Here is a 57,671-nt window from a genome sequence, read left to right on the forward strand (position 1 = left end):
CAGATGTAGCCGCGGCCATCGGCATCGGAGTTGAACTGGTAATGGCCGACCGCGCGGATCTGTGCCGGATAGGGCTGGCCGAGCGGACAGGCCACGTTGATGTTGCAGGCACCCGAGGTGCCGGGGCCGGTGGCCTTGGCGCGGTCGAACAGATCGCGGAAACCGGCGCCGACGGCCGTGATCGTGAGTGGGCTTGAGTGCCCTTCGGCCAGCGCGGCCGGGACCTGCAGTTCGATCGTCGCCGTGTCGCCGGGCAGCAGCGACGAATGGAAGCTGCCGGCCAGTGCGTCGGCGCGCGTGTAGGGTCCCTGGTAGTAGCCATCGGCACCGATCAGGTACAGGCGCGCGCCGCGCGGCAGCTCGTAGCGGCCGAAATCCACGCGCAGGTCGGTGGCGCCGGGAGCCTGCACGCGCAGGCGCCACACCGCGAGTCCGTCGCTGCGGTCCCAGCGGCCGTCATGGACGGTGTCGAAGGCGGTTTCGCGCAGGTCCGCGACATGCAGGCGCTTGTCGCGATTCGCGCTGGCGCGCGCGGTGCGGTCGATCTCGGCGGCGCGTGCGGCGGCGTCGATGCCGCGCACGGTTGCGAGCGGCACGTCGGCACCGATCTTGGCGACGGCACGCAGGCTCAGCGGCGGTTCGCCCTGGCGCGCGGCGGCAGCGCCGGTCAGCAGCAGCAAGGCCAGCAAGGCAGTGCGTGGCAGTCGGCAACGGGCGGCGTGAGGCTGGGTCATGGTCGGCTCCGGATCGTGGTCGCAAGCATACGCGGCCCGGCGCCGGCGTTGCGAGACGCCCGCCGCCGCGCGTGCACTCAATCGCGGTGGGCGGCGTTGCGGTCGCGGTTGGCGCCCAACCGCTGGTCGAGGCGGCCGAACAACTGCTTGATCCAGCGCGTGAAGCGGCCACGCCGCGTCTTGCGCTGCTTGTCCTGTTCGCTGGTCAGCCACGCGACCTGGATCACGCGCCGTTCGCCTTCCCACGGCAGGTGCCCATGGAAGGAATTGTCGGCACGACGGAACGCGACGAGGTTGCCGTACAGGGGGCGGATCTCGGGCGCCACCATGTCGTCGATGTCGTCGATGCGGTTGAGGAAGCGCAGGCAGCCTTCGCTGCCTTCGGGCCAGCGCTCATTGAGGTAGAGCAGGGCGGTGACGACTTTGGACTTGCTGTCGGTGTGGATCGTGCCGTGGCGGCGATTGAGCGCGCGGCACAAGGTCACCAGCACCGGGAAGCGGCTGAGGCCGTCGATGCCGAGCGGCGCGCCGATCGCATCGGCGAAGTCGGGTGCGACCAGCTCCGCGATCAGGCGGTTGATCGCGGGGCCACATTCGGCGGGGTCGTGCGGAAAGAAGCCGGCGCCCGCATAACGCGGAAAATCGCGTGCCAGTTCGGCGGCCGCCTGCGGCGGCAATTGACCCGGTGCGACCAGGAACGCGAAGGGTTCGCTGTGCACGACGGTTTCACGCTGCGCCAGGCGCTGCCGGTCGAGCAGCGCGACGCTCGGAGCAGCGCTGGCGGCGGCGTTCAGCATGCCGATAGCTGCGTGGGCGACGATGGCGCGAGTATACGCCTGCGGTGGACAGCGTGACGGGCCATCCCTAGAATTCGCACTCGCCTCGATTCCACCGATCACGCCTCGCGCACTGCGACCCAGTTCGCGAGCGCTGCCGCACGCGGCATCGGTGGCCCCGCTTCCGAACCCAGGCGAATCCATGACGCTTCCAGCACTACTCGCACTCGCCGACGGCAGTCTGTTCCACGGCGTGGCCATTGGCGCGAGCGGCCAGACCTGCGGTGAAGTCGTGTTCAACACGGCGATGACCGGTTATCAGGAAATGCTGACCGATCCTTCGTATGCACAGCAGATCGTCACGCTGACCTATCCGCATGTTGGCAACACCGGCTGCTGCGCGGCCGACGAGGAGTCCGCGCGCGTGCACGCGGCAGGCCTGGTCATCCGCGATCTGCCGCTGCTCGCCAGCAACTGGCGCAGCGAGGAGAGTCTGGGCCAGTACCTGCGCCGGCACGGCATCGTCGCCATCGCCGAGATCGACACCCGCCGCCTGACCCGCATGCTCAGCCGCGACGGTGCGCAGAACGGCTGCATCATGGCGGGCGCGCAGATCGATCCGGCCGCCGCGCTGGCCGCCGCGCGTGCGTTTCCCGGGCTTGGCGGCGCCGACCTGGCCAAGGTGGTGTCGGTGCGCGAGGTCGCTGCCTGGCACGAGGGCAGCTACGACCTCGACGGCGCGGCGTTTCAGCAGCCCAGCGCGCGGCGCCGCGTGGTCGCCTACGATTTCGGCGTCAAGCACAACATCCTGCGCATGCTGGCCGATCGCGGCTGTGCGCTCACGCTGGTGCCGGCGCAGACACCCGCGCGCGACGTGCTGGCGCTCAAGCCCGACGGTGTGTTCCTGTCCAATGGCCCGGGCGACCCGGCCGCCTGCGACTACGCGATCGCGGCCACACGCGAGCTGCTGCAGGCAAAGGTTCCGCTGTTCGGCATCTGCCTCGGCCACCAGCTGCTCGCCCTCGCCGCCGGCGCGCGCACGGTCAAGATGAAATTCAGCCACCATGGCGCCAACCATCCGGTGATCGACCTCGACAGCGGGCGCGTCATGATCACGAGCCAGAACCACGGCTTTGCCGTGGACGCGGACACGCTGCCGGCGAATCTGCGCGCGACCCATCGCTCGCTGTTCGACGGCACGTTGCAGGGCATCGCGTTCACCGATGCGCCTGCCTTCGGCTTCCAGGGCCACCCGGAAGCAAGCCCCGGCCCGCATGACGCGGCCGGCCTGTTCGATCGTTTCATCCACCTCATGGAGGCGCACGCGGTCGCCGCGGCGTAATTGAAATGCACCGAATCGCACATCTGGCACTGATCCTGTCCGTCGCCCTCGCCGCGAGCACCGCCGTGGCCGCCGCGCCGCCGCAGGCGCCTGCCGCCAAGTCGGCCAAGGCCAAGGCCGCGGCGAAGGCCGAGCCGGTCACGCCGACCGCGCACGTCGTCGAATACGCCGAGCTGGAGGACCATGTCGGCGACACGATCATCGTGGAAACCACGCTCGACACCGTGCGCCGCGGCAAGCTCGTGCGCTACACCAACCCTGGGCTGACGCTGCAGCTCGGGCCCGAAGACGGCTCGATCGAGCTGGAGATTCCGCACGAGACCGTGCGCAACGTCAGCGTGGTCGCCAGCGATGCCGCGCCGGCAGGCAAGGACGGGCAGGACGGCAACAGTGCCAAGAAGAACTGACCTCAGGACCATCCTCATCATTGGCGCCGGTCCGATCGTGATCGGTCAGGCCTGCGAGTTCGACTATTCGGGCGCGCAGGCCTGCAAGGCGCTGAAGGAGGAGGGTTACCGCGTCGTGCTCGTGAACTCCAATCCGGCCACGATCATGACCGACCCCGACACCGCCGACGCGGTGTACATCGAGCCGATCAGCTGGCGCACGGTCGAGCAGATCATCGCGCGTGAGCGGCCCGATGCGCTGCTGCCGACGATGGGCGGTCAGACCGCGCTCAACTGCGCGCTCGACCTGGCCGATCACGGCGTGCTCGACAAGTATGGCGTCGAGCTCATCGGTGCCTCGCGCGAGGCGATCCGCATGGCCGAGGATCGCGAGTTGTTCCGGCAGGCGATGGCGCAGATCGGGCTCGATTGCCCGCGCGCGGAGATTGCGCGCAGCTTCGAGCAGGCGGTCGAGATCCAGGCCCGGGTCGGCTATCCGACGATCATCCGGCCGAGCTTCACGCTCGGCGGTTCGGGCGGCGGCATCGCCTACAACCGCGAGGAATTCGAGGAGATCGTCAAGCGCGGGCTGGACCTGTCACCCGTGCACGAGGTGCTGGTCGAGGAATCGGTGCTGGGCTGGAAGGAATTCGAAATGGAAGTGGTCCGCGACAAGGCGGACAACTGCATCATCGTCTGCTCGATCGAGAACTTCGATGCGATGGGCGTGCACACCGGCGACTCGATCACCGTGGCGCCGGCGCAGACGCTCACCGACAAGGAATACCAACGCCTGCGCGACGCTTCGCTGGCCGTGCTGCGCAAGATCGGCGTCGATACCGGCGGTTCCAACGTGCAGTTCGGCGTCAATGCCGACAACGGCCGCGTCGTCGTCATCGAGATGAATCCGCGCGTGTCGCGCTCCTCGGCGCTGGCCTCCAAGGCCACCGGTTTCCCGATCGCCAAGGTCGCCGCCAAGCTCGCCGTCGGCTACACGCTCGATGAGCTCAGGAACGACATCACCGGCGGCAGGACGCCGGCTTCGTTCGAGCCGTCGATCGACTACGTGGTCACCAAGATCCCGCGCTTCGCGTTCGAGAAGTTCCCGGCCACCGATTCGCGCCTGACCACGCAGATGAAGTCGGTCGGCGAAGTGATGGCGATCGGCCGCAATTTCCAGGAGTCGCTGCAGAAGGCCCTGCGCGGACTGGAAACGGGCCACAACGGGCTCAACCCGACCGCGCTCGACAGCGCCAGCGCCGAAGGCATGGCGGCACTGCGGCGCGAACTCAGGGAGCCCGGTCCCGATCGCATGTTCCATATCGCCGACGCCTTCCGCGCCGGACTGTCGCTGGCCGATACCCATGCGCTCACGCGCATCGATCCCTGGTTTCTCGCCCAAATCGAGGACCTCGTGCGCAGCGAACACGAGGTGCGCGCGGCCGGCCTTGCCGCACTCGACGCGGCGCGGCTGCGCCAGCTCAAGCGCAAGGGTTTTTCCGACGGACGGCTGGCCGAGCTCGTCGGCACCGACGAAAATGCCGTGCGCGCGCTGCGCCGCGCGTTCAATGTGCGGCCGGTGTACAAGCGCGTGGATTCCTGCGCCGCCGAGTTCGCCACCACCACGGCCTACATGTACTCGACCTACGAGGAAGAGTGCGAGGCCGCGCCGACCGCGCGTGACAAGATCATCGTGCTCGGTGGCGGCCCCAACCGCATCGGCCAGGGCATCGAGTTCGACTACTGCTGCGTGCACGCCGCACTCGCGCTGCGCGAGGATGGTTTCGAGACCATCATGGTCAACTGCAACCCGGAAACCGTGTCGACCGACTACGACACCTCCGACCGGCTGTATTTCGAGCCGGTGACGCTCGAGGACGTGCTCGAAATCGTCGACGTCGAGCAGCCGCGCGGCGTCATCGTGCAGTATGGCGGGCAGACCCCGCTCAAGCTGGCGCGCGCACTGGAGGCAGCCGGCGTGCCGATCATCGGTACCAGCCCCGACTCGATCGATCTGGCCGAGGACCGCGAGCGCTTCCAGAAGCTCATCGACCGGCTCGGCCTGCGCCAGCCGCCCAATCGCACTGCGCGCAGTGCCGACGAGGCGCTCGCGCTGGCGCGTGAAATCGGCTACCCGCTGGTGGTGCGGCCCAGTTACGTGCTTGGCGGTCGCGCGATGGAAATCGTGCACGACGACGCCGATCTCGCGCGCTACATCCGCGACGCGGTGCGGGTGTCCGAGACCTCGCCGGTGCTGCTCGACCGTTTCCTCGACCATGCCGGCGAGGTCGATGTCGACATCGTCGCCGATGGCGACGGGCAGGTGCTGATCGGCGGCATCATGGAGCACATCGAGGAGGCTGGCGTGCATTCGGGCGATTCGTCTTGCTCGCTGCCGCCGTATTCGCTGTCGCGTGCCACCCAGGACGAACTGCGCCGCCAGGTCGGCCTGCTCGCGCGCGAGCTCAAGGTGGTCGGGCTCATGAATACGCAGTTCGCGATCCAGAGCGGTCCCGACGGCGACAGCGTGTTCATCCTCGAAGTCAACCCGCGCGCCTCGCGCACGGTGCCGTTCGTGGCCAAGGCCACCGGCGTGGCGCTGGCCAAGATCGCCGCGCGCTGCATGGTCGGTCGCACGCTTGCGGCGCAGGGCATCACGCGCGAGGTCGTGCCCGACTACTACTGCGTCAAGGAAGCGATCTTCCCATTCCTCAAGTTCCAGAACGTCGATCCGATCCTCGGTCCCGAGATGCGCTCGACCGGCGAGGTGATGGGCGTCGGCCGCAGCTTCGGTGCGGCGTTCGCGCGCGCCCACGAGGCGGCCGGGATCAAGGCGCCGCAACCGGGCCGGGCTTTCCTGTCGGTGCGTGACGGCGACAAGCAGCGTCTCGTCGAAGTGGCCCGCGAACTGCTGCGGCGTGGCTTCAGCATCGTCGCCACCGGCGGCACGCACGAATACCTGGTGCGCCACGGCATCGCCTGCGAACGCATCAACAAGGTGCTCGAAGGTCGTCCGCACATCGTCGATGCGATCAAGAACGGCGAGATCGCCTTCATCGTCAACACCACCGAGGGCAAGCAGGCGATCGCCGATTCGTTCTCGATCCGGCGCGAGGCCCTGCAGCAGCGCGTGACCTACTCGACCACGGTCAGCGGTGCGCGCGCACTGTTGCATTCGCTCGACTTCCGCGACAATCCCGAGGTCCACAGCCTGCAGCAACTGCACCGGGAACTTGCATGAACCGTCCGCCGATGACCAAGAAGGGCGCCGAGCGCCTGCGTGGCGAGCTCGAACGCCTCAAGGGCGAGGAGCGGCCGCGCATCATTGCCGCGATCGCCGAGGCGCGCGCGCACGGCGACCTCAAGGAGAACGCCGAGTACCACGCCGCGCGCGAGCTGCAGGGCTTCATCGAAGGCCGCATCAACGAACTGGAGGCCGTGCTGTCGACGGCCGAGATCATCGACATCGCCCGCCTCAACGCCGGTAAGCGCATCGTGTTCGGCGCGACGGTCGAGCTGGCCGACGAGGATTCGGGCGAGGAAGTGAGCTACCAGATCGTCGGCGACCTCGAGGCCGACATCAAGCAGCGCCTGATCTCGGTGTCCTCGCCGTTCGCGCGCGCACTGATTGGCAAGAGCGAAGGCGACAGTTTCGAGTTCGTGGCGCCCAACGGCACGCGCAACTACGAGATCCTCGCGGTGCGTTACGACACCTGAGGCGCGACGCACGGCGCCGTGAACGCGATCGAGATCCGCCGCCGGGCGCCGGTGGAGAGTGCCGGTTGGCCCGCCGATCTGCACCCGCTGCTGGCGCGCATCTATGCGCTGCGCGGCCTCGATCCGGCGGCGTTGGCGCGCTCGCGGCTGGCGGACCTGGTGCCACCCGAACCGATGGCCGGCCTCGCACAGGCCTGCGAAGTCCTCGCCGACGCGATCGCGCGCGACCTCGCGATCTGCGTGGTGGGTGATTTCGATGCCGACGGTGCCACCGGCACGGCGGTGGCGGTGCGCGGGCTGCGTCTGCTCGGCGCGCGCCGCCTGTCATGGCGCGTGCCGCACCGCGCCCGTGAAGGCTACGGTCTGTCGCCGGCGCTGGTCGACTCGCTGCAGGAGCCGCTGCCCGATCTCATCCTCACGGTCGACAACGGCATCGCCGCCCATGCCGGCGTGGCGGCAGCCGCAGCGCGCGGCATGCGCGTGATCGTGACCGACCACCACCTGCCCGGCGCCACCTTGCCGGCGGCTGCGGCGATCGTGAATCCCAACCTGGCTGCGCCGGCGCCGCGCGTGGACGAGCCGATCGGTCACGATGAGCTGACGCCGCTCGCTGCAACGAGCCAGGCCAATCCGCTACGACAGCTGTGTGGCGCCGGCGTCATGTTCTACCTGCTGCTCGCGCTGCGCGCGCGACTGCAGCGGCGCGAGGTGGATCTGGCCAGTGTGCTCGATCTCGTCGCGCTGGGCACCGTGGCCGACCTCGTCGCGCTCGACCACAACAACCGCATCCTGGTTGCCGCGGGCCTGCGCCGAATTCGGGCGCGGCGCTGCTGCGCCGGCATCCTGGCCCTGCTTGACTGCGCCGGCCGTGATCCCGCGCGGACCACCGCCGCCGACCTCGGCTACGTACTCGGCCCGCGCATCAATGCTGCCGGCCGCCTCGAGGACATGGGCATCGGCATCGAATGCCTGCTCAGCGATGATGCGGTGCAGGCGGCGGACCTCGCCGCGCGGCTGTCGGCGATCAACACGCAGCGCCAGGAACTGCAGGCTGACATGGTCGAGCAAGGCGAGGCGCTGGTGGCCAGCTATCTCACGCGCCACGGCGCCGACGCGCTGCCGCATGGCGTGGTGCTGCACGAGGCCGACTGGCATCCGGGCGTGGTCGGACTGGTCGCTTCGCGGCTCAAGGAGCGCCTGCATCGTCCCGTGGTTGCCTGCGCGCCGGCGGCACCGGGCAGCAGCGAGCTGCGCGCTTCGGCGCGGTCGATTGCCGGTTTCCACCTGCGCGATGCGCTGGCCGAGGTCGATGCGCGCTGCCCGGGACTCATCGCACGCTTCGGCGGCCACGCGATGGCCGCCGGACTCACGCTCGAATACCGCGACCTGGCGCGCTTTGCGGCCGAGTTCGATGCGGTGGCGCGGCGCCACCTCGACCCGCAGGCGCTCGAGCGGTTCGTGTGGAGCGACGGTGAGCTGGCCGTGGACGAGTTCACCGCGGCGGCCGCGCATGCGCTGCGCTACGGCGGGCCGTGGGGTCAGGGCTTCGCCGAGCCCCAGTTCGACAACGAATTCACGGTCGAGTCGGTGCGCGTGGTCGGCGACCGGCATCTCAAGCTGCGGCTGCGTCCGCCTGGCGGCGAAGCCGTCGACGCGATCGCGTTCGGCGCGCGTGACTGCCTGCCGCTGGCGCCCCGGCTGCGTGCGCTGTTCCAGCTCGACCTCAACGACTGGAACGGGCGCGAAAGCCTGCAGTTGCTGATCCGGCAGCTGGCGCCGGCCTGAGGCCGTGGGGGCACGCGCGTGACGCCGTGTGCCGCATCGCGCTGGAGCACAGGTAGAATGGCGCGTTTCAGCGTGATGCCACGACCATGATCGAGACCAATCCCATCGCCAACCAGATCACTGAACTCGCCGAGCGCGTTGCCTCGCTCAGGGGGTATCTTTGACTTCGATGCCAAGGCCGAGCGGCTCGAGGAAGTCACGCGGGAACTGGAAAGTCCGGACGTCTGGGACAATCCCCAGCGCGCGCAGGATCTCGGCCGCGAGCGCGCCGCGCTCGACCGCATCGTCGGCGGCATCCGCAGCCTGAGCGATTCGCTGGCCGAGGCTGGCGAACTGCTCGAACTGGCAGTCGCCGAGAGCGACGAGGGGACCGCGCTGGCGGTGGCGGCCGACGTCGAGCAGCTAGCACGCGCGGTCGAGCAGCTCGAGTTCCAGCGCATGTTCTCGGGCGAGATGGACGGCGCCAATGCGTTCGTCGATATCCAGGCCGGGGCCGGTGGCACCGAAGCCCAGGACTGGGCCGAGATGCTGCTGCGGATGTACCTGCGCTGGGCCGAGTCGCGTGGCTGGAAGACCGAGCTGCTCGAAGTGAGCGCGGGCGAAGTGGCCGGCATCAAGAGCGCCACCTTCCGCGTCGAGGGCGACCACGCCTATGGCTGGCTCAAGACCGAGATCGGCGTGCACCGGCTCGTGCGCAAGTCGCCGTTCGATTCGGACAACCGGCGTCACACCAGCTTCACCTCGGTGTTCGTTTCGCCCGAGGTGGACGACGACATCGACATCGAGATCAATCCGGCCGACCTCAAGACCGACGTCTACCGTTCGTCCGGTGCCGGTGGCCAGCACGTCAACAAGACCGAGTCGGCGGTGCGCATCACGCATGTGCCCTCGGGCGTGGTGGTGGCCTGCCAGACCGAGCGCAGCCAGCATGCCAATCGCGACCGCGCGATGAAGATGCTCAAGGCCAAGCTGTACGAGATCGAGGTGCAGAAGCGCAATGCCGAGAAGGATCGCCTCGAGGCCGGCAAGTCCGACATCGGCTGGGGCAGCCAGATCCGCAACTATGTGCTCGACCAATCGCGAATCAAGGATCTGCGCACCGGCATTGAGCGCAGCGACACGCAGAAGGTGCTCGACGGCGATCTGGATGAATTCATCGAAGCCAGCCTCAAGGCCGGCCTCGATGCGGGCGCCAGGCGCGTTGATGCATGAACAGCAGGGAACAGGCCATGACTGACGGCACCAAGGCGGCTGACGCAGGCGAGCACGCGCCGGCCGTGATCGACGACAACCGGCTCATCGCCGAACGGCGCGACAAGCTGCGCGCACTGCGCGCGCACGGCATCGCGTTTCCCAACGATTTCCGTCCCGACGCCTTTGCCGGCGACCTGCAGGCCGAATACGAGGGCAAGGATGATGCCGCCGTCGAGGCCGCGGCGCGCCACGTCAAGGTGGCCGGCCGCATGGTTCTCAAGCGCGGCCAGGGCAAGGTCAGCTTCGTGCAGATCCAGGACATGACCGGCCGCATTCAGCTGTTCGTGCAGGCCAACGTGCTGGGCGATGTTTACGAGGCCTTCAAGGGCTGGGACATCGGCGACATCGTCGGCGCCGAAGGCAGCCTCATGCGCACCCGCACCGGTGAACTCAGCGTGCGCGTGGAGAGGCTGCGCCTGCTGACCAAGTCGCTGCGCCCGTTGCCCGACAAGTGGCATGGCATGGCCGATGTGGAACAGCGCTACCGCCAGCGCTACGTCGATCTCATCGTCACCGAGCAGTCGCGCGCGGTGTTCCGCCTGCGCTCGCACGCGGTGCGCCACTTGCGCCATTTCCTCGATGCGCGGCGCTTTCTCGAAGTCGAGACGCCGATGATGCACGTGATCCCGGGTGGCGCCACCGCGCGACCGTTCGTGACCCATCACAACGCGCTCGACCTCGACCTGTACCTGCGCGTGGCGCCCGAGCTCTATCTCAAGCGCCTCGTGGTGGGCGGCTTCGAGCGGGTCTACGAGATCAACCGCAATTTCCGCAATGAAGGCGTATCGACCCGCCACAATCCCGAGTTCACGATGCTCGAGTTGTACGAGGCCTACGCCAGCTACGAGGAAATCATGGATCTCACCGAGGCGATGATCCGCAGCACTGCGCGCGAGGTCCGCGGTACGAGCGTGCTGAGCTGGGAAGGGCGCGACATCGACGTCGGTCCCGCCTTCCGGCGCTGGAAAATGGAAGACGCCGTGCTCGAACACAATCCGCAGATCGCGCGCACCGATCTACGCGATCGCGCGCGCATCGCGGCGCACGCGCAGCAGCTCGGCATCCAGGTCAAGGCCGGCTACGGCTGGGGCAAGATCGTGCTCGAGATCTTCGAAAAGACCGTCGAGTCGTCGCTGGTCCAGCCCACCTTCATCACCACCCACCCGACCGAGGTGTCGCCGCTGGCGCGCGCCAACGACCACGACCCGGAAGTCACCGACCGCTTCGAGTTGTTCGTCGGCGGCAAGGAACTCGCCAACGGCTTCTCCGAGCTCAACGATCCGGAGGACCAGGCCGCACGCTTCCGCGCCCAGGTGGCCGAACTCGACTCGGGCGACGACGAGGCGATGCACTTCGACGCCGACTACATCCGCGCGCTCGAAGTCGGCCTGCCGCCGACCGGGGGGCTCGGCGTTGGCATCGACCGGCTCGTGATGCTGCTGGCCGACGTGCCCTCGATCCGCGATGTGCTGCTGTTCCCCTACATGCGCCCCGAGGCCTGATCGCGCTGCCGCGGCCGGCGGGCACGGCCTGCCGCGTGGCCCGGGTTGTTGACGCGGACGCCGCGGGCGGCGACAGTTGGCGGGGTCGGTGCGTCGCGCTTGCGCGCATTTGGCACGAGACTTGCTTGTGATTGGACAGCGAGCGTCGTGAGCGCTGGCGACGCGCCCGGCTGGTGCGCCACCCGACGGTGCCGCCACCGTGCGCCGCCGCCGCGCGCGGTCGCGTCATGCTGGAATGAGGGGGCAGGGTGAACAACGGCGTAGCTATGCGCTCGGCGCGCATGACGATTCATTCGACGGCGCTGATCAGCCGCGGACTGGACAGTTGGAGCAGCGAAATCCTCGACATTTCCGCCACCGGTCTGCGCGCAGCACGGCCGCCGGGCTGGAATGGTCGGATCGATGACACCTTCAACATCGACATGCTGATCGGGGACTCGCTCGACATCCATGTGGTGGCGCGCGTGGCCCGCATCGCCGACGACGAAATCGGCTTTGCGTACTCGCGCATTCCCGACGACAAGCAGGTGCCGCTGTGGACCCTGCTCGGGCGTTACGCCGACAGCGACGAGCCGTACGTGCCCTGAGCACGGCGCGACGGCCGCGGCGCTGCGGCCGGGCCGCGTCCGCGCCGCAGGCAGCGCCGCAGGCAGCGCGAACCGGCGGACCGCATCAGGCTGACTGGTGGCCCGCTCAGGTGGCCGCTGCGGGTGGATCGCGCAGTTCGCGGCGCAGGATCTTGCCGACGTTGGTCTTGGGCAGGCTGTCGCGGAACTCGATGTAGCGCGGTTGCTTGTAGCCCGTCATGTTTTCCTTGCAGTGCTTGAGCACCGCCTCGGCAGTCAGCGCCGGATCCTTCTTGACGATGACGAGCTTGACCGCTTCGCCCGATTTTTCGTCAGGGACGCCGACCGCGGCCACCTCGAGCACGCCCGGCATGTGTGCGACCACGTCCTCGATCTCGTTGGGATACACGTTGAAGCCCGACACGAGGATCATGTCCTTCTTGCGGTCGACGATGTAGACGTAGCCCTTGTCGTCCATGCGCGCGATATCACCGGTGCGCAGCCAGCCGTCGGCGCCGAGCACCTTGGCGGTTTCCTCGGGGCGGTTCCAATAGCCCTTCATGACCTGCGGACCCTTCACGCACAGCTCGCCGGTTTCGCCGATCGGCAGGGACTTGCCGTCGTCGTCGCGGATCGTCACGTCGGTCGACGGAATCGGCAGGCCGATCGAGCCGTTGTATTCACGCAGGTCGAGCGGATTGATGCAGGCTGCCGGTGACGTCTCGGTGAGGCCGTAGGCTTCTGCGAGCGTGCAGCCGGTTGCCTTCTTCCAGCGTTCGGCCACCGCGCGCTGCACCGCCATGCCGCCGCCGAGCGTCATGTGCAACTTGGAGAAATCGACCTGTTCGAAGCCGGGCGTGTTGAGCAGGCCCGCGAACAGCGTGTTGACGCCGGTGATTGCCGTGAAGCCGATGTCCTTGATCGACTTGACGAAGCCGGGCATGTCGCGCGGGTTGGTGATCAGATGATTGAAGCCGCCGACGCGCGCAAAGGTGAGGAAGTTCGCGGTCAACGCGAAGATGTGGTACAGCGGCAGCGCGGTGACGACGACCTCCTCGCCCTCGCGCATGTTGTGGCTGATCCAGGCATAGGCCTGCAGCATGTTGGCGATCATGTTGCGGTGGGTGAGCATCGCGCCCTTGGCCACGCCGGTGGTGCCGCCGGTGTACTGCAGGAAGGCGAGATCGTCCTGGGTGATGTCGATCCTGGGCAGCTTGGAGCGCGTTCCGCGGCCAAGCGCCTCGTTGAAGCGGATCGCCTCGGGCAGCGAGTAGGGCGGCACCATCTTCTTGACGTGGCGCACCACGAAATTGGTGATGAGCGACTTGGGGAAACCGAGCAGATCGCCGATGCCGGTCGCGATGACGTGCTTGCACGGCACTTCGTTGATGACTTCGGCCACGGTGTGGGCGAAGTTGTCGACCACGATGATCGTGCTGGCACCCGAATCCTCGAGTTGGTGCTTGAGCTCGCGCGCGGTGTACAGCGGGTTGACGTTGACCACGGTCAGACCGGCGCGCAGCACGGCCATGATCGCGATCGGGTACTGCAGCAGGTTGGGCATCATGATCGCGACGCGATCGCCCTTGGCGAGCTTGAGATCATTGATGAGGAACGCCGCCAGCGTGGCGCTCAGGCGATCGAGGTCGCCGTAGCTGAGCGTGCGCCCCATGTTGGTGAACGCGGGCCGATGGCGGAAGCGGTCGCAGCTCTCGAGCAGCATTGCGGTGACCGATGCGTACTGGTTGACGTCGATCTGCGCCGGAACCCCGGCTGGATAGTTGGCGAGCCACGGGCGTTGCGTGTTGTCCATGTATGCTTCCCCAGCAGTGGATGGCGCGGTACGCCGCGCCGATCGGGAAAATCGCGACACAATCGGCACTGATTGCAGCACAAGCGTCGAACGAGCGGCAAGCGGCGGCGCAGCGACCGGAGGCGAGATGCGCTTGGCGAGCAGCTTGATTGTGGCACTGTTGGTGGTGCTGGTCGCGTGTGCGCGCACGCCTGCCGAGCAGGCGATCCGCGCGGCGATCGAGCGGGGCGCCCAGGCCCTGCAGGCGCATGATGCGGGCCGGCTCGCGGACCTCGTCAGCGACGACTTCATCGGCAACGACGAACTCGACAAGATCGGGCTGGGGCGCTACCTGCGTGCGCAGTTCCTCGCCGCCAATGCACTGGGGGTTCGCATCGGCACGATCACGGTCGACGTGCGTGGCGATCGCGCCACCGCCGAGTTCGACGTGTTCATCACCGACAGCAGCGGACGCTGGATTCCCGATCGCGCCACCACGCTGCAGTTCCAGACCGGCTGGCGGCGCAGCGGCCGCCAGTGGCTGTGCAACCATGCCAGGTGGTCCGAGGCCGGACGCTGAGTCCGGCGCGTGCGCCGGCAGGGCGGCGCCGGATGCGGGTGCCAGTGGCAGTGGCGCAACGAAAAACGGCGCGGTGGTCCGCGCCGTTTCCCGATCACGCCGGCGTGCCGGTGGAGGCGCTCACGCAGCCTTGTTCGCCGCGAGCTGACGCAGCACGTACTGCAGGATGCCGCCATGGCGGTAGAACTCGCGCTCCTTGGGCGTGAGCAGCAGCACCTTGACCTGGAAGGTCTTCTTGCTGCCGTCGGCCGCCGTGGCGGTGACGGTGGCGCTGCGCGCATTGCCGCTGTCGAGGCCGCTGATGTCGTAGGACTCCTTGCCGGTCAGCCCCAGGCTCTGCGCGGTCTGGCCGTCGACGAACTGCAGCGGCAGGACGCCCATGCCGACGAGGTTGGAGCGGTGGATGCGCTCGAAGCTCTCGGCGAGCACGGCCTTGACGCCGAGCAGCAGGGTGCCCTTGGCCGCCCAGTCGCGCGACGAGCCGGTGCCATATTCCTTGCCGGCGATGACCACGAGCGGAGTGCCGGTCGCCTTGTACTTCATCGCCGCATCGTAGATCGCCATCTGCTCGCCACTGGGGACATGCAGCGTGTAGCCGCCTTCCACGCCATCGAGCATGCGGTTCTTGATGCGGATGTTGGCGAAGGTGCCGCGCACCATCACGTCATCGTTGCCACGGCGCGACCCGTAGGAATTGAAGTTCTGCGGATCGACGCCGCGACCGATCAGGTAACGGCCCGCAGGCGAGTCTTTCTTGATCGAGCCGGCCGGCGAGATGTGGTCGGTCGTGATCGAGTCGCCGAACAGGCCGAGCACGCGCGCGCCGTGGACATCGGCCACGGTCGGCAGCGCCATCGTCATGCCCTCGAAATAGGGCGGGTTCTTGATGTAGGTGGACGCCTCGTTCCAGGTGTACTGGTCGCCGGCCGGAATCTGGATCGCGTTCCACGCCTCGCTGCCCTTGAACACGTCGGCGTATTCCTTGGTGAACATCTCCGACTTGACCGAGTTGGCGACGCAGTCGGCGATTTCCTGGTTGCTGGGCCAGATGTCCTTGAGATAGACGTCCTTGCCCTGCGCATCGCGTCCGAGCGGCTCCTTGGTCAGGTCGATGTCGACCGTGCCGGCGATCGCGAACGCGACCACCAGCGGCGGCGAGGCGAGGTAGTTCATCTTCACCTCGGAGTGGATGCGCCCCTCGAAGTTGCGGTTGCCCGACAGCACCGAGGCGACCACGTAATCGTGGTCGGCAACGATCTTGCTGACCTGTTCGGGCAGCGGGCCGGAATTGCCGATGCAGGTGGTGCAGCCGTAGCCGACGAGGAAGAAGCCCATCGCGTCGAGGTCGCGGTCGAGACCGGTCTTGGCGAGATAGTCGGTCACGACCTTGGAGCCGGGCGCGAGCGAGGTCTTGACCCAGGGCTTGGGCTTGAGGCCGCGCGCGGCTGCCTTGCGGGCGAGCAGTCCGGCGCCGATCATCACGCTCGGGTTGGAGGTGTTGGTGCACGAGGTGATCGCGGCGATCGCCACCGAACCATTGCCGAGGCCCGCGTATTCCGGATGCGGATCGGTATCGTGCGGCGCCGAGTGCTCGCTCTGGTCGTGGCCGACCGCGGTGCTGCCACCCTCGCTGAGGAAGCGCTCCTTCTGCTTGTCCCACTGGCCGTTCCTGCCCAGCGCATCCATCGCGCCGCGGTAGCTGTCGCGCATCGTGGCCAGCGTGACGCGATCCTGCGGGCGCTTGGGGCCGGCCAGTGATGGCGCCACCGTAGCGAGGTCGAGGTCGAGCACCGAGCTGAACTCGGCTTCCGGGGCGTTCGGCTCGTGCCACAGACCCTGTGCCTTGGCATAGGCCTCGACGAGGCGGATCTGTTCTTCGCTGCGTCCCGACAGGCGCAGGTAGTTGATCGATTCGTGGTCGATCGGGCAGATCGCGCAGGTCGCGCCGTATTCGGGCGCCATGTTGCCGAGCGTGGCGCGGTCGGCCAGCGCGAGGTGCTGCAGGCCGGAGCCGAAGAACTCGACGAACTTGCCGACCACGCCGTGCTTGCGCAGCATCTGGGTCACGGTCAGCACGAGGTCGGTGGCGGTGGCGCCTTCGGCCAGCCGGCCCGTGAGGCGCACGCCGACGACCTGCGGGATCAGCATCGACGACGGCTGGCCGAGCATGGCCGCCTCGGCCTCGATGCCGCCGACGCCCCAGCCGAGGATGCCCAGGCCGTTGACCATCGTCGTGTGCGAGTCGGTGCCGAACAAGGTGTCGGGGAAGGCCCAGGGGGTGCCGTCCAGATCGCGCGTCATCACCACGCGCGACAGGTATTCGAGGTTCACCTGGTGGACGATGCCGGTCGACGGCGGTACCACGCGGAATTCGTGCAGCGCCTTCTGGCCCCAGCGCAGGAACTCGTAGCGCTCGCGGTTGCGCTCGAACTCGATCTGCGCATTGAGCTTGAGCGCATCAGCCTGGCCGAACACGTCGACCTGCACCGAGTGGTCGATGACGAGTTCGCAGGGCGACTGCGGATTGATGCGGGCGGCATCGCCGCCAAGGGCGACCATCGCGTCGCGCATCGCGGCCAGGTCGACCACGCAGGGCACGCCGGTGAAATCCTGCAGGATCACGCGTGCCGGCATGAACGCGATCTCGGTGTCGGGTTCCTTGTGCGCGTCCCAGTTGGCGACCGCCTCGATCTCCTTTGCCGTGACGTTGACACCGTCTTCGTGGCGCAGCAGGTTCTCGAGCAGAATCTTCATCGAATACGGCAGGCGCGCGATGTTGAAGCGCTGGCCGAGCCTGGGCAGGCTGGCATAGGTGTAGCGCTTGCCATTGACCTCGAGGCTGTCCCGGGTCGAGAAGGAATCGGTCATGTGCATCTCCTGGCTGGCTTGGTGCATGGCGTGGCGGTCGCGGCACGGGGCCGCGGGCGCAACCCGAGGGAACGGGTCGGCGACTGGGCCGCCAATTATCGCGCAAGCACGCACGGACTGCGAGCCACGGGCGCCCTGCGGGGCGGGGGTTCAGCCGTGATCCAGCGTGCTGCGCGCGAGCAGGCCGCGCGCCAGCATCGCGTACTCGCGCCGGCGCATGAGCAGGCGCAGCTGGCTGCCGCCCATCTGGCGCCACAGCACCGCGGCCCGTACCGCCGCCAGCAGCAGGCTGCGGATCTGCGCCACCACCTGCGGGTTGCCGAGCTGCTGCGGATTGCCGTGCACCATCACGCGCGGGCGCAGTTGCGACAACGTCTCGACGTACAGATCGGCCAGCCGCAACTGCACGGTCGGGTGGTCGATACCGAAGTGGTCGACCTGGCGCTGCACGCGCTCGATGCCGGTGCGCAGCTGGGCATTCATCGACGGGGTGCGCATGAGGCGGCGTTGCAGGCGCAGCACGCCCAGCGCCAGTCGCGTCACCGGCAGGTGGCGCTGCTCGCCGTCGGTCTGCGCCACGAGTGTTTCCAGGCCCAGCCGCAGGCCGCCGATGCCGCCGAACACCGCACCGGCGTCGGCGGCGTCGATGCGGAAGATGCTGGCGATGCTGCAACTTGCCGCTGCGGCGTCGGCCTGCCCACTGGTGGCGAGGTCATGGACGAGGCGGCAGCCCTGCAGCACGCCGGCAAATGCGATGACGCGGGCTTCGCGGTTCATGTCGGGCTCCAGCCGCCAAAGGCCGCGTCGCTGCGGTCGATGACGCCGCCGCCGAGGCACTCCTCGCCATCGTAGAACACCACGGACTGGCCTGGCGTGATCGCGCGCTGTGGCACCTCGAAACGCACCGTGGCGAGGTCGCCGTCGAGCTCGACCTGGCATGGCTGCGGAGCCTGCCGGTAGCGCGTCATCGCGCTGCAGGCGAAGGTCGAGGCCGGGGGCGCACCGGCGATCCAGCTCAGTCCGCTGGCGGCGAGCCGTTGCGCCTGCAGCCAATGGTTGGCATTGCCCTGCGCGGCATACAACACGTTGTTGGGCACGTCCTTGCCGACCACGTACCAGGGCGCGCCATCGCCATCGCGGCGGCCACCGATGCCGAGCCCGCCGCGCTGGCCGAGCGTGTAGTGGAATACACCCTCATGCACGCCGATCTCGCTGCCGTCGGGCGCGCAGATCGGCCCCGGCTGGGCCGGAATGTAGCGGCTCAGGAAGCTGCGGAAATCGCGCTCGCCGATGAAGCAGATGCCGGTGGAGTCCTTCCGCGCATGGTTGGGCAGGCCGGCATCGCGCGCCAGTTCGCGCACCTGTGCCTTGGGCAACTCGCCGAGCGGAAAGCGCGTGGCCGCCAGCGCAGCCTGGCCGAGCGCGTGCAGGAAGTAGCTCTGGTCCTTGCCGTGGTCACGGCCGCGCAGCAGGCGCAGGCGACCGTCGACGCAGTCGATGCGCGCGTAATGGCCGGTGGCGATCTGGCTGGCGCCGAGCGCGCGCGCCTCGTCGAGGAAGGTCTTGAACTTGATCTCGCGATTGCACAGCACGTCGGGGTTGGGCGTGCGCCCGCGACGGTACTCGGCGAGGAAATGCTCGAACACCTGGGCGCGGTAGGTGGCGGCGAAGTTGCGCAGGTGCAGCCGGATGCCCAAGTGCGCGCACACGGCGACCGCCTCGCGGCGGTCCGCGTCGGCACGGCAGCCGTCGCCGCCGCGCCCGTCGTCGTCCCAGTTCTGCATGAACAGGCCTTCGACGGCCACGCCCTGGCGTTGCAGCAGCAGTGCGGCCACCGCCGAGTCGACGCCGCCGGAGATGCCGACCATGACCTGCGCGGTCATCGCACTGGGTCCAGCGACTTCACGCAGTCCAGCGGCAGTTGGCGTCCGGCCAGCCAGTCGTCGATGGTGGACAGCACCATCGGGCTGCGCAGGTTCGGCGCCGCCGCGATCTCGTCGCGGCTGAGCCAGCGCGGCCCGATGATGCCGGCGTCGAGCGGGCGCCCGGGCTCGTGGCGCAGCGCGTCGGCGGCGAAGGCAAAGCGCACGAAATGCAGCGCGCCCACGCTCCATTGTTGTACGCCGAGGAAATGCGTGAGGCGCACATGCCAGGCCGTCTCCTCGAGCGTTTCGCGCACGGCCGCCTGCTGCAGCGTTTCGCCGGCCTCGAGGTGGCCGGCCGGCTGGTTGAGCACGCGCTGTCCGGCGACCTCCTCCTCGACCAGCAGGAAGCGGCCGTCGGCGGCCACCACGGTGGCCACCGTGACGTGGGGATGCCAGGCACAGGCCGGACGTTCGGCGCTCGGCGTGGCGGTGTTCGCGGTCACGATCATTTGCGGATTTTAACAGGCGCTCCATGTGCCACGGGGGCTTGCTTGCTGCGCCGGCGACCTCCATCGTCACTGCCGTGGTCGGGCAGGGCGGCGCGCTATACTCGGCCGCAAGGTTTTTCCGGTCCGCTGCAATGGCTCACGAGAACGATCTGCAGAACGAACACAGCTTCGGCCTTGCCGTACAGACGGCCAAGCCCGAGATCGCGCGGCCGCCGCTGTACCAGGTGGTGCTGCTCAACGACGACTTCACGCCGATGGACTTCGTGATCGCGGTGCTGGAGACGTTTTTCGGCATGGAGCGCGAGCGCGCCACCCAGGTCATGTTGCACGTCCATACGCGCGGCAAGGGCGTGTGCGGCGTGTTCACGCGCGAGGTGGCCGAAACACGGGTCAGCCAGGTCAACGAGTTTTCGCGTGCGCATCAGCATCCACTGCTGTGCACGATGGAGAAGTCCTGACGGAAACGCCCTGCCCGCGCGGGCAGAGGCGGCAGGCACGGCGGGCGTTGCCGGTTGGAGACGGCGACGCGGCGAGCGCTGGCACCAGGGACGGGCGCACGAGTTGAACCGGGTGCGGACGATCCGCATATCGGCGCAAGCAATCTGCGGAGACGTACCGGCATGTTCAGCAAGGATCTCGAAGTCACCATCGGCCAGTGCTACAAGGACGCGCGCGAGCAGCGTCACGAGTTCATGACGGTCGAGCACCTGCTGCTGGCGTTGCTCGACAATGCCTCGGCAGTGGGTGTGCTGCGCGCCTGTGGTGCCGACCTGGCCAAGCTCGCGCGCGACCTGCGCGCGATCATCACCGAGACCGTGCCGCTGCTGGCGCCCAACGACGAGCGCGACACCCAGCCCACGCTCGGCTTCCAGCGCGTGCTGCAGCGCGCCGTCTACCATGTGCAATCCTCGGGCCGCAAGGAAGTCGCCGGCGCCAACGTGCTGGTGGCGATCTTCGGCGAGAAGGACTCGCATGCGGTCTATTTCCTCGGCCAGCAGGAGATTTCGCGGCTGGACGTGGTCAATTTCATCTCCCACGGCGTGGCCAAGATCGCCCACGAGGGCAGTGCGCCGCCCGCCGGCGAGGCGAAGGCCGAGGGTGAGCCCGGCGACGAGTCGCGCGGCAATCCGCTGACCGAGTTCGCCAACAACCTCAACGAGCTGGCGCGCCAGGGCAAGATCGATCCGCTGATCGGCCGCAACGAGGAGGTCGAGCGCACGATCCAGGTGCTGTGCCGGCGCCGCAAGAACAACCCGCTCTACGTCGGCGAGGCTGGCGTGGGCAAGACCGCGCTGGCCGAAGGCCTGGCCAAGCGCATCGTCGAGGGTGAGGTGCCGAGCGTGCTCGCCGACGCGACGATCTGGGCGCTCGATCTCGGTGCGCTGGTGGCCGGCACCAAGTATCGCGGCGACTTCGAGAAGCGCCTCAAGGCGGTGATCGCCCAGCTCAAGAAGGAGCCCGGCGCGATCCTGTTCATCGACGAGATCCACACCATCATCGGTGCCGGCTCGGCTTCGGGCGGCACCATGGATGCGTCCAACCTCATCAAACCCGTGCTCGCCAGCGGCGAGTTGCGCTGCATCGGCTCGACCACGTTCCAAGAATACCGTGGCGTGTTCGAGAAGGACCGCGCGCTGGCACGGCGATTCCAGAAGATCGACGTGGTCGAACCCTCGATCGCCGACAGCGTGGAGATCCTCAAGGGACTCAAGACGCGCTTCGAGGAACACCACAAGGTGGAGTACACCTCCGATGCGCTGCGCGCCGCGGTCGACCTGTCGGTCAAGCACATCGCCGACCGCCTGCTGCCCGACAAGGCGATCGACGTGATCGACGAGGCCGGCGCGCGCCAGCACCTGCTGCCCGAGAAGGATCGCAGCGGTCGCGTCGATGTTCCCGACATCGAGTTCATCGTGGCGCGCATGGCGCGGATTCCGCCCAAGCAGGTGTCGGCCTCGGACCGCGACGTGCTGCGCAACCTCGATCGCAACCTCAAGATGGTGGTGTTCGGCCAGGATGCCGCGATCGACGCGCTGACCAGCGCGATCAAGATGGCGCGCTCGGGACTGGGCAACCCCGGCAAGCCGATCGGCAACTTCCTGCTGACCGGGCCGACCGGTGTCGGCAAGACCGAAGTGACCCGCCAGCTCGCGATGCAGCTCGGCATCGAGCTGGTGCGCTTCGACATGTCCGAATACATGGAGCCGCATTCGGTGTCACGCCTGATCGGTGCGCCGCCCGGCTACGTCGGCTTCGACCAGGGCGGCCTGCTCACCGAGCAGATCGTCAAGCATCCGCATTGCGTGCTGCTGCTCGACGAGATCGAGAAGGCGCACCCCGACGTCTACAACGTCCTGCTGCAGATCATGGATCGTGGCGCGCTCACCGACACCAATGGGCGCGAGGCGAATTTCAAGAACGTGATCCTCGTGATGACGACCAACGTCGGCGCGCAGGCGGCGTCGCGGCGCACGATCGGATTCGTCGAGCAGGATCACCAGACCGATGCGATGGAAGCGCTCAAGCGCCAGTTCACGCCCGAGTTCCGCAACCGGCTCGATGCCGTGATCCAGTTCAATGCGCTGGATTTCGAACACGTGCTGCGGGTGGTCGACAAGTTCCTGATCGAGCTCGAAATGCAGCTGCAGGAAAAGCACGTTGCGCTCAACGTCGACGCGGACGCGCGGCGCTGGCTGGCCGAGCATGGTTTCGATCCGCAGATGGGCGCGCGGCCGATGTCGCGCGTGATCCAGGAGAACGTCAAGCGCCTGCTCGCCGACGAGTTGCTGTTCGGCAAGCTCACCCATGGTGGCAAGGTCCTGCTGTCGCTGCACGACGGCAGGCTCGCGGTCACCTGCGAGGAAGCCGAGACGATGCCGGTCGTGGTCGACTAGACCACGCGCGACGACGGCGGCCCGGCCGGCCGCCGCATGCGCTGCGCGCCGCCGCGACGTACTTGCGTGACCCATGGCCGGACGCGGGAGCGAGCGGGCCGGGACGACCGCGCGGCGGCGTTCGTCGCGCCGGCGCGCGCTCGCGGAGTCCCCTGATTGACCCGCGGCGCCGAGACCCGTGCCGATTACCCCAGACGACGTGCCGGCGATGCGGCATGCTGCGCTGCCGCGTGATTTGTCATTCCCAAGCTGACAATTTGCGTCAGTTCCTGACAACGCAAGCGAGTGGTTCGTCGATAGGCGAGCATCACGACGAGCCTCACTGAACCGGGGGATGGCCCCTGGTTTCATGGATGTCCGCGGCGAGGAGAGACGCCGCCGACACACGCACTGGATTCGTGCATGCGTCGCAATCTGCGGCGTACCGTCCGTATCAACGCTTTGGGGAAAACATGAAACCACACCGTATGCAAGTACGGCGCACGGCCTTGGCTGTCGCCGCGTCGGCCCTGTTGGCAGGCAGCGCGCTGCTGTCGGCCGCAACCGTCACCGATGCGCAGGCCCAGCTGTACGCCGATCGCATCAATCTCGATGCACTGTCGAGCCCATTCGTCGGCGACCGCTTCATCGTCACCTATCACGACACCAGCGCCGAGCGCGTGCAGGCCACTTCGCGCCAGCTCGACTTCCAGCGTGTCGGTAACCTCACCGGGACCAGCGTGCGTTCGGTGCGCACCCTTGCCACCGGCGCCGAGCTCATCGAGGTGTCGGGCAGCGTGCAGCGTCTGGCGCGCCAGGACGATTTCGCGCGCAACGTCATGGTTGCCTTCGCGCAGAACCCGAATGTGGCCTATGTCGAGCCCGACCGCGTGATGCATGCGTTGTTCACGCCCAATGACACCTACTTTTCCAACCAGTGGGACCTGACCGACGCCACCGGCGGCATGCGCGTACCGGCGGCATGGGACTTGGCGGGTTCATCGCCCGGTGCCGGCATCAACGTGGCCGTGCTCGACACCGGCATCACCACGCACAGTGATCTCGCCGGGCAGACGGTCGGCGGCTACGACTTCATCAGCAGCTCCACCACCGCGCGCGACGGCAATGGCCGTGACGCCAACCCGGCCGACGAAGGCGACTGGTATGCCGCCAACGAGTGCGGCAGCGGTTATCCCGCCTCCAACTCGAGCTGGCATGGCACCCATGTGACCGGCACCATCGTGGCGCTGGCCAACAACGCCAAGGGCATCGCCGGCATCGCCTATGGCGCCAAGGTCGTGCCCGTGCGCGTGCTCGGCAAGTGCGGCGGCACGGTCGCCGACATCGTCGATGCGATCGTGTGGGCCTCGGGCGGCAGCGTGTCCGGCGTGCCGGCCAATGCCAATCCTGCCCGTGTGCTCAACCTCAGCCTCGGTGGCGGCGGCGCCTGCGGCTCGTTCCAGAGCGCGATCAACACCGCGCGCAGCAACGGTGCGATCTTCGTCGTCGCGGCCGGCAACGAAAACCAGAACGTCAGCAATTCCTCGCCGGCCAATTGCAGCAACGTGGTTTCGGTCGCGGCCACCACCAAGACCGGTGCGCGCGCCTCGTACTCGAACTACGGTTCGACGATCGTGGTGTCGGCGCCGGGTGGCGATGGCAGTGGCGGAGCAGGCGACATCCTGTCGACGCTCAATGCCGGCACCACCACGCCGGGCAGCGAGAACTACGCCTACTACGCCGGCACGTCGATGGCCACGCCGCACGTGGCCGCGGTCGCTGCGCTGGTGTTCCAGAAGAACCCGAGCCTCACGCCGGACCAGGTCAAGAACATCCTGACCAGCACCGCGCGCGCGTTGCCGGGTGCCTGCTCGGGTGGTTGCGGTGCGGGCATCGTCGACGCCCAGGCTGCGGTGCAGGCGGCCGCTGGTGGATCGTCGAATACGGCGCCGGTGGCGAACTTCAGCTTCACCACGAGCGCGCTCACCGCGAACTTCACCGACAGCTCCAGCGACAGCGACGGCAGTATCGCCTCGCGCTCGTGGAACTTCGGTGATGGCACGAGCTCGACCGCGACCAACCCGAGCCACACCTACGCCGCGGCCGGTACCTACAGCGTGTCGCTGACCGTCACCGACAACGGCGGCGCCAGCAACACCAAGACCAGTTCGGTCACGGTGAGCGGCGGCGGTAGTGGCAGCACGGTGCTGCAGAATGGCGTTGCCGTGACCGGTCTGTCGGCGGTCAAGAACGGGCAGTTGACGTTCACGATGACGGTTCCCGCAGGCGCGACCGCCCTCAAGTTCGTGACTTCGGGTGGCAGCGGCGACGGCGACCTGTACGTCAAGTTCGGTTCGGCACCGACCACGTCGAGCTATGACTGCCGCTCGTGGAATTCGGGCAACAGCGAAACCTGCTCGATCACGACCGCGCAGGCTGGCACCTACTACGTCATGCTCAACGCCTACTCCGCGTTCAGCGGCATGAGCCTGACCGGCAGCTACACGACCGGTGGCGGTGGTGGCGGTACGACCATGAGCAACGGCGTCCCGGTGACGGGACTGGCGGCAAGCAAGGGCAACTGGACCGCCGACTACACGCTGGTGGTGCCGGCGGGTGCCACGAACCTCAAGTTCGCCATGAGTGGCGGCAGCGGCGATGCCGACCTTTACGTGCGTCTGAACGCGGCGCCGACGACGTCGAGCTACACCTGCCGGCCGTACCTGACCGGCAATACCGAGTCGTGCAGCTGGGCGACCCCGACCGCCGGCACCTGGCATGTGAGCGTGCGGGCCTACTCGACGTTCTCGGGGGTGACGGTAACGCCGAGCTACACACCGTAAACGACGAAGGAAGCGGCCACGGACGGCCGCCGTCGGGGCAGGAGCCCGCAACACGCGAAGCCGGCCGGGGCAACCCGGCCGGCTTCATCTTGTGTGGTGTCCGGATCGCCGTCGTGACGGCGGTTCAGCCCGGCGCTGGCTCGAAGCGGTTGGCCTCGCGGTTCTTGCGCACGCGCAGCGGATCCCAGATGCGGCCATTCATCGCGATGTAGACGCCGTCGCCGAGGGTCTGCACGGCGCCGACCGCGCAGCCGATGTTGAACACCGCGTCGGAACCCTTGAACAGCGCCGGATTGAGCGCGCCGGTCAGCACGATGACCTTGCCGGTGATGCCCTGCAATGCCTGCGCGGTATCGACCATCGTGTCGGTGCCGTGGGTGACCAGCACGTGGCGATGCGGCTGGCGCTCGATCGTGGCGCGGATCAGCGCGCGATCGCCCTGATCGAGGTGCAGGCTGTCCTTGCGCAGCACCGACACCACTTCGAACGAAAACGCCACGCCGAGCGCCTCGAGGATTTCACCGATCTGCGGCGCGCCGATCTGGAACGTCGACTTGTCGTCGAAATAGATCTTGTCGATGGTGCCACCGGTGGTGACGATGGTCAGGTGCTGCATGGTCGCTCGCTTCGCGTCGGGAGCGGCAGGCGCCGCCTCAGGAGGCGGCATTGTCGGTGAGGCGGACAAGCGCGTCCATCGGTGCTGCGTCCAGGCGCGACAGGCCGTGGGCGATGAACACCGCAAGCGCCGCATCGAGACGCGCCGCGCTGCCGTCACGTGCGTGGCCGCTGCGGCGTGCCAGCAGCCCGGCCGCCGCGCAGCGCGCCAGCGTGAGGGCGAACCCGCGTGCGCCGGCCTGCAGGCCGTCACGGTCGCCCGCGTGGGCGCGGAACCAGCGCTGGGCATCGGTCAGCGCCTGCTGCACGGCCGCGCGTGGCGCAGCGTCGCCGCTGCCATCGAGCACCCAGGCCGCGAAGACGTCGAGGCCGTCGCTGCCCAGTGCCCGCAGGACGTCGAGCGCGAGCACATTGGTGGTGCCTTCCCAGATCGGGAACACCTGCGCGTCGCGCAGCAGTTGCGGTATGCCGGTGTCCTCGATGTAGCCGGCCCCACCGAACGCCTCGCAGGTCTCCGAGGCGATGCGCACCGCGAGCTTGCCGGTCCACAGCTTGGCCAACGGGGTCAGCACGCGCAGCAGCAGCGCTTCACCTTCGCCTGCCGCGCCGCACTCGACGCGACCGAGCAGGGCGACGACTTCGAAGCCGAGGTGGAAGGCCGCCTCGAACTCGGCGGCCAGCCCGCCCAGCGTGAGTCGATGCAGCGGCTGGTCGAGCAGGCTGCGACCGAAGGCGTGGCGCCGCTGCGCGTAGTCGGTGGCGAGCGCGAGGCAATGGCGCATCGTGGCCAGCGCGCCGACCGCGTTCCAGGTGCGCGAGATGTTGAGCACCGGCGTGATCTGCCGCACGCCGTGGGCGAGCTCGCCGACCGGCTCGGCCAGCGTGCCGTCGAGATGGATCTCGGCGGTCGGCAACTCGCGCGTGCCGAGCTTGTCCTTGAGGCGGTCGATGCGGATGCCGTTCCAGGCGCCGTGCGCATCGCGCGTTTCCAGATAGAACATCGCCAGCGCGTCGCCGCCCGCACCCGCACCTTGCGGCCGCGCCAAGGTCAGTGCCATGTCGCCGACCACGGCCGAGACGAACCACTTGCGCCCATACAGGCGCCAGCGCCCGTCGCCGTCGCGGCGCGCTTCGGTGTCGCTGCCGCCGACGTCGGAGCCGCCGGCCAGTTCGGTCATCCATTGACCCGACAGCCACAGTTGCGCCGGATCGCGCGCGAGCAGATGGGGCAGCGCGCGTGCGCACAGCGCCGCGTTGCCGGCGGCCTTGAGCGCGGTTGCCGCGCCATCGCTCATCGCCAGCGGGCAGGAGTGGAACTGGCTGGCGACGTGGTAGAGGTAGACGCGCGCGAATTGGTCGACACGCGCCAGCGCGCCATGTTGCGGTTCGTGACCGGCGGCGACGAAGCCGTAGCGAGCGGTCAATGCCGCACCACGCTGCCAAGTCGGCGTGGTCTGGATGCGGTCGACGCGCCCGCCCCATGCGTCCCACTGCACGAGCTGCGGCGTGCACGGCGACTGCAGGCGCGCTTCGTGCCAGGCCTGCGCGGCGTATTCGCCCAGCGCATCGAGATCGCCGCGGATCTCGGCCAGCATGGCCTGCGGTAGCGCGGCGGCGAGCCAACCGCGCAGCGTGGCGTCGTGGCGGAAGGTGTTGCCCAGCCGAGGTGGTGCCTGCTGGAAGTCCATGGTCGACTCGCGCGAAAGCGGGTTGCCGGCACCATACGCGCCGGTCGTGCGCGGCGGCAAGCGCTTGCTAGAATGCGCGCGCATTGCCGCAGTGAGGCGACGATGGACGAGTCACACCTGCCGGGCGCCGCAGCCTACGCCCGCATTCCCGAGCGCAACACCGGCGACAATCTGTTGCGTACGGCGCAGCAGTACCACGTTGCGCTGTCGACCATGGCCGACACCAAGGCCAACATCATCATCACGGTCGCCTCGATCGTGCTGACGTTGTGCATCGGCCGCCTCGGCGACCCCGAGCTGCGTGCCTCGGCCACCGTGCTCGCCGGTTTTTCGCTGCTCGCGCAGTTGCTTGCGATCCTTGCGGTACTGCCCAAGTACCGGCCACCGCGGCTGGCTGGGCAGGACGGGTTGCCGGCGGGCTTCAACCTCATGTTCTTCGGCCACTTCGCCTCGCTGTCGCGCGAGCGCTATCTCGAGGAAATGGCGCGCGTGCTCGTGCCCGATGGCTCGCCGTATGCGACCTGGGTCAATGACCTGTATTCCAACGGAATCTATCTGGCCCGGCACAAGTACCGCTACCTGCGCTACAGCTACCTGTTCTTCCTGGCTGGTTTCCTGCTCGCAAGCGCGATCCAGGCCTGGCGACTGCTCTGAGCATGGCGGCCGAGGCTGCCAGCGTGCGCGACCTGCTCACTGCGGCGGCGTTGCGCCTTGGTGCTGACGATGCCGGCAGCGAAGCGGCGCTGCTGCTGGCGCAGGTGCTGGCCAAGCCGCGCGCCTGGCTTGCGGCCTGGCCCGAATACGCGCCCGATCCGACGCAGCGCGCGCGGTTCGCCGCGCTGGTCGAGGCCCGGGCGCGCGGCGAGCCGGTGGCCTACCTGCTCGGCTGGCGCGGCTTCTGGACCTTCGACCTGCAGGTGTCACCGGCCGTGCTCATCCCGCGCCCTGAAACCGAACTGCTGGTCGAACTTGCGCTGGAACGACTGCCGCGCGCTGCGGCCAGCCACATTGCCGATCTCGGTACCGGTTCGGGCGCCATCGCGATCGCGCTCGCACGCGAGCGCCCGCGCGCGAGCGTGCTTGCGACCGACGCCAGCGCCGACGCGCTGGCCGTGGCGCGCGCGAACGCAGCTCGGCTCGCCGCGCATGGAGTCGGGTTCGCGCAGGGCCACTGGTGCGAGGCGCTTGGCACGGCAAGGTTCGACATGATCGTGGCCAATCCACCCTACATCGCTGCCGGCGACGCGCATCTGGCGCAGGGCGACCTGCGCTTCGAGCCGGTGGCGGCGCTGGCATCGGGTGCGGATGGTCTGGATGCGATCCGCACGATCATCACGCAGGCGCCTCGGCATCTGCTCGCCGACGGTTGGCTGCTGCTCGAGCACGGCCATGACCAGGGTGCCGCGGTGCGCGCACTGCTGGCGGCAGCCGGTTGTCGCGAGGTGGCAACCGTGCGCGATCTCGCCGGCAACGAGCGCGTGAGTCTGGCGCGACGCTGAAAGGTCGGTGCAGGCATCGCAGTGTGATCCGCATCACACCGCATGCGTGCGCGAGTGCGCCGCTGGCAGCTCGAGCAGTGCGCGGAACACAGGCGCGGTTACGGGGAACATGGCGTCCCAGATGAGGACGCCCGGCGGACCTCGCGATGAAGCCACTGAACCCCGAACCGCGTCGCGCGTGAGCGCCACGCACCGGGCCTCGCCAATCAGGCCCGGAACGATTGCCGCGTTGGATGCGGCCAGCAGGCAGGCCAGGGATGGCCGCGCATTTGCACCCAGGAGGGCAGCCAGTGGCTGCCCTCTTGCGTTTGGCGACCCGCCGGGCGCTGCACCCATCGCCGCAGCCGGTCGCTGCAGCCGCGACGCGATGCGTGAGTCGGTTGCGCTGCGCGCGTTGCCGCCGCATCGTGCCGTCGATGCCTGCTGACAGCAGTGCCGCGCTTGCGCCACCATGCAGGTCGGTCGATCTGGAGCGCATGGCATGGGTGAAGAGGAAATCCGCTCGATTCTCGCGGTCGGCTTCATCGCCGCCAATGTCGACGGCAATACGAGCGACGTCGAACGCGACGCGATCCGACGCCTCGCGGCCCAGTTGAGCGTTGCGGGCATCGATGTCGCGGGTGCGAGCCAGGACATCCTGCTCGGTCGCACCGATCTCGACGGAGCCCTGCGCGGGCTCGCGGGCGATGAGGCGCGGCGCTACGCCTATGCGCTTGCGGTGGGCGTGTGCAACGCCGATGGCGCCGCCAACGCGAGCGAGCAGGCCTTCCTGGCCGATCTTGCGGCGCGCCTGGGGCTCGATGCGGGTCGCAGCGGCGAACAGGCCGCGCAGGCGGCCGCGGTGGTTGCAGCGGGCGTGGCGCCGTCGACTGGCGTGTCCGCAGCCGCGCCCACGCCCGCGCCCGGCAGCGGCACGCCGCAGTCGAGTCTGGGTGAGGCTGAATTGGACCGGCTCATCCTCGATGCGGCCATCCTCAACGGCGCCCTCGAACTGCTGCCCGAGTCGCTATCGACACTGGCGATCATTCCGCTGCAGATGCGACTGGTCTACCGCATCGGCCAGTCCTACGGCTACGAACTCGACCAGGGCCACATCAAGGATTTCATTGCCACGCTCGGCGTGGGCCTGACGTCGCAGTACCTCGAACAGATCGGACGCCGCTTGCTCGGTGGCATGCTCGGTGCGGTCGGCGGCAGCCTGCTCGGCGGCCTCGGTCGGCAGGCGGCCAGCTCGGGCATGAGCTTTGCGAGCACTTATGCGCTCGGCCAGGTCGCGCGGCGCTACTACGCGAGCGGCCGCACGTTCTCGACCGCCATGCTGCGCGACAGCTTCCAGCAACTGCTCGGGGAGGCGCGTGGCATGCAGGGTGCGCTGCTGCCGCGGATCCGCGAGCAGGCCAGCTCGCTCGACATGGGGCGCATCAGCGACTTGATCCGCGGGCGCTAGCGCGCGACGTCACGCCGCCAGCGCGAGCTGCGCCTGTACCGCGTCGATGGATTGGCGCAGGCGTTGGCTGAACACCGTGTCTGCGTGGTGCAGCAGCACCAGTTCTTCGGTGGCCCGCGTCATCGCCACGTACAGCAGGCGCGCGGCGCTGGCTTCGTCCTCGTCGCGGGCCGGCAGGCGGTCGAGACCCGCGATCAGCACGAGTGGGAATTCCAGTCCCTTGCTCGAGTGCATCGTGACCAGGCGCACCGCGTCGCTGCCAAACAGCGTGTCCTTGCCGCCGCGATCGTTGGCCACGTTGCATGGCACGTTGGCGGCGGCGAGGGCGCGCTGCAGCGCTTCAGCCTGCCAGCGGTCGCGTTGCACGATCGCGATCTCGCGCCAGGCGCGACCGCGTGCATGGGTCTGGACCACACGTTCCACCACCGCTGTGGTTTCGGCCCTGCGGCTGGCGGTTCGGATGAGCTCCGGCAGCGGGCCGCGTCGACCCGCGCTCTCGGGTGCCAGCAGCGGCACACCGTCGTCGTCGCTGGGGCGCTCCTGCAGCAGTTCGGCCGCGAACTGGCGTGCCACCGCGAGGATTTCGAGGGTGTTGCGATAGTTGAGCTTGAGGATGGTGGTGCGGCCTTGCGCCTGCACGCCGAGGCTTTTCCAGCTCACCTTGCGGCGCGTGCCCTTGCCATAGATGTTCTGCGCATCGTCGTACAGCACCAGCAGCGAGTTCGTCGTCGGGTCGATCATCTGCACGACAAGACGGTACCAGTCGGGCTCGAAATCATGTCCTTCGTCGATGAGTACGGCGCCGTAGTGGTGGCGCGGAATCTGTCCGCGTTCGACCGCCGCCATCACCGCCGGCACCAGCGCGTCGATGAAGCCCGCACCGCCGGCCGGCAACGGTACGTGATAGGCGCCCAGCATTGCGCGGCACCAGCGATGGAAGTTGTAGACCTGCACCTGTTCGGCCAGGCCGCGCTCGGCCAGCAAATGCTGCAACCGCGCGGCAAGCGTGCGGTTGAAGCACAGCACGAGAATCGGCTTGGTCAGCGCGCGTGCGAGATGCAGCGCGCGAAAGCCGAGGATCATCGTCTTGCCAGAGCCGGCAACGCCGTGGATCACGCGATGCTCGTCGCCGAGCGAACGCGCCAGTTGCTCCTGCTGTGCGTCCATCACCTTGACGAGATCGGGGATGGCCGGCGCGAGCGCGGGCGATGACGCGTCGGCGAACAGGCCGAATTGGCCACTGCCGGCTTCGACCCGGATTTCGGGAAACAGGTGCCAGCGCACGCGGTCGAGCTGCGGCAGCGTCAGCGCGATCGGAAACGCGTGTGCGAACATCGCCCAGAGGCGTTGCTGGAACGCTTCGGGGTCGATCGATTCGAGCATCTCGTCCTGGCAGATCGCCAGATGCGGCGGGATGATCTGGTCGAGTCCGCCCGCCTCGAAGCGTTTGCGCGTGAGGTTGGTGAACACCACGCCATGCGCCCACGGCATGATGAGCTTGCCCGCGTGCGGGCTGTCCGGCCCGTGGCGCAGCGCCGGATCACATTCCAGTACCCGGGTGATCTCCTGCACGTACACGCGCGCCTTTGCCAACGGATTCGGCTCGCGCACGAGTCCGCGCGCGGTAAGCAGCGCAAACTGCATGCGGTCGGCCTCGCGGATCGTGTCTTCCTTCCAGTCCTTGACTTCGAGGACGAGCAGGCCGCGCCGCGGATGCAGGATCGTGAAGTCAGGGCGCTGCTGTTTGGGACCGATCGGTATGTCGTACCAGAGCAGGTAGTCGTCTTCGAGCTTGACCTGCAGGCGTTCGGAGAAACGCCGCTCGCCGGGCGTCATGCGCGCAAGGCAGCTGCTGCGCGTCGGAATCAGCTTCGCCATCGACTCCCCCGAGTTTGTCGTGGGCACCATAACGTGCACGGCTGCGGTGTCAACACGGAGCAAGTCGCCATCGGCCGTGCGCCGACCGCCGGTTGCGTGAACGCGCTGCGCAACCAGCGCGCAAGGCGCGGCTCACTGTGCGGCAGGCGATGAGGGCCATCGTCGGGTCGAACATGCTATCAGCCGGCATCGGCGCTGATCGATGCGCAGCGCCGAAGCCCGGCGCGGTTCACCGGCAGACGGGCAAGCGCGGATCCGCCGGCGCCCCCATCCACCGTCACGCGATGACACCGCCGGTCGAACCGGCAGGTGGAGCTCGTTCGGCCCGGCGCTCAGCCGCCGTCGAAACCGTTGGCGAAGATGAGATCGCCGGCGCGCTCGATCGCGCCGATGTCGAGCGCGCCGCTGACCAAGCGCGACGCCTGGGTGCCGATGGCGACGGCCGCGCGCCTCGGCTGCCAGGCGGGCGGGAACAGCGGGTTGGGCACGGCGTAGCCGGGAATCGGTGGCGGCACAGGATTGGCCGCGTCGAGCAGTGCGCTGGCGGGAGCTGGTGTGAGGTCGAAGCCGGCCACGTTGACGAATCCCGGATTGGCGCCCTGCAGCGTGCCGCTCCATTCCGCTGGCACGTAGGTCGCGCCGGTCGGGACCCAGTTGTTGCTGCCACCGACTTGGCGACCGTTGGTCCACACCGCTTCCACCGTGCGTTCGATGCGCAGCGTGCCGCCATTGGGCGCGAACAGGACGTTGTTGTGAGCCTCCACCGCCTGGATGCCGTCGAAGATGCGGAACACGGTCGCGTCGGTGCCCGAGGTCACGAGGATCGTGTTGTTGGCGAAGCGCACGCGGCCCTTGCTCTGGCCGGATCCATCGCCACCGACGCGGATGACCGACCCGAACGCGGCGTTGCTGTGCACGATCACGTTGCCGACCACGTCCTGGTCCTCGCGCACGAGGTCCTCGCTCCAGCCAGGCTGCTGGGTGTCGGCGTCGGGGCCGATGAGTTCGAGTTCGTGGTAGGCCGCGCCCTCGAACCAGTTGTAGTGGATCTCGCTGCGCTCATGGCGACTCTTGAGCAGGTTGCCGCCAGTGCCGTCGTGCACGTAGTTGTACCGCATGCGGAACACCGATCCCGGATGCGCGATTTCGTCACTCTGGATGTACAGCGAATGCCGCGTGGTGCCGCCACCCGAGTTGTAGATCTCGCTGTATTCGAGCGTGAGCGAACCCGAGTCGTTGTCGGCGCTGAGGACGCCGTGCCCAGGGCAGTCGTGGATCAGCAGGTCGCGCAGGGTGATGTCGTGGGCGACGACGAACACGCAGCGCGAGCTGCCACCCGTGACCTCGAAACCCTCGAACACGACATGGTCGGACTGGCGCAGCTCGATCGTATTGGTGCCGCCGGCCAGGCGCGGGCGTTGCCCGTTGACGCGCACACCGCGGATCACGACCGGGTTGCCGGCGCTGCCGCCGTCGGCGGACGGCACGATCACGCCACCGGCATAGGTCACGTTGCCGTCGACCTCGACCACGTCGCCACCAGCGAGATCGACCGCAGCGAACAGCGCATTGAGCGAAGTGTGGGTGCGGCCCGGGCCGACCTGATAGGTCGCGGCGCCGGCGAGCGGCGCGACGAGGGCGAGCAGGGGCAGTAGCGGGCGCAGGGACATGACGGCTCCGGTCACAAGGGTAGCCCGATCATCGCCGATCGGTGCAGCGCCTGTTGTGCGCTGGCGCATGAGCTGGCCAACTGCGCGGCCGGCGCCGACCGCTGCGCGAGACACGCAGTCGGCGCAAGGCAGGCGGCGACGCGACAAGCCCCGCGGTGAGCGTGCAGGCTTGCCTCAGCGGTGATGACTGCGCTCGGCATGCCCAGTGTGATCCGATTGCGCGGCGATGTGTGTGCAGCGGACGCATACGGCTAAGGGGCCGCCGGGGCACGCTGTGATGAAGTCCTGAACTCCGAATCGAGTCGCGCGGGCGTGCCATGCACCGGGCCTCGCCAATCAGACCCGCAACGATTGCCGCGTTGGATGCGGCCAGCAGGCAGACCAGGGATGGCCGCAGGGATTGCTAAGGACGAGGGCGGCCCATGGGCCGCCCTCTCTTTGGTTTTATCGGGTGAACGACCAGTGCGTGCCTTCAAAAGCTCAGTCCGCTGTCATTCCAAAGCTGTCGTAGAAGATGTAATCCGCTTCGACGACGGTAGTTGGTGTGGATGAGCTCCCGCCGTGATTGATGCCATTGCCCAGTTGCCCCATCGCGTTATTGCCCCAGCAACGTGCCGTATGATCTTGGAGGATCGCGCAGGTGTAGTTGCCATGGCCCGGAGCCGAGATTGCAATAACACCACTGGTCAGGCCGGTAACATCGACAGGTGTTGAGCACGGCAGCGGCGCCTGTAGTACGCACTCGTTTCCCAATTTTCCGCTGCCCTTTTCGCCCCAGCATTTGACGCCGCCGTTGGCCAAGGCGCAGGTGTGGCTTAACCCCATTGCAATGGCGGTTACGCCAGCTGGCAGGCCGACAACGGCGACGGGTATCTTGGAGTTGTTGGTGCTTCCGTTGCCGAGCACGTCGGAAGAATTGTTCCTTCCCCAGCACATCACGTTGCCGCTGACGATGGCGCAAGCATGGTCACTTGCGGCGGCGATTGCGGAGACGCCGCTGGACAGGCCCACGACAGGCTCTGGAGTCAGATGTGTGCCAGAAGTGGTTCCCAGCCCCAACTGACCGCTCCCATTTGCTCCCCAGCACCATGCACCTCCGCCTGCGACAGCGCATGTGAAGTCGTCACCGGTCGCGACAGCCGCGATGTGAGATGAAGCAGAGAAACCATTTGCTCGCACGGGAACATTGCGATCGATCCTCGTCCCGTCGCCAAGTAGGCCGCTACCGTTGGGCCCCCCCCAGCACCAGAGAGAGTCCATGTTCGTGATACGACGAATTGCGCAAGTGTGATGGTAGTTCGAGCTGACGGACACAATATTCGCGTCCAGTTCGTTGGCAGCGGTCGGTGATGGATTCATCGCGTAAATGCTGTAGTCGTAAATTGGGGGTGCTCTCCCATCTCCCAAGACGTTGACATCCGCATTTATGAGGCCGCCCCAGCAGCGAACACCACCATTCTCTATCGCACACGAATGATGATCGCCGCTCGCTACCGCTGTTGCACCGTGCAACGTGCGTACCGGTGCCGGTGTTGCGCGCCTCGTGTTCGACTTCCTGCCATCGCCCAAAGCGAACGCGGTGTACATGCCCCAACATTGAACTTGGCCGTTCGCCATGGTTGCGCAGGCGTGGTAAGGGCCTGCGGCAATGCTCTGTATTCCCTGCAATGGGCCGGCAACTGCCGAGGACGCCGTCATCAAACAGCAGATCGCCAGAATTTGCGTGGTGGATCGGGAAGCCATGGGTAACTCCATCCAGGAAGAAATTTTTTCATTGGCCAATGTGGATCGGAAAGCCGTCAGCGCTCGAACGCATCCTTGAAGATGTCGTCGCGTACGTAACGCTCCATCGTCGGTGTCCCGAGGCTCGGGGCGGGTGGGGCGGGGGTTGTCTGGCCGCCGATCATCAGGACGCTGCCGTCAAGCAGACGCACGGCTGCGGCACTGCGGCGCGCATGGGTCATGCCGGACACTTCATGAACAGTTTTCGTAACGGGGTCGTAGATGCGAGCGGAGGCCTTGGGTATCGGCCACATGTTGTCAATGCCGCCGGCGATCAGCAGTGTGCCGTCGGCCAATACGGTGGCAGTGTGATCCATGGCGCCCGAGCCATAAGGCAGGGCGACCCCCGGCCGAGAGATGATTTCACCCGTTGCGATCACGAAGATGTCGCAGGAATAGGCGACGCCATAGTCGACAGCGCCCGTTTGGTGCCCGCCGCAAAGAAGAACCTTACCATTCGGCATGGCGCTGCCCGTGTGATACGAGCGCGACCACCACATATAGGTTTGATCGCCGTTCCGATTTCGGGTGTACTTGAACGAATTCGTCGCGGGATCGTAGAGTTCCGCTGTGTCGAGCGCAGACAGATAGCCGCCATCAGGTGCGCTTGCGCCATAGCCTTTTCCGCCATAGAACAGCACGCGCCCGTCGGCGAGCAGAGTCGCGGAATGGAACGCGCGCCGTTGCAGCATGCTCGGGCCGGGTGAAAAGGTGCCGGTCGCCGAGTCGTAGATTTCGGTGCTGGCCAGCGGCGTGGCGCAGATATCGTCGGCGCAGCCGCCGGCAATCATGACGCGTCCGTCCGCAAGGGGCGTCACGCTTGGCGCGACGCGCGGGGTCGCAAGATTCGGCGTCGCAATGACCGAATTGTCCGCAGGGTCGAACACGATTCCTCGGTTATTCGTGTAGCAGAAGTCGCCGATCAGGAGCGCTTTTCCGTCTGGCAGCGAAGTGAAGGGTGCGCCGGGAAGCGAGAAAGGCAGTGTCGCGACCCGCGCGACGGTCGAGTGAGCAGGGTCGAACACGTAAACGCCCCACCCATCTACGATAGCGACGCGACCGTCCTGCAGGAGCGTCGCCGCCGGCGTAGTCGCCGGCGCCTCCGCTTCATCGGTGTAATCGGGTGCTGGAACGAACACGCCATCCCAAGCACTGGCCGGCGCGGCAATCAGCGCGAGCAGCGCCATTGGCAGGAATTGACGAAACGCGGCCATTGCAGGTTCTCCGTGTCAGTTCGCATCAAACATGGCATTGGTGCGTTCGAGCGCAGTCATGCGCTCCCGTAACGTTGCCATCCCTCGGTATGCAGATGTCGTGCCATCCGCGTAGATCAGCGTCGGAGTGACGTAGCTGAAGTAGGCGCGCAGCACTCGCACTTCTCGATCCGGGTATTGGCATCCGGCCGGCGTCGATCGCGGGAACACGTGATCGCCCATCGCCTGCCCCCACGCGCGAGCGCGATCGACTTGGCACCAGATCGACGCCACGATCGGGCGGTTTTCCTCGAACAGCGAACTCGGGAACACGTAGTACGGAATGCCGGCTGCTTTCATGTCCTTTTCGAACTTGCGGCACGGGATGCACTCGACGGCGCTCAGCACCGCTACTCGCACGGGCTTGTCCTTGCCGCCCATCAGGATTGCGTCGTGCCATGGCAAATGCGCCACTGCGCTTGCGTGCAGCGCATCAATAGCGTTCTGCGGCAGTGGCGCGCCCGTGCGCGCGTCGTGCCAGCCCATGACGCCGTTATTGGCTGAGACGCGGTTGTCGGCATCGACAAGCATCGGTGCGAGGTCCTCCTGGCCCGGCTTGCTGAGGTCATAGATGCCGGGAAACGGTGTCGGGCGGACGCGCATTCCGCGATAGCTTTGTTCGAGTCGCCGCATGGCGGTGGCGTCGTCGGTGACGGTGCCGGCATCGCGCTCGGTGGCTTGCGCTGGATGTGCGGCGTCGACTTGTTGCTGGCGAGGTTTCAAGCCGAGTTGTTGCAGCAGGCCGGAAGCGTCAACTGCGAGCGACTCCCGTGTGCCAAGCGCAGCCACTATGACGATTGCCGCGAGCGCAAAATGGCGAAGCGTACTCACGGCGCGGTGGCCTCAGCGAGCACCTGCTGGTTGGGTCCGATCAATTGCACCTTCATGATGTGCGCGATCACCGCATGGTTGTTGTCCTGCGTCGAACGCGCGAAGGCATGGATTTTCAGCGAAAGCTTCCTATATTGGCCAACGAACTTTTCGATGTCCTTGGCGATGGCTTCGTCGGCGATTGGAATGAAGCGGTAGGCCGACGTATTGTCGAAACCTAGTGTGTAGTTGCCGCCATAACCAAAATCGCTGATATAGCCGTAACCACCGTCGCTGAGCAACGCAGTGTTGACGGGAAAGCCTTTGCGATTGAAGTCGTAGTGCCCAAGGTCGGGTGACGAATCGGTCCAGAGCAGGTAGGGGTGCGCCTTCGCCTCGGCGATGTTCGCGTCGATCTTCGGCGTGAGCGCGGTGAGCAGGTCGCGCTTGCGGAAGCTGTCCTGCGTTGCGCGGTAATCGCTCGAATATTGCATCGCCAATTGTTCGTAGTCGGGCGGCAGGCCGGAGTTCGCCGCGTACAGGAACATGAGCTGGCTGGCGTCGGTGATCGGTATGTAGGCCGAATCCGGTGTGGACGGATCAGGTTGCGGCAGGGCGGCGAGGCGGGCTTTTTCCGCGTTCGCGCGCGCTTCCTGCTCGGCTTTCTGTCGCGCTTGGTCCATTGCGTAGGGCGTCAGTGCCTCCGCCACGGTTTTAGGTTGCGAGGTCGGCGCTGCTTCGCGCGAGCACGCGGCGAGCAGGGCGGCGGCGAAGGTGGAAAAGACAATCTGAGCGAAACCGACCGCACGCATCACGAATTCTCCTTCGGGAAAGCGACAAAGGCTCGCCAACTGCGCCAGGCGAGATAGGCGCTGATTGCAACGATCAGGTAGAAGCCGGAGCCGAGCGATGCCGCCTCCATGACTCCTTCCATCGCGCTTTGAATGGCTTGCCGCTCCAAGTCTCCAAAGTCGGCTTGCCGGCCGAACATCCCGGCGGCTCGCTCCCGCGCGGCTTGCGCGGCGAAATAGTTGTTTACGCTGACGAAGATGCGCAGCACCGTGAACACGACAAAGGCAAGAGGCAATGCGCCGGCGAGACGGGTCAGGCGTTTGTGGGCAAACACTGCGGCGAAGGGGCCGGCCAGACACAACAGGCCCAGCAAGCTGAGCGCTCCGTGCTCCTTGAGGCGCAGCTTTGCGATGCTATTCATGTCCAGGCTAGATAAGTCCCAAAAACTCAAGCCGGCGGTGTCATAGGAGATGCCGCTGACGCTGGCGAGCGTGAACCATGCCAGCACGAGCGCGCAGGCGGCGATCAGCGGATACAAACCCATGCGCTGCTTGAGCGTCAGTGCCGCGGCTTGCGCCTTTTCCGCAATGCCGGGGCCGTGCTCGCGTGCGAGATCGGTGAGCCGTTCGACGGCGTTCTGTGTTTGGCCGGTATCTGCCGCGACGCGAATGGCGGCGATGCTGCCATCGCCATCCAGATGCAGTTCCACCGGCTGATTGACGGCAGGCGCGACCGAGGATTGCCACAGGCCTTCCAATCGGAATGGATACTGCTTGCTATTTGCGACGATCAGGCCGGGCGTGTCGGAAGGTGTCTTGATGACGACGCCCCGCAGGCTGGTCGGATGCTGTTCGTTCATTCGTGGTGTCCGTGGATGATGTACTTGTGCAACGCTGTCGCTGCGATGCAGGCGCCGTCCCCACGATGCCCACACGGAACTCACACGAATCGCAAGGCATTGATCTGTAATGATGTTTGCCCCAATGCGGCGGCCGTTCTACAGTGCGCCGAGGTACACAAAGGGGCGGACCCGTGGAGAAAATGGACGGCATGCGCGAGGCGGGCGGTGCGGTATTCCGCTGGACGTTCGGGGTGGTCGAGTTCAACGAGGCGGCGTGGGAATTGCGCGTTGGCGGCATGGCGGTGGACATCGAGCGGCGGCCGCTCGACGTGCTGGGTTGCTTGCTGCGGCACGCCGGCGAGGTCGTCACCAAGGACGAATTGCTCGACGCGGCGTGGTCCGGGCGCATCGTTGTCGAGGGCGCATTGACCAACGCGATCGGCAAGTTGCGCAAGGCGATCGGCGACGAAGAGCAACGCATCATCGCGACAGTGCCGCGTGTCGGCTATCGGTTCCTGGGTAAGGTCGAACGGCGGCTCATCGAGCGCCGCGCGGCCGGCACGCAGCTCGCGACCGGAGACGCGGTGCCGCGGCGTCCCAACTGGCGGCTGGCGCAGCCGCTCGACCAGTCCGGAGCGGGCGAGGTCTGGCTGGCCGAGCATGCGAAGACACACGAGCGGCGCGTGTTCAAGTTCAGTTTCGACGGCAGCCGGCTCGCTTCGCTCAAGCGCGAGGCGACGATTGCGCGCCTGCTGCACGACAGCCTCGGCGCACGCGAGGAATTCGTGCGCGTCGTCGACTGGGATTTCGAGGACGCGCCGTATTTCATCGAATCCGAATACGGCGGTCCGAATCTCGAACAGTGGGTGGAGTCGAAGGGTGGTCTCGCGTCGGTCCCGATGCAGCAGCGCATCGAATTGCTGGCGAAGGTCGCCGACGCCGTCGGCGCGGCGCACGAGCTTGGCGTGTTGCACAAGGATCTCAAGCCGGCGAACGTGCTCGTCCACGAAACTGCCGATGGCGCGACGCCGCGGCTGGTCGATTTCGGCAGCGGACGCGTGCTCGATCCCGGCCGGCTCGAAGCGCTCGGCATCACCCGGCTCGGTCTCACCCAGACGCAAACGATGGCGAGCGAGCTGACCGGCACGCCGCTCTATCTCGCGCCGGAATTGCTTGCCGGCCAGGTGCCGACGGTGCGCTCGGATATCTACGCGCTCGGCGTCATGCTCTATCAGTTACGTGTCGGCGACCTGCGGAGGCCGCTCTCGGCAGGGTGGGAAAGCGATATCGACGATCCACTGCTGCGTGAGGACATCGCGAGCGCCGCGAACGGCAATCCCGATCTTCGCTTCGACTCGGCGCGTTCGCTTGCGGCAAACTTGCGTTCACTCAATTTGCGCTCGCTCGCCGTTGCTGCGGCACTTGAGCGCGAGCAACGCGAGCAGCGCGCGCAAACGCGTTCGCGGCGCAGGCGAAGATGGCTAACGCTTGCCTTCGCCTCGATGACGTGTGGGTTGGCTGTCGCAATTGGCATGTATCGGCAGGTGGCCACCGCGAACGCCCGCGCGGAGCACGAGGCGCGCATCGCCGCCGCCGTCAATCGGTTCCTCAACGAGGATGTACTGGCGGTTGCCAGTCCGATGCGTGGCGGACGTGCCGGCATCAGTGTACAGGAAGCGCTCGATGCGGCCGCTCCCCGCATCGATGCGCGATTCGGGGCGATGCCGGAAATTTCGGGTGCGCTGCACCGGACGTTGGGTGATGTTTACTACCAGATCTCGGATTTTCCGGCCGCGATCGCGCAATTCTCGGCGGCGGCCACGCAGTTCGCCAAGGCCGAGGGCGATTCTTCGGTCGATACGGTCGCCGCGCGCGTTCTGCAAGCGCAAGTCATGGCTCACGCGGGTCGTTTCGAGGAAGCAGGCGCAATGCTCGATGCGACAGCGCCACTGGTAGAGAAGTTGGCGCGTGAGCAGCCGATGTTACGCGTCAATGAAGACTTGGCACGGGCCTGGATCGCTTTCAACACGATGCGTTTCGATGCCGCTATTGCTCCGCTCGAAGATGCCGCACAGCGCCTTGTTGGCATTCCGGATGCTGGTCGTGACATCGCCGCGACGGTCGAGCAGGCTCTGACATCGGCGCGTTCCCGCCTGGGATTGCCGTCGGAATCACTCGAGCAGACGCAGCAGCGGCTACTCGCGAAGATCGAGGGCGAGCAAGGGCGCAGCGCACCCATGTCGCTGGGTGCGCGCCATCTGCTGGCGCGCATCCAGGTGTTGCGAGGCAAGGGTCGAGAGATGGAGCAGACCTATCTCGATCTTGCTCGCGATTTCAATCGTGTGCTTGGCCCCGAGAACGAGAACACGCTGCTGGTCATGCACGGGCTTGCCAACGTCTATGCCAAGCTCGAGCGCTGGGACGATTGCGCGCGTAATGCGCGGATCGCCTACGAAGGACTGAATCGCCGCGTCGGGCCGGACCATATTGGCACGCTCAATGCGCTGGATACGCTCGCGCTTGCCGAATTCCGTTTGGGTCACGTCGACGAGGCGTCGCGGTTGTTCGAAACCGGAATCGAGCGGTTGCGCGCGTCCAAGAACAAATTGAGCGGCTTGCTGCTTTCGGCGTTCGAAATCAATCTGGCCTATGTGCGGCTCGCTCAAGATCGGCGCGATGAAGCGGCCGCGCTCGTTACCGATGTGCGCGAGCATGGAGGTACCCTCCTTGAAAAGGATACCGATGCGGCAGGTGAGCTGGCGTGCCTGGAGGGCCGAATCGCGATGTTGTCCGGCAACGTTGCGTTGGGCATGGCGAAGTTGAGCGAAGGGGTCGCGCTGCTTGAGAAGCAGAATCCCGACAGTTACTGGGTCATTCGCGAAGCCAAGGCGGCGATGCTCCAAAAGCCGAGCAACGCGCCCTGACATCGGTTGGGCAAGATCGGATCGTCACACCTCCAACGACGCCAGATCGCCCTTGGTCTCCAGCCATTCCTTGCGGTCGCTGGCGCGCTTTTTCGACAGCAGCATGTCCATCACCTTGGCGGTGCCGTCGTCGGGCTCGACCGTGAGTTGGACCAGACGGCGCGTGTCGGGGTGGATCGTCGACTCGCGCAGCTGCGAGGGATTCATCTCGCCAAGACCCTTGAAGCGCGTGACGCTGACGGCGCCCCTGATCTTCTCGCGCTCGATCTTTTCGAGCATCGCGTCGCGTTCGGATTCGTCGAGACAGTAGAACACCTGCTTGCCGACGTCGACGCGGAACAGCGGCGGCATCGCGACGAAGGCGTGGCCTTCGCGCACGAGCGCCGGGAAATGCTTGAGGAACAGTGCCGACAGCAAGGTCGCGATGTGGAGGCCGTCGGAGTCGGCGTCGGCGAGGATGATGACCTTGCCGTAGCGCAGGCCCGACAGATCGTCCTTGCCGGGATCGCAGCCGATTGCGACGGCGAGGTCGTGGACTTCCTGCGAGGACAGCACTTGGCCCGATTCGACTTCCCACGTGTTCAGAATCTTGCCGCGCAGCGGCAGGATCGCCTGGAAATCCTTGTCGCGCGCCTGGCGCGCGCTACCGCCGGCGGAATCGCCCTCGACGAGGAAGAGTTCCGTGCGCGACAGGTCGCTCGACGCGCAATCGGCGAGCTTGCCGGGCAGGGCGGGGCCTTGGGTGACCTTCTTGCGGACGATTTGTTTCTCGGCCTTGAGCCGCAACGCCGCGCGCTCGATGGCGAGTTGCGCGATTTTCTCGCCAATCTCGACGTGCTGGTTCAGATACAGCGAAAACCCATCGTGCACCGCGTTCTCGACGAAGCCGGCCGCATCGCGCGAGGACAGCCGCTCCTTGGTCTGGCCCGAGAACTGTGGATCGCCCATCTTCAGCGACAGCACGAAGCACAGGCGGTCCCATACGTCTTCGGGCGCGAGCTTGATGCCGCGCGGCAGCAGGTTGCGGAATTCGCAGAATTCGCGCAGTGCGTTGGTCAGGCCCGAACGCAGGCCGTTGACGTGGGTGCCGCCCTGCGCGGTCGGGATCAGGTTGACGTAGCTTTCCTGGGTGAGGTCGCCCTCGGGCAGCCAAGTGGCGGCAAATTCGACTGCGCCATTGCCCTTGTCGTGCTGGCCGACGTACAGGTCGGCGGGAATGCGTTCGCCCTCACCGAGCATCGAGCGCAGGTAGTCGCGCAGGCCGTCTTCGTAGTGCCATTCGAGCTTCTCGCCGCTGGCCTCGTCGCTGAGCCGCACGGTAAGTCCCGCGCACAGCACGGCCTTGGCGCGCAGCACGTGCTTGAGCCGCGGCAGCGACACCTTGGGCGAGTCGAAGTACTTCGGGTCGGGCCAGAAACGCAGCGTGGTGCCGGTCTGCTTCCTGGGTACGCTGCCGATGACCTCGAGCTGGCTGGCGCGGTCGCCATCGCGGAAGCTCATGCGGTGGATCTGGCCCTCGCGGCGGATCGTCACCTCCACGCGCTGCGACAGTGCGTTGACCACCGACACGCCCACGCCGTGCAGACCGCCCGAGAACTGGTAGTTGCGGTTGGAGAACTTGCCGCCCGCATGCAGGCGCGTGAGGATCAATTCCACGCCCGGGATCTTCTCCTCGGGGTGGATGTCGACCGGCATGCCGCGGCCATCGTCGGCCACCTCGATCGAACCGTCGGTGTGCACGGTCACGTCGATCGTTCTGGCGTGCCCGGCCAATGCCTCGTCGACCGAGTTGTCCACCACCTCCTGCACCAGATGGTTGGGGCGCGAGGTGTCGGTGTACATGCCCGGACGGCGCTTGACCGGGTCCAGTCCCGACAGGACTTCGATGTCGGCGGCGTTGTAGCGACTGCTCATTGCGAAGGATCGTGGTGCTGCAGTGAAGGGCGTGCAGGATGGGCATTCACCTTGTCGCGGTCAAGCAGAAGGGGCGTCAGCGCTGCTAGGCTGCGCATCCACGGTTTCGCGAGGAGCCACGCATGCCGTTGACGACGAGTCGGCGGTGCCGGTGTCTGGCCGCGCCGGCAGCCAATCGGGTGCGCGCATGAGCAGGCCCGCGCTCACCTCCGGCGCGGCGATGCGCGCCATCAACGCCGGTGCGTCGCGCCTCGGCTTGGCGTTGCACGACGCGGCTGCGCCGCGCCGGTTGGCGGGCGGCAAGGTCGAGCGCAGCGACCAGGGTGCGCGGCTGGCGCCTGCACGCGCGGGCGAAGCCGTGCGCGCGGCGGCTCGCTCGCCGTCGCCCGATCAGGCCCAGGCGCTCGATGCGGCGGTCAAGGCGGCGACGGGCGGCGCGGCCCGTGACATCGGCGGCGCCGACAGCCGGTCGCGCCTGCGGACGATCCCGACCGACGCGGCGGTGGTGATCGCGGGCGCCTGTCGGGCCCACTTGCCCGGGACCGCGCCGTCGCCATGAGCATCGCTCCGGTCGCACCGGCAGGCAGTTCGCGCGCGCTGCTGTGGCTGGTGGCGCTGGGCGTGTTCATGCAGATGCTCGATTCCACCATCGTCAACACCGCGCTGCCGGCGATGGCCGCCAGCCTCGGTGAAAGCCCGTTGCGCATGCAGTCGGTGGTGATCGCCTACGCCTTGACGATGGCGATGCTGATCCCCGCCTCGGGCTGGCTGGCCGATCGTTTCGGCACGCGGCGTGTGTTCCTGTTCGCGATCAGCCTGTTCGCGCTGGGCTCGCTGTTGTGCGCGCTGGCACATTCGCTGCGGTTCCTCGTGCTCGCGCGCGTCGTGCAGGGCATCGGTGGCTCGATGCTGTTGCCGGTCGGGCGCCTGGCACTGATGCGCTCGGTGCCGCGCGCGGAGTTTCTCGAGGCGATGAGCTTCGTCGCAATCCCGGGCCTGATCGGACCGCTGATCGGGCCGACGCTCGGCGGCTGGCTGGTCGAGGCGCTGTCGTGGCACTGGATCTTCCTCATCAACATCCCGGTCGGCCTCGTCGCCGCCGCGGGCGCGCTGCGCCTGATGCCCGATGCGCGCAGCCCGGTCGGCGCCTTCGACCTGGCCGGCTACTTGATGCTGGCGGTGTGCATGGTGGCGATCTCGCTCGCGCTCGATGGCCTGTCCGATCTTGGTCTGCGCCATGCGACCGTGGCCGTGCTGTTTCTGTTCGGCATGGCGATGTTCGTGGCCTACTGGCTGCATGCCACGCGTGTGGCCGGACCCCTGTTCCCGCTGGCGTTGTTCCGCGTGCCGAGCTATCGCATCGGTGTGCTCGGCAACCTGTTCGCACGCATCGGCAGCAGCGCCATGCCGTTCCTGATCCCGCTGCTGCTGCAGGTGGGACTCGGTTTCACGCCACTCGCGGCGGGCACGGCGATGATCCCGATCGCGTTGGCCGGCATGGTTTCCAAGCGCGCGGTGGTGCCGATCGTGCAGCGCTTCGGCTACCGCCGCGTGCTCATCGTCAACACGGTCCTGGTCGGCGTCGCGATGGCGAGTTTCGCGCTGATCGGGCCGGGTCAGCCGCTGTGGCTGCGCATCGTGCAGCTGTCGGCGTTCGGGCTCGTCAACTCGCTGCAGTTCACCGCGATGAACACCGTCACCCTGCGCGACCTCGAAGCCGACCTGGCCAGCAGCGGCAACAGCCTGCTGTCGATGGTGATGATGCTGGCGATGAGCCTGGGCGTGGCGTTGGCGGGCGGCGCGCTGGGCGCGTTTTCGGCGGCGTTTGGCGCGGTGGCCGGCGCCGCGGCACTGCCGGCCTTCCACGCCACCTTCATCGCCGTCGGCTTGGTCACGACGATGTCGGCGTGGATGTTCTGGCAACTCGAACCCAAGCGCCGGTTCCCGGTATCGGCGCCGGTCGATCCGCTGTGAGGGAGTGCTGCCGCATGAATCGCGTGGTCAAGTGGATGATCCTGTCGCCGCTGCTGCTGGCCTGGGTGCTGTTGCTGCTGCTGGTGGTGCTGTGGAGCGCATCGCGGCTGATGACGCCCACAGCGGCGGACCGCGCGGCGCTCGCGCTGCTGCAGGCGCCGGTGCCGACGGACGGCAGCAATGCATTCGCACGGCTGTGGTTGCTCGACTACGACATTCCCACCGCCGATCGTGATGGGGTGGCGGCGCAGGATGCGCAGCGGCTGCGCGACGCGCTGACGGCCGATCCGGCCGAGCTGTCGCCGGCGTTGCCGCAGGACAGCAGCGCCCACGGCCACTACCCGCAGGTGACTGTGGACGCGGAGGCCGTGGCCTGGTGCGGCTTGCGCGAGGGCGATTGCCTGGCCCATGTGCGCGCGCATCGCGAGGCACTGGCCGCGCGTCTTGCGCAGGAGGCCAGCCTGTTGCAACGCGTGCGCTCGCTGGCGGGTTACGGCTACGTGCGCAGCGAATTTCCGCCCTCCCTCGACACGCCGTTGCCGCCATTGCGACAGCTTGCGATATCGCCGACGCGCAGCGCGCTGGATTTCGTCGCCGGCAACCCCAGCGCCGCTTTCCGCGCGAGTTGCACCGACGTCTCGACCTGGCGGCGGCTGGCCAGCAATAGCGACAACCTCGTGGTGTCGATGGTCGGCATGGCACTGCTCGACGCCAATGCGCGATTGCTCGCGCAGATGCTCGCCGAGCGGCCGCTTGCCGAACCGTTGCCGGCTGCATGCCGCGCGGCGTTCGATCCGGCCTTGCCGCCACTGGACCTGTGCATGGCGATGCAGGGCGAGGCCGCGAGCATGTTCGCGCTGCTGGATCGGCTCGATGCGGCGCCGCGTCGCCTGACTGAGGGCGCTTGGTATGGACTGACCACCGATGTCATGCGCACCAAGGCGCGCATGGCGCGCTCGTATGTGCCCGCCTGCCAGACGCGGACGCGGGAGCTGCTGGCGCGTGACGCGCCGCTGCCGCCGGTGCGCGAGTTCGAGCCCGTGGACATCTTCGGTCTGGACTGCATTGGCAACGCCGCGGGCTGCGTCTTGGCCGGCATGAGCGCGCCGAACCAATCGAAGTATCTGCTGCGCCTGCAGGACACCCAGGCCAGGCTGCGCCTCACCGGCCTGCTGCTCGACCTGTCTGCGCAGGCAGCGGGGCCGGCGCCGGCGCCGACTGCGCTGGCCGCGGCGATCGCGGCGATCGCGGCGCAGCCGCCGCACCTGCGGGCGATCGCGTTCGATGTGGCGGGTGGGCAGTTGCAGATCGGTCTGCGCGACACCTCCAAGGGGGCGTTGTGGTCGGTGCCGCTGCCGGCCACGCATCTGGCCCACCCGGCCGCAGCCGCGCCCGCTGCCGCGGTGGTCGCCGACTGAAGCGGGCATGACCGCAGCGGCCCGTGTTTCATCTGCATCCGGCCGGTGTGCTCGCCGCGCCGTGGGCAAGCGGGTAGAATGTGACTTTCCGGCAGAAAGTCTCGCCCATGACCCCCCTCATTTTCGTGACCGGCGGCGTGGTGTCCTCGCTTGGCAAGGGCATCGCGGCGGCGTCGCTCGCGGCCATCCTCGAGGCACGCGGCCTGCGCGTGACCTTGATGAAGCTCGATCCCTACATCAATGTCGATCCGGGCACGATGAGCCCGTTCCAGCACGGCGAGGTCTACGTCACCGATGACGGCGCCGAGACCGACCTCGACCTGGGCCATTACGAGCGCTTCGTGCGTACGCGCCTGACCGGCAAGAACTCGATCACCACCGGCAAGATCTACGAGAGCGTGATCGCCAAGGAGCGCCGCGGCGACTATCTGGGCGCCACCGTGCAGGTGATTCCGCACATCACCGACGAAATCAAGCATCGCATCTACGAAGCCACCCAGGGCTACGACGTGGCGCTGGTCGAGATCGGCGGCACCGTCGGTGACATCGAATCGCTGCCGTTCCTCGAGGCGATCCGCCAGATCCGCATCGAACACGGCGCCGAATTCGCGATGTTCATGCATCTCACGCTCGTGCCGTACATCAAAGCCGCCGGCGAGATCAAGACCAAGCCGACCCAGCATTCGGTGAAGGAATTGCGCTCGATCGGCATCCAGCCCGACGTGCTGGTGTGCCGCTGCGAGCAGCCGTTGCCGCAGACCGAGCGGCGCAAGATCGCGCTGTTCACCAATGTGCCCGAAAAGGCCGTCATCAGCGCGGTCGATGTCGACGTGATCTACAAGCTGCCGCTGTGGCTGCATGCGCAGAAGCTCGACGAGATCGTCATGGAACGCCTGCACCTGACCGCACGGCCGGCCGACCTGTCGGAATGGGAGCGCACGGTCGAGGCCGTCGAGCATCCGCAGGGCGAGGTCGACATCGCCATCGTCGGCAAGTACGTCGAGCACAAGGACGCCTACAAGTCGCTCGGCGAGGCGCTGCGCCATGGCGGCATCAAGCAGAAGACGCGCGTCAACCTGCACTGGCTCGAATCCGAGGACATCGAGCGCAAGGGCGCCGACATCCTGCAGGGTTACGACGGCATCCTCGTGCCGGGCGGTTTCGGCAAGCGCGGTTTCGAGGGCAAGGTGGCGGCCGTGCGCCACGCGCGCGAGCAGCGGATCCCGTATTTCGGCATCTGCTATGGCATGCACGCGGCGGTGGTCGACTTCGCGCGCCACGTGGCGGGCCTGCCCGGCGCCAATTCGAGCGAGAACGACCGCACCTGCGCCGATCCGGTCATCGCGCTCATCACCGAGTGGACCACCGGCAGCGGCGACATCGAGAAGCGCGACGAGAGCTCGGGCAAGGGCGGCACGATGCGGCTGGGCGCGCAGGAATGCCGCCTCAAGGCCGGCACGCTGTCGCGCGAGCTCTACGGCCAGGACGTGGTGCGCGAGCGCCATCGTCACCGCTACGAGTTCAACAACCGCTACCGCCAGCAGTTCAAGGACCTCGGTCTCGTGATCGCGGGCAAGTCGATGGACGACCTGCTCGTCGAGATGATCGAGCTGGCCGACCACCCGTGGTTCATCGCCTGCCAGGCGCATCCGGAGTTCACCTCGACGCCACGCGACGGCCATCCGCTGTTCATCGGCTTCGTGCGCGCCGCGCGCCAGCAACGCGCCTTGCGCGAGGCGCCGCGCGTGGACGGCACGGCACCGGCGAAGATCGGGGCCACCGCATGAAGCTGTGCGGGTTCGAAATCGGGCTCGACCGGCCCCTGTTCCTCATCGCCGGTCCCTGCGTCATCGAGTCGATGCAGTTGCAGCTCGACACGGCCGGCACGCTGAAGGACATCGCCGCGCGCCTGGGTGTGCCGTTCATCTTCAAGTCGAGCTTCGACAAGGCCAACCGCACGTCGGGGACGAGCTTCCGCGGCCCCGGCCTCGAGCAGGGCCTGAAGGTGCTGGCCGAGGTCAAGCGCCAGATCGGCGTGCCCGTGCTGACCGACGTGCATGAGTACACGCCGCTGGCCGAGGTCGCGAGCGTCGTCGACGTGCTGCAGACGCCGGCCTTCCTGTGCCGCCAGACCGACTTCATCCACAACGTCGCCAAGGCCGGCAAGCCGGTCAACATCAAGAAGGGCCAGTTCCTGTCGCCGTGGGAGATGAAGCACGTCGCCGCCAAGGCCAAGGCCACCGGAAATCCCGACATCATGGTCTGCGAGCGCGGCGCGAGCTTCGGCTACAACAACCTCGTGTCGGACATGCGCAGTCTCGTCGTCATGCGCGACACCGGCTGCCCGGTGGTATTCGACGCCACCCATTCGGTGCAGTTGCCGGGTGGCGCCGACGGCAAGACCGGTGGCCAGCGCGAGTTCGTGCCGGCGCTCGCGCGCGCGGCGGTCGCGGTCGGCGTGGCCGGCGTGTTCATGGAAACGCATCCCGACCCGGACAAGGCGCTCAGCGATGGGCCGAACGCGTGGCCGCTGGGGAAGATGGAAGCGTTGATGGAAACGCTCATCGGACTGGATTCTCTGACAAAGAGAAATGCACTCGTCGAAACAAGCCAATCCTGACGAACCTCAGGGAGACGCCCAAGTGTCCGCTCAACCGGTTTGGGTAACTCTCGGCAAGACCATTCGCCAGCTCATAAGAGAGTTGGAAACTTTCGAGGATCAGGAACTGGAAGTTCGGATTTCCTTGGATGGCGGCAGCAGCCATGAATGCATCAGCTTGATTGGAAAACTAGATGGCAAAGCTGTCTTGATGAATTGCGGATTTGATGGCAATCGATAGTTCTTGCTCACTGATCACAGAGTAGATATGACAAATATCGCCCACATCCACGCCCGCGAAATCCTCGACTCCCGCGGCAACCCCACGCTCGAAGCGGAAGTCACGCTCGCCAACGGCGCGTTCGGTCGCGCAGCCGTGCCGTCGGGCGCATCGACCGGCTCGCGCGAGGCGGTGGAGTTGCGCGACGGCGACAGCAAGCGCTACCTGGGCAAGGGCGTGAAGAACGCGGTCGCCAACGTCAATGGCGTGATCGCCACCGCGCTCAAGGGCTTCGACGCGGCCGACCAGCGTGGCCTCGATCACAAGCTCATCGCCCTCGACGGCACGCCGAACAAGGGCAAGCTCGGTGCCAATGCGTTGCTTGGCGTGTCGCTGGCCAACGCGCACGCGGTCGCGGCATCGAGCAAGCTGCCGCTGTGGAAACATCTTGCGGGTGAGCGCGCGCCGCGCCTGCCGGTGCCGATGATGAACATCATCAACGGCGGCGCGCACGCCGACAACAACGTCGACATGCAGGAGTTCATGATCCTGCCGGTCGGCCTGCCGAGCTTTGCCGAAGCGCTGCGCGCGGGCACCGAGATCTTCCATGCGCTCAAATCGGTGCTCAAGGGGCGTGGCCTCAACACCGCGGTCGGCGACGAGGGCGGTTTCGCGCCGAACCTGAAGTCCAACGAGGAAGCGATCGAAACGATCCTCGAAGCCGTGGCCAAGGCCGGCTACGCGATCGGCAAGGACATCTGGCTTGGCCTCGACGTCGCCAGTTCGGAGTTCTACAGGGACGGTGCCTATCACCTGGAAGGCGAGGGCAAGGTGCTGAGCGCGGAGCAGCTCATCGAGTTCTATGCCGGCTGGTGCGCCAAGTATCCGATCGTCACCATCGAGGACGGCATGGCCGAGGGCGACTGGGACGGCTGGAAGAAGCTCACCGACCGGCTCGGCAACAACGTGCAGCTCGTCGGCGACGACCTGTTCGTCACCAATACGTCGATCTTCAGGCAGGGCATCGACCAGCACATCGCCAACGCGATCCTCATCAAGGTCAACCAGATCGGCACGCTGACCGAGACGCTCGACGCGATCGCGATGGCCGACGCGGCCAACTACGCCTCGATCATTTCGCACCGTTCCGGCGAGACCGAGGACACGACGATCGCCGATCTCTCCGTCTCGACCGCGGCGACGCAGATCAAGACCGGCTCGCTGTGCCGCTCGGACCGCGTGGCCAAGTACAACCAGCTGCTGCGCATCGAGGAGGCGCTCGGCGGCGCGGCGCGCTACGCCGGCCGCCAGGCATTCCCGAACCTGCCCTCGTTCAAGGGCTGAGGTCGGACGCACGTGCTGCGCTGGGTCGCGCTGATCCTCGTGGTGCTGCTGGTCGCGCTGCAGGTGCAGCTGTGGACAGGCCACGGTGGCCTGCGCGACCTGTGGCGCCTGCAGCAGAACATCACCGAGCAGAAGCAGGAAAACGACACGCTCAAGAAGCGTAACGACACGCTCGCCGCCGAGGTCGAGGATCTCAAGCACGGCAGCGAGGCGATCGAGGAACGTGCGCGTTCCGAACTGGGTCTGCTCAAGCCCGGGGAAACCTTCATCCAGGTGGTGGAGCCGACCGCCAGCGACGGCAAGCCGGCGCGCGATGACCACTGAGGCGCTGTATTGCGTGGTGCCGGCGGCCGGCCGCGGCGCCCGCATGGGAGGCGATCTGCCCAAGCAGTACCTGCCGCTGGCCGGCAAGCCACTGCTGCAGCACACGCTCGAGCGCCTGCTCGGCCATCCGCGCATCGCCGGTGTGGTGGTGGCGCTGGCCGCCGCCGACCCGTACTGGCCGGCGCTGCGCCTGCCCGCCGGCAAGCCGCTGCTCACGGTCACCGGTGGCAGCGAACGCGCCGACTCGGTCTTGGCCGGGCTGCATCGCCTGCTCGAGCTCGGCGTGCCCGCCACGCAGTGCGTGCTCGTCCACGATGCGGCGCGCCCGTGCCTGCGCCATGCCGACATCACGCGCCTGATCGAGCTGGCCGTGCCGGCCGGTGGCGGTCTGCTGGCGGTGCCGTTGCGCGACACCCTCAAGCGGGCCGACGCGCAGCAACGCTGTATCGCCACCGAGCCGCGCGAATCGCGCTGGCGCGCGCAGACGCCGCAACTGTTTCCGCTCGGCGCGCTGCGCGCCGCGCTCGAGGCCGCGCAGCGCGCGCAGTGCATCGTCACCGACGAGGCGATGGCGATGGAACTGGCCGGACAGTACCCGCTGCTGGTCGAGGGCAGCGAGGACAATCTCAAGGTGACCACGCCGGCCGATCTCGTGCTGGCCGAACACCTGCTCGCCGGCAGCGACGCGGGCCCGGTCTGGGCCGTTGGGCGCGGTGCCGCCGACGGGGCGCGCTGATCCGAGCGACGGACCGTGCGCGATGGCGTGGAGTCGCGCCCGGCGCTGAGGTATGTTGCGTCAGGTCTGGACGGCGCGCCGCCATGCGTCGGATCGACGCCGCGAAACGGCGGCGTCGCCAGCGTTGCCATTGCCCGCCCTCCATTTCCGGTTCTTCACCCAAGCATGCGCATCGGCCAAGGTATCGACGTCCACGCATTCGGCCCCGGCGACTACGTCACGCTCGGTGGCGTGCGCATCGCGCACGATCATGGCCTAGTGGCCCACTCCGACGGCGACGTCGTCATCCACGCCTTGTGCGACGCGCTGCTCGGCGCCTTGGCGCTCGGCGACATCGGACGACTGTTCCCGCCGAGCGACGAGCAGTGGCGCAACGCCGACAGTCGCACGTTCCTGCGTCATTGCACCGCGCTGGTGGCGCAGCATGGTTTCGTGCTCGGCAATGCCGACGTGACCGTGGTCTGCGAACGGCCGCGACTGGCGCCGCACGTCGAGCGCATGCGCGCGACGCTGGCTACTGATCTGGGTTGTGCGATCGGCGACATCAGCGTCAAGGCGACCACGAGCGAGAAGCTCGGTTTCACCGGGCGCGGCGAGGGGATCGCCGCCACTGCGGTGGTGTTGCTGCAGGCGCGCGCCGTGCCGGCGTCGCTCGTGAACGAGGACGACAGCGAACTGCGCGCCTTCGTCGAGCGCGTCGCCGCCGAGGTCGACGCCGACGTGGTGCGGCCGGCGCCGGGCGGCAGCGTCGCGGCGACCACCACGCAGCGCCAGCGCGGGCCATGACCATGGACCTGCCGTACGCGCACGGCGGCCCGCCGCTGGTCGCGGAGCTGCGCCGCGAGCCGGCCGACTTCCGCGTCGAGGAAATCCTCGGCTTTGCGCCCAGCGGCAGCGGCGAACACGCCTTCGTGCTGATCGAAAAGACCGCCGCCAACACCGAGTGGGTGGCACGCGAGCTTGCCCGTCGCCTCGGTCTGGCGCCGGTGGCCATCGGCTTCGCCGGCCTCAAGGACCGCCATGCCATCACGCGCCAGGCGTTCACGGTCCACCTCGGTCAGCGCGCCGAGCCGGACTGGCAGGCGCTCGACATCGAGGGCGTGCGTGTGCTGTCGGTCGCGCGCCACGCGCGCAAGCTCAAGCGCGGCAGCCATCGTGGCAACCGCTTCGAGATCCGCCTGCGCGCGCCGCAGGGCGAGCGCGACCGCGCGCAGGCCGTGCTCGATGCGATCGTCGCGCAGGGCGTGCCCAACTATTTCGGCGAGCAGCGCTTCGGTCGCGACGGTGGCAACGCCGACCTCGCCCGGCAACTGTTTGCCGGGGCGCGCATGCCGCGCGAACGGCGTGGCATCGCGCTGTCGGCCGCGCGTTCGGAACTGTTCAATGCCGCGCTGGCGCAGCGCGTTGCCGCCGGCAGCTGGAACCGCGCGCTCGATGGCGAGGTGTGGATGCTCGCCGGCACCCATTCGGTATTCGGCCCCGAGCCACTCGACGATGCGCTGCGTGAACGCCTCGCCAGCGGCGACATCCATCCGAGCGGACCACTGTGGGGACGCGGCGAGCTGCGCAGCACCGATGCGGTGCGTGCGCTCGAACTCGCGGTCGCCGACGCGCATGCCGAACTGGCGCGCGGCCTGGAGGCGGCCGGACTCGAACAGCAGCGCCGCGCCTTGCGCCTGCTGCCGCGCGAACTCGCCGCAAGCTGGCAGGACGACGGACTCGCGATCCGCTTCGCGCTCGAAGCCGGCGCGTTCGCCACCACGGTGCTGCGCGAGCTGGCCCGCTGGCATTGACTGCCACGCGCGCGCCGCGAGCGTGGTCAAGTGGCGCGCGGCAAGGTAAACGCCCGGCAACACGACGGTGACGGCCGCGGCATCGTCTGGCGGTGGCGGCGGCGCCGCCGCTATCCTTACGCGCTTTGGCTGGCCATCGGTGAACGCCGAGGCCGCCCCATCGTCCACAAGGTCCGCCATGTCTGTCGTGCAGCCGATTCCAGCCCGCCACAAGAACGTAAATCGCGCAGAGGTTTGCGATCAGAACTTCAAGGAGTTTGTGCAATCGTGGCGGGGCCGTGCGGCAACCGCCGGCGCAGCGTCGGCGGCGGTCCTGCCCGGCAGCCGCTGCAGCGCGCAGGACTTCCTCGAACTGTTCGACTCGCAGCTCATCTCGCGCCATCTCGACCTGATGGCGCGCGTGCTGCGCGTCCGCAACAAGGTGTTCTACACGATCGGTTCGTCCGGTCATGAGGGCAATGCCATGGTGGCGCGGCTCACGCGCCATACCGATCCGGCATTCCTGCACTACCGCAGCGGCGCCTTCATGGCCGAGCGTTTCCGCAAGCTGCCGGGGCTCGATCCGATCATGGATTCGGCGCTGTCGTTCGCGGCGAGCGCCGAGGACCCGGCCTCGGGCGGTCGCCACAAGGTGTGGGGCAGCAAGCCATTGTGGGTGCTGCCGCAGACCTCGACGATCGCCTCGCACCTGCCCAAGGCGCTCGGCACCGCGGTTGCGATCGAGCAGGCGCGGCGCATCGGCCATGCCTTGCCGGTGCCCGATGACTCGATCGTGGTGTGCTCGTTCGGCGATGCCTCGTCCAACCACGCCACCGCGCAGACCGCGTTCAACGCCGCGGCATGGACGGCCTATCAGAAGCTGCCGGCGCCCGTGCTGTTCGTGTGCGAGGACAATGGCATCGGCATCTCGGTCAAGACGCCCAACGACTGGGTGCGCGCGAACTTCGAGAGCCGCCGCGACCTCGATTATTTCTTCGCCGACGGGCTCGACCTCGCCTCCGGCTATGAGCAGGTGGCGCGTGCGGTGCACCACGTGCGCACGACGCGGCGGCCGACCTTCCTGCACCTGCGCACGACGCGCATCATGGGCCATGCCGGCACCGATTTCGAGATCGAGTGGCGCAGCATCGAGGAGCTGATGGCGGTGGAGGCGACCGATCCGCTGCTGCGCTCGGCGGCGATCGCGCTCGAGGCCGGCCTGTATGCGCCCGAGTCGCTGCTGGCCAGATATGAAGACTTCCGCCAGCGCTGCTTCGCCGCCGCCGAGGAGGCCGACCGGCGGCCGCGGCTGCAGACGCTGGCGGCGGTAATGGCACCGTTGGCCCCGTTTTCGCCCGACAAGGTAGCCGCGGAGGCGGCGCGCGCCGACTACGCGCCGCGCCGCGTGGCCGCCTTCGGTGGCGAGGACAAGTTGCCGGAAAAGCAGCCGCCGCGGCATCTGGCGATCCAGATCAACAATGCCTTGCACGACCTGTTCGCCAAGTATCCCGAGACGCTGCTGTTCGGCGAGGACGTGGCGCAGAAGGGCGGCGTCTACACCGTCACCAAGGGCCTGCACAAGGCGTTCCGCAACGCGCGCGTGTTCAACACGCTGCTCGACGAGACGATGATCCTCGGCCTGGCCCAGGGTTACGCCAACATGGGCATGCTGCCGATTCCGGAAATCCAGTACCTGGCGTATTTCCACAACGCCTGCGACCAGATCCGCGGCGAAGCGGCCAGCCTGCAGTTCTTCTCCAACGACCAGTACCGCAATCCGATGGTCGTGCGCATCGCCGGACTCGGCTACCAGCGCGGCTTCGGCGGCCACTTCCACAACGACAATTCGATCACCGCGCTGCGCGACATTCCCGGCCTCGTGGTCGGCTGTCCGAGTCGTGGCGACGACGCGGCGATGATGCTGCGCACGCTGGCGGCGCTGGCCAAGGTCGATGGGCGCGTCACGGTGTTCCTCGAGCCGATCGCGCTGTACATGGGCAAGGATCTGTACGAAGCCGGCGACGGCCAATGGCTGACGAGCTACCCGCCACCCGAGCAGGCCATGCCGCTGGGCGAGGCGCGCATCTACGAGGGCGCCGCCCATGCCGCGCAGCCGCCGGCCGCCGATCAGCCCAGCGACCTCGTCATCTTCACCTACGGCAATGGCGTGCCGATGAGCCTGCGTGCGGCGCGCACGATCGAGCAGGAGCTCGGCTGGCGCGTGCGCACGATCGACCTGCGCTGGCTGGTGCCGCTCAACGAGGCCTTCATCGCCGCCCAGGCGGCCACGGCCAGGCGCATCCTCGTGGTCGACGAGGGCCGTCATGCCGCCGGCGTCGGCGAGGGCGTCATCACCGCCATCGTCGAGGGCGGACATGGCGCCATCCCGCTGCGTCGCGTGGTCGGTGCCGACACCTACACGCCGCTGGCCGGGGCCGCCTTCCTCGTGCTGCCGGGTGAGGCCGACATCGTCGCCGCGGCGCGAACCCTGCGCTGATGCGCGGCGGCGCAATGTGCCCGGGGGGCGGCGCGCCGACGCCAGCATGGGCGCGCACCGCGCGTGCCGGCCTGCCGCTGCGTTGATGCGTGCCACGCCGTCACGCGCCGAACGGGTTCCGAGGCGTGACAGCGGCCTGGTGCGAGGACGCGCCACCTGCCGACGGCAACGTCAGTCGAAGCCGTTCTTGAAGATGACGTCATTGCCTGCGCCGCCGCCCCAGTACGGCGTGGTGCCGGCGACGATCGCGACCGAGGAAGAACCGGGCGCAAGGCTGAGGAC

44 protein-coding genes and 3 pseudogenes (1 of these 47 running past the window's edge) are annotated in these 57,671 nt (G+C 67.5%); 29 read left to right on the forward strand and 18 right to left on the reverse strand.

From position 1 onward, the window contains the following. Both KF903_RS09780 and KF903_RS09785 read right to left on the reverse strand, forming a co-directional pair. Nucleotides 1–734: hypothetical protein (locus tag KF903_RS09780; RefSeq protein WP_291214129.1), on the reverse strand; the 734-nt coding region annotated here is incomplete at its 3' end. A 77-nt stretch (nt 735–811) separates the two neighbouring features. Then, nucleotides 812–1,531 carry a 2OG-Fe(II) oxygenase gene (locus KF903_RS09785; RefSeq protein WP_291214130.1) on the reverse strand — a complete coding sequence of 240 codons (720 nt, stop codon included), beginning with the start codon at nt 1,529–1,531 and terminating at the stop codon, nt 812–814. Between the two features lie 181 nt (nt 1,532–1,712). On the opposite strand from KF903_RS09785, the gene carA reads away from it, so the two are divergent. From carA to KF903_RS09825, 8 genes are all read left to right on the forward strand, one after another. Then, nucleotides 1,713–2,852 (forward strand): glutamine-hydrolyzing carbamoyl-phosphate synthase small subunit, encoded by a 1,140-nt coding sequence (carA, locus tag KF903_RS09790; protein ID WP_291214132.1) that lies wholly within the window; start codon nt 1,713–1,715, stop codon nt 2,850–2,852. Nucleotides 2,853–2,857: 5 nt separating this feature from the next. Next, on the forward strand, nt 2,858–3,259 hold the full coding sequence (locus KF903_RS09795; protein ID WP_291214134.1) for a hypothetical protein: 402 nt from the start codon (nt 2,858–2,860) through the stop codon (nt 3,257–3,259). Beyond that, nucleotides 3,243–6,479: a carbamoyl-phosphate synthase large subunit gene (gene carB, locus KF903_RS09800; RefSeq protein ID WP_291214136.1), complete on the forward strand. Its 3,237-nt coding sequence runs from the start codon at nt 3,243–3,245 to the stop codon at nt 6,477–6,479. The genes KF903_RS09795 and carB overlap by 17 nt, the downstream gene beginning before the upstream one ends. Further along, nucleotides 6,476–6,955 carry a transcription elongation factor GreA gene (gene greA, locus KF903_RS09805; protein ID WP_291214138.1) on the forward strand — a complete coding sequence of 160 codons (480 nt, stop codon included), beginning with the start codon at nt 6,476–6,478 and terminating at the stop codon, nt 6,953–6,955. The genes carB and greA overlap by 4 nt, the downstream gene beginning before the upstream one ends. A gap of 18 nt (nt 6,956–6,973) precedes the next feature. Further along, nucleotides 6,974–8,740: a DHHA1 domain-containing protein gene (locus KF903_RS09810; RefSeq protein ID WP_291214140.1), complete on the forward strand. Its 1,767-nt coding sequence runs from the start codon at nt 6,974–6,976 to the stop codon at nt 8,738–8,740. A gap of 86 nt (nt 8,741–8,826) precedes the next feature. Then, nucleotides 8,827–9,952 (forward strand): peptide chain release factor 2 gene (gene prfB / locus KF903_RS09815; protein WP_291214142.1). Its coding sequence is split into 2 segments (ribosomal slippage): nt 8,827–8,901 and nt 8,903–9,952, totalling 1,125 coding nucleotides; the frame shifts between segments, so codons are not numbered across the junction. Nucleotides 9,953–9,969: 17 nt separating this feature from the next. Continuing rightward, nucleotides 9,970–11,496 (forward strand): lysine--tRNA ligase, encoded by a 1,527-nt coding sequence (gene lysS, locus KF903_RS09820; RefSeq protein ID WP_291214144.1) that lies wholly within the window; start codon nt 9,970–9,972, stop codon nt 11,494–11,496. Nucleotides 11,497–11,777: 281 nt separating this feature from the next. Beyond that, the gene (locus KF903_RS09825) at nt 11,778–12,083 is read left to right on the forward strand and encodes a PilZ domain-containing protein (RefSeq protein ID WP_291214146.1); all 306 of its coding nucleotides are present in this window, start codon (nt 11,778–11,780) and stop codon (nt 12,081–12,083) included. Nucleotides 12,084–12,189: 106 nt separating this feature from the next. Here the strand turns inward: KF903_RS09825 and KF903_RS09830 are convergent, their stop codons facing one another. Beyond that, nucleotides 12,190–13,875, reverse strand: a complete 1,686-nt coding sequence (locus tag KF903_RS09830; protein ID WP_291214148.1) for a long-chain-fatty-acid--CoA ligase — start codon at nt 13,873–13,875, stop codon at nt 12,190–12,192. 151 nt (nt 13,876–14,026) lie between these two features. On the opposite strand from KF903_RS09830, the gene KF903_RS09835 reads away from it, so the two are divergent. Continuing rightward, complete coding sequence (locus tag KF903_RS09835; RefSeq protein WP_291214150.1) at nt 14,027–14,434, forward strand: nuclear transport factor 2 family protein; 408 nt, start codon at nt 14,027–14,029, stop codon at nt 14,432–14,434. 120 nt (nt 14,435–14,554) lie between these two features. Here the strand turns inward: KF903_RS09835 and acnA are convergent, their stop codons facing one another. The 4 genes from acnA to KF903_RS09855 all read right to left on the reverse strand — a co-directional run bounded on the left by acnA (nt 14,555) and on the right by KF903_RS09855 (nt 19,676). Further along, the gene (acnA, locus tag KF903_RS09840; protein ID WP_291214152.1) at nt 14,555–17,302 is read right to left on the reverse strand and encodes an aconitate hydratase AcnA; all 2,748 of its coding nucleotides are present in this window, start codon (nt 17,300–17,302) and stop codon (nt 14,555–14,557) included. Between the two features lie 150 nt (nt 17,303–17,452). After that, a complete protein-coding gene (gene hflD, locus KF903_RS09845; protein WP_291214154.1) occupies nt 17,453–18,079 on the reverse strand; it encodes a high frequency lysogenization protein HflD in 627 nt (208 codons plus the stop codon). Then, nucleotides 18,076–19,185: a tRNA 2-thiouridine(34) synthase MnmA gene (mnmA, locus tag KF903_RS09850; protein WP_291214156.1), complete on the reverse strand. Its 1,110-nt coding sequence runs from the start codon at nt 19,183–19,185 to the stop codon at nt 18,076–18,078. Before mnmA ends, hflD begins: the two co-directional genes overlap by 4 nt. Next, nucleotides 19,182–19,676 (reverse strand): NUDIX hydrolase, encoded by a 495-nt coding sequence (locus KF903_RS09855; protein ID WP_291214158.1) that lies wholly within the window; start codon nt 19,674–19,676, stop codon nt 19,182–19,184. The genes mnmA and KF903_RS09855 overlap by 4 nt, the downstream gene beginning before the upstream one ends. Before the next feature lie 131 nt (nt 19,677–19,807). Here KF903_RS09855 and clpS point away from each other — a divergent pair, with 131 nt between their 5' ends. The 4 genes and pseudogenes from clpS to KF903_RS09875 all read left to right on the forward strand — a co-directional run. Then, nucleotides 19,808–20,134 (forward strand): ATP-dependent Clp protease adapter ClpS, encoded by a 327-nt coding sequence (gene clpS, locus KF903_RS09860; RefSeq protein WP_291214160.1) that lies wholly within the window; start codon nt 19,808–19,810, stop codon nt 20,132–20,134. 162 nt (nt 20,135–20,296) lie between these two features. Continuing rightward, a complete protein-coding gene (clpA, locus tag KF903_RS09865; RefSeq protein ID WP_291214162.1) occupies nt 20,297–22,570 on the forward strand; it encodes an ATP-dependent Clp protease ATP-binding subunit ClpA in 2,274 nt (757 codons plus the stop codon). Between the two features lie 719 nt (nt 22,571–23,289). Next, nucleotides 23,290–24,999 (forward strand): annotated as a pseudogene (locus KF903_RS09870) (S8 family serine peptidase); the annotation flags it as partial. 150 nt (nt 25,000–25,149) lie between these two features. Continuing rightward, nucleotides 25,150–25,392: pseudogene (locus KF903_RS09875) on the forward strand (PPC domain-containing protein); the annotation flags it as partial. A gap of 124 nt (nt 25,393–25,516) precedes the next feature. On the opposite strand, the gene KF903_RS09880 reads toward KF903_RS09875, so the two are convergent. Together KF903_RS09880 and KF903_RS09885 are read right to left on the reverse strand one after the other, a co-directional pair. Further along, on the reverse strand, nt 25,517–26,008 hold the full coding sequence (locus KF903_RS09880) for an asparaginase domain-containing protein (RefSeq protein WP_291214164.1): 492 nt from the start codon (nt 26,006–26,008) through the stop codon (nt 25,517–25,519). Nucleotides 26,009–26,045: 37 nt separating this feature from the next. Next, complete coding sequence (locus KF903_RS09885) at nt 26,046–27,695, reverse strand: acyl-CoA dehydrogenase family protein (protein ID WP_291214166.1); 1,650 nt, start codon at nt 27,693–27,695, stop codon at nt 26,046–26,048. 102 nt (nt 27,696–27,797) lie between these two features. Here KF903_RS09885 and KF903_RS09890 point away from each other — a divergent pair, with 102 nt between their 5' ends. From KF903_RS09890 to KF903_RS09900, 3 genes are all read left to right on the forward strand, one after another. After that, complete coding sequence (locus KF903_RS09890) at nt 27,798–28,349, forward strand: Pycsar system effector family protein (RefSeq protein ID WP_291214168.1); 552 nt, start codon at nt 27,798–27,800, stop codon at nt 28,347–28,349. A gap of 2 nt (nt 28,350–28,351) precedes the next feature. Next, nucleotides 28,352–29,194: a peptide chain release factor N(5)-glutamine methyltransferase gene (gene prmC / locus KF903_RS09895; protein WP_291214170.1), complete on the forward strand. Its 843-nt coding sequence runs from the start codon at nt 28,352–28,354 to the stop codon at nt 29,192–29,194. A gap of 481 nt (nt 29,195–29,675) precedes the next feature. Further along, complete coding sequence (locus KF903_RS09900) at nt 29,676–30,641, forward strand: hypothetical protein (RefSeq protein ID WP_291214172.1); 966 nt, start codon at nt 29,676–29,678, stop codon at nt 30,639–30,641. 9 nt (nt 30,642–30,650) lie between these two features. On the opposite strand, the gene KF903_RS09905 is transcribed toward KF903_RS09900, so the two are convergent. The 7 genes from KF903_RS09905 to KF903_RS09935 form a co-directional block, all read right to left on the reverse strand. Next, a complete protein-coding gene (locus tag KF903_RS09905; RefSeq protein WP_291214174.1) occupies nt 30,651–32,519 on the reverse strand; it encodes a 3'-5' exonuclease in 1,869 nt (622 codons plus the stop codon). Between the two features lie 332 nt (nt 32,520–32,851). Then, nucleotides 32,852–34,189, reverse strand: a complete 1,338-nt coding sequence (locus tag KF903_RS09910) for a hypothetical protein (protein ID WP_291214176.1) — start codon at nt 34,187–34,189, stop codon at nt 32,852–32,854. A gap of 480 nt (nt 34,190–34,669) precedes the next feature. Continuing rightward, nucleotides 34,670–35,944 (reverse strand): hypothetical protein, encoded by a 1,275-nt coding sequence (locus KF903_RS14275; protein ID WP_345777755.1) that lies wholly within the window; start codon nt 35,942–35,944, stop codon nt 34,670–34,672. Between the two features lie 44 nt (nt 35,945–35,988). Next, nucleotides 35,989–37,185 carry a kelch repeat-containing protein gene (locus tag KF903_RS09920; RefSeq protein ID WP_291214178.1) on the reverse strand — a complete coding sequence of 399 codons (1,197 nt, stop codon included), beginning with the start codon at nt 37,183–37,185 and terminating at the stop codon, nt 35,989–35,991. Between the two features lie 15 nt (nt 37,186–37,200). After that, the gene (locus KF903_RS09925; RefSeq protein WP_291214180.1) at nt 37,201–38,055 is read right to left on the reverse strand and encodes a thioredoxin fold domain-containing protein; all 855 of its coding nucleotides are present in this window, start codon (nt 38,053–38,055) and stop codon (nt 37,201–37,203) included. Continuing rightward, nucleotides 38,052–38,846, reverse strand: coding sequence for a DUF4852 domain-containing protein (locus tag KF903_RS09930; RefSeq protein ID WP_291214182.1), 795 nt, complete (start codon nt 38,844–38,846; stop codon nt 38,052–38,054). The genes KF903_RS09925 and KF903_RS09930 overlap by 4 nt, the downstream gene beginning before the upstream one ends. Beyond that, nucleotides 38,846–39,685, reverse strand: a complete 840-nt coding sequence (locus KF903_RS09935; RefSeq protein ID WP_291214184.1) for a hypothetical protein — start codon at nt 39,683–39,685, stop codon at nt 38,846–38,848. The genes KF903_RS09930 and KF903_RS09935 overlap by 1 nt, the downstream gene beginning before the upstream one ends. A gap of 182 nt (nt 39,686–39,867) precedes the next feature. Between KF903_RS09935 and KF903_RS09940 the strand changes: the two genes are divergently transcribed. Then, nucleotides 39,868–42,591 carry a tetratricopeptide repeat protein gene (locus tag KF903_RS09940; protein ID WP_291214305.1) on the forward strand — a complete coding sequence of 908 codons (2,724 nt, stop codon included), beginning with the start codon at nt 39,868–39,870 and terminating at the stop codon, nt 42,589–42,591. A 24-nt stretch (nt 42,592–42,615) separates the two neighbouring features. Here the strand turns inward: KF903_RS09940 and parE are convergent, their stop codons facing one another. Next, nucleotides 42,616–44,505 (reverse strand): DNA topoisomerase IV subunit B, encoded by a 1,890-nt coding sequence (gene parE / locus KF903_RS09945; RefSeq protein WP_291214186.1) that lies wholly within the window; start codon nt 44,503–44,505, stop codon nt 42,616–42,618. Nucleotides 44,506–44,527: 22 nt separating this feature from the next. On the opposite strand from parE, the gene KF903_RS09950 reads away from it, so the two are divergent. The 12 genes and pseudogenes from KF903_RS09950 to KF903_RS10005 all read left to right on the forward strand — a co-directional run bounded on the left by KF903_RS09950 (nt 44,528) and on the right by KF903_RS10005 (nt 57,389). Further along, the gene (locus KF903_RS09950; RefSeq protein ID WP_291214188.1) at nt 44,528–45,064 is read left to right on the forward strand and encodes a hypothetical protein; all 537 of its coding nucleotides are present in this window, start codon (nt 44,528–44,530) and stop codon (nt 45,062–45,064) included. Then, nucleotides 45,061–46,479, forward strand: a complete 1,419-nt coding sequence (mdtD, locus tag KF903_RS09955; RefSeq protein WP_291214190.1) for a multidrug transporter subunit MdtD — start codon at nt 45,061–45,063, stop codon at nt 46,477–46,479. Before KF903_RS09950 ends, mdtD begins: the two co-directional genes overlap by 4 nt. Nucleotides 46,480–46,493: 14 nt before the next feature. After that, nucleotides 46,494–47,897 carry a hypothetical protein gene (locus tag KF903_RS09960; RefSeq protein WP_291214192.1) on the forward strand — a complete coding sequence of 468 codons (1,404 nt, stop codon included), beginning with the start codon at nt 46,494–46,496 and terminating at the stop codon, nt 47,895–47,897. Nucleotides 47,898–48,004: 107 nt separating this feature from the next. Further along, nucleotides 48,005–49,684 carry a CTP synthase gene (locus KF903_RS09965; protein ID WP_291214194.1) on the forward strand — a complete coding sequence of 560 codons (1,680 nt, stop codon included), beginning with the start codon at nt 48,005–48,007 and terminating at the stop codon, nt 49,682–49,684. After that, entirely contained in the window at nt 49,681–50,517 is an 837-nt protein-coding gene (gene kdsA / locus KF903_RS09970) for a 3-deoxy-8-phosphooctulonate synthase (RefSeq protein ID WP_291214196.1), read from the forward strand. The genes KF903_RS09965 and kdsA overlap by 4 nt, the downstream gene beginning before the upstream one ends. A gap of 22 nt (nt 50,518–50,539) precedes the next feature. Next, nucleotides 50,540–50,737, forward strand: coding sequence for a hypothetical protein (locus KF903_RS09975; protein ID WP_291214198.1), 198 nt, complete (start codon nt 50,540–50,542; stop codon nt 50,735–50,737). 27 nt (nt 50,738–50,764) lie between these two features. After that, a complete protein-coding gene (eno, locus tag KF903_RS09980; protein WP_291214200.1) occupies nt 50,765–52,060 on the forward strand; it encodes a phosphopyruvate hydratase in 1,296 nt (431 codons plus the stop codon). 12 nt (nt 52,061–52,072) lie between these two features. Continuing rightward, complete coding sequence (ftsB, locus tag KF903_RS09985; protein ID WP_291214202.1) at nt 52,073–52,384, forward strand: cell division protein FtsB; 312 nt, start codon at nt 52,073–52,075, stop codon at nt 52,382–52,384. After that, on the forward strand, nt 52,374–53,120 hold the full coding sequence (gene ispD / locus KF903_RS09990) for a 2-C-methyl-D-erythritol 4-phosphate cytidylyltransferase (protein ID WP_291214205.1): 747 nt from the start codon (nt 52,374–52,376) through the stop codon (nt 53,118–53,120). Before ftsB ends, ispD begins: the two co-directional genes overlap by 11 nt. A 165-nt stretch (nt 53,121–53,285) precedes the next feature. Further along, nucleotides 53,286–53,759: pseudogene (ispF, locus tag KF903_RS09995) on the forward strand (2-C-methyl-D-erythritol 2,4-cyclodiphosphate synthase); the annotation flags it as partial. 149 nt (nt 53,760–53,908) lie between these two features. Then, nucleotides 53,909–54,913, forward strand: coding sequence for a tRNA pseudouridine(13) synthase TruD (truD, locus tag KF903_RS10000; RefSeq protein WP_291214206.1), 1,005 nt, complete (start codon nt 53,909–53,911; stop codon nt 54,911–54,913). 178 nt (nt 54,914–55,091) lie between these two features. Next, a complete protein-coding gene (locus KF903_RS10005) occupies nt 55,092–57,389 on the forward strand; it encodes a thiamine pyrophosphate-dependent enzyme (RefSeq protein ID WP_291214209.1) in 2,298 nt (765 codons plus the stop codon). 171 nt (nt 57,390–57,560) lie between these two features. On the opposite strand, the gene KF903_RS10010 is transcribed toward KF903_RS10005, so the two are convergent. After that, nucleotides 57,561–57,671, reverse strand: partial view of a hypothetical protein gene (locus KF903_RS10010; RefSeq protein ID WP_291214211.1) — the 3' portion only. It continues 1,125 nt past the right edge of the window; 111 of the gene's 1,236 nt are visible here — the last part of the coding sequence; its start codon lies off the right edge, out of view; the stop codon is at nt 57,561–57,563.

The sequence above is a fragment of the Dokdonella sp. genome, assembly GCF_019634845.1.
GTDB lineage: Bacteria > Pseudomonadota > Gammaproteobacteria > Xanthomonadales > Rhodanobacteraceae > Dokdonella_A.

Coding starts and splice junctions, on each gene's coding strand:
- KF903_RS09785 (WP_291214130.1), bottom strand. CDS start 1,531: ATGCTGAACGCCGCCGCCAGCGCTGCTCCGAGCGTCGCGCTGCTCGAC.
- carA (WP_291214132.1), top strand. CDS start 1,713: ATGACGCTTCCAGCACTACTCGCACTCGCCGACGGCAGTCTGTTCCAC.
- KF903_RS09795 (WP_291214134.1), top strand. CDS start 2,858: ATGCACCGAATCGCACATCTGGCACTGATCCTGTCCGTCGCCCTCGCC.
- greA (WP_291214138.1), top strand. CDS start 6,476: ATGAACCGTCCGCCGATGACCAAGAAGGGCGCCGAGCGCCTGCGTGGC.
- lysS (WP_291214144.1), top strand. CDS start 9,970: ATGACTGACGGCACCAAGGCGGCTGACGCAGGCGAGCACGCGCCGGCC.
- KF903_RS09825 (WP_291214146.1), top strand. CDS start 11,778: ATGACGATTCATTCGACGGCGCTGATCAGCCGCGGACTGGACAGTTGG.
- KF903_RS09830 (WP_291214148.1), bottom strand. CDS start 13,875: ATGGACAACACGCAACGCCCGTGGCTCGCCAACTATCCAGCCGGGGTT.
- acnA (WP_291214152.1), bottom strand. CDS start 17,302: ATGACCGATTCCTTCTCGACCCGGGACAGCCTCGAGGTCAATGGCAAG.
- hflD (WP_291214154.1), bottom strand. CDS start 18,079: ATGAACCGCGAAGCCCGCGTCATCGCATTTGCCGGCGTGCTGCAGGGC.
- mnmA (WP_291214156.1), bottom strand. CDS start 19,185: ATGACCGCGCAGGTCATGGTCGGCATCTCCGGCGGCGTCGACTCGGCG.
- KF903_RS09855 (WP_291214158.1), bottom strand. CDS start 19,676: ATGATCGTGACCGCGAACACCGCCACGCCGAGCGCCGAACGTCCGGCC.
- clpS (WP_291214160.1), top strand. CDS start 19,808: ATGGCTCACGAGAACGATCTGCAGAACGAACACAGCTTCGGCCTTGCC.
- clpA (WP_291214162.1), top strand. CDS start 20,297: ATGTTCAGCAAGGATCTCGAAGTCACCATCGGCCAGTGCTACAAGGAC.
- KF903_RS09880 (WP_291214164.1), bottom strand. CDS start 26,008: ATGCAGCACCTGACCATCGTCACCACCGGTGGCACCATCGACAAGATC.
- KF903_RS09885 (WP_291214166.1), bottom strand. CDS start 27,695: ATGGACTTCCAGCAGGCACCACCTCGGCTGGGCAACACCTTCCGCCAC.
- KF903_RS09890 (WP_291214168.1), top strand. CDS start 27,798: ATGGACGAGTCACACCTGCCGGGCGCCGCAGCCTACGCCCGCATTCCC.
- prmC (WP_291214170.1), top strand. CDS start 28,352: ATGGCGGCCGAGGCTGCCAGCGTGCGCGACCTGCTCACTGCGGCGGCG.
- KF903_RS09900 (WP_291214172.1), top strand. CDS start 29,676: ATGGGTGAAGAGGAAATCCGCTCGATTCTCGCGGTCGGCTTCATCGCC.
- KF903_RS09905 (WP_291214174.1), bottom strand. CDS start 32,519: ATGGCGAAGCTGATTCCGACGCGCAGCAGCTGCCTTGCGCGCATGACG.
- KF903_RS09910 (WP_291214176.1), bottom strand. CDS start 34,189: ATGTCCCTGCGCCCGCTACTGCCCCTGCTCGCCCTCGTCGCGCCGCTC.
- KF903_RS14275 (WP_345777755.1), bottom strand. CDS start 35,944: ATGGAGTTACCCATGGCTTCCCGATCCACCACGCAAATTCTGGCGATC.
- KF903_RS09920 (WP_291214178.1), bottom strand. CDS start 37,185: ATGGCCGCGTTTCGTCAATTCCTGCCAATGGCGCTGCTCGCGCTGATT.
- KF903_RS09930 (WP_291214182.1), bottom strand. CDS start 38,846: ATGCGTGCGGTCGGTTTCGCTCAGATTGTCTTTTCCACCTTCGCCGCC.
- KF903_RS09935 (WP_291214184.1), bottom strand. CDS start 39,685: ATGAACGAACAGCATCCGACCAGCCTGCGGGGCGTCGTCATCAAGACA.
- KF903_RS09940 (WP_291214305.1), top strand. CDS start 39,868: ATGGACGGCATGCGCGAGGCGGGCGGTGCGGTATTCCGCTGGACGTTC.
- parE (WP_291214186.1), bottom strand. CDS start 44,505: ATGAGCAGTCGCTACAACGCCGCCGACATCGAAGTCCTGTCGGGACTG.
- mdtD (WP_291214190.1), top strand. CDS start 45,061: ATGAGCATCGCTCCGGTCGCACCGGCAGGCAGTTCGCGCGCGCTGCTG.
- KF903_RS09960 (WP_291214192.1), top strand. CDS start 46,494: ATGAATCGCGTGGTCAAGTGGATGATCCTGTCGCCGCTGCTGCTGGCC.
- KF903_RS09965 (WP_291214194.1), top strand. CDS start 48,005: ATGACCCCCCTCATTTTCGTGACCGGCGGCGTGGTGTCCTCGCTTGGC.
- kdsA (WP_291214196.1), top strand. CDS start 49,681: ATGAAGCTGTGCGGGTTCGAAATCGGGCTCGACCGGCCCCTGTTCCTC.
- eno (WP_291214200.1), top strand. CDS start 50,765: ATGACAAATATCGCCCACATCCACGCCCGCGAAATCCTCGACTCCCGC.
- ispD (WP_291214205.1), top strand. CDS start 52,374: ATGACCACTGAGGCGCTGTATTGCGTGGTGCCGGCGGCCGGCCGCGGC.
- truD (WP_291214206.1), top strand. CDS start 53,909: ATGGACCTGCCGTACGCGCACGGCGGCCCGCCGCTGGTCGCGGAGCTG.
- KF903_RS10005 (WP_291214209.1), top strand. CDS start 55,092: ATGTCTGTCGTGCAGCCGATTCCAGCCCGCCACAAGAACGTAAATCGC.